The sequence below is a fragment of the Dyadobacter sp. OTU695 genome (assembly GCF_038440355.1).
In the GTDB taxonomy this organism is placed as follows: Bacteria; Bacteroidota; Bacteroidia; order Cytophagales; family Spirosomataceae; genus Dyadobacter.
In genome coordinates, this window is the sequence record NZ_JASATN010000027.1 from 1 (window position 1) to 57,671 (window position 57,671).

50 protein-coding genes and 1 pseudogene (1 of these 51 running past the window's edge) are annotated in these 57,671 nt (G+C 48.8%); 24 read left to right on the forward strand and 27 right to left on the reverse strand.

All coding sequences use genetic code 11. From position 1 onward, the window contains the following. Window positions 1–82: 82 nt before the first annotated feature. Window positions 83–1,648 (reverse strand): helicase HerA-like domain-containing protein, encoded by a 1,566-nt coding sequence (locus AAHB90_RS29345; RefSeq protein ID WP_342088869.1) that lies wholly within the window; start codon window positions 1,646–1,648, stop codon window positions 83–85. A gap of 221 nt (window positions 1,649–1,869) precedes the next feature. Between AAHB90_RS29345 and AAHB90_RS29350 the strand changes: the two genes are divergently transcribed. The 4 genes from AAHB90_RS29350 to AAHB90_RS29365 all read left to right on the forward strand — a co-directional run bounded on the left by AAHB90_RS29350 (window position 1,870) and on the right by AAHB90_RS29365 (window position 6,476). Beyond that, window positions 1,870–2,874 carry an alpha-E domain-containing protein gene (locus AAHB90_RS29350; RefSeq protein ID WP_342088870.1) on the forward strand — a complete coding sequence of 335 codons (1,005 nt, stop codon included), beginning with the start codon at window positions 1,870–1,872 and terminating at the stop codon, window positions 2,872–2,874. 51 nt (window positions 2,875–2,925) lie between these two features. After that, window positions 2,926–3,666, forward strand: coding sequence for a peptidase (locus AAHB90_RS29355; protein ID WP_342088871.1), 741 nt, complete (start codon window positions 2,926–2,928; stop codon window positions 3,664–3,666). Window positions 3,667–3,847: 181 nt separating this feature from the next. Continuing rightward, on the forward strand, window positions 3,848–5,251 hold the full coding sequence (gene glmM / locus AAHB90_RS29360; protein WP_342088872.1) for a phosphoglucosamine mutase: 1,404 nt from the start codon (window positions 3,848–3,850) through the stop codon (window positions 5,249–5,251). A 76-nt stretch (window positions 5,252–5,327) separates the two neighbouring features. Then, the gene (locus AAHB90_RS29365; RefSeq protein ID WP_342088873.1) at window positions 5,328–6,476 is read left to right on the forward strand and encodes a cysteine desulfurase family protein; all 1,149 of its coding nucleotides are present in this window, start codon (window positions 5,328–5,330) and stop codon (window positions 6,474–6,476) included. 42 nt (window positions 6,477–6,518) lie between these two features. Here AAHB90_RS29365 and hemH read toward each other — a convergent pair whose 3' ends face one another. The 11 genes and pseudogenes from hemH to AAHB90_RS29420 form a co-directional block, all read right to left on the reverse strand. Beyond that, on the reverse strand, window positions 6,519–7,592 hold the full coding sequence (gene hemH / locus AAHB90_RS29370) for a ferrochelatase (RefSeq protein WP_342088874.1): 1,074 nt from the start codon (window positions 7,590–7,592) through the stop codon (window positions 6,519–6,521). A gap of 139 nt (window positions 7,593–7,731) precedes the next feature. Next, entirely contained in the window at window positions 7,732–8,679 is a 948-nt protein-coding gene (locus tag AAHB90_RS29375) for an N-acetylornithine carbamoyltransferase (protein WP_342088876.1), read from the reverse strand. Window positions 8,680–8,749: 70 nt separating this feature from the next. Further along, entirely contained in the window at window positions 8,750–9,886 is a 1,137-nt protein-coding gene (locus AAHB90_RS29380) for an aspartate aminotransferase family protein (RefSeq protein ID WP_342088877.1), read from the reverse strand. Window positions 9,887–9,900: 14 nt separating this feature from the next. Further along, on the reverse strand, window positions 9,901–10,287 hold the full coding sequence (locus tag AAHB90_RS29385; protein ID WP_342088878.1) for a type II toxin-antitoxin system VapC family toxin: 387 nt from the start codon (window positions 10,285–10,287) through the stop codon (window positions 9,901–9,903). Continuing rightward, entirely contained in the window at window positions 10,266–10,517 is a 252-nt protein-coding gene (locus AAHB90_RS29390) for a hypothetical protein (protein ID WP_342088879.1), read from the reverse strand. Before AAHB90_RS29390 ends, AAHB90_RS29385 begins: the two co-directional genes overlap by 22 nt. Window positions 10,518–10,540: 23 nt before the next feature. Then, the gene (gene argC, locus AAHB90_RS29395) at window positions 10,541–11,548 is read right to left on the reverse strand and encodes an N-acetyl-gamma-glutamyl-phosphate reductase (protein ID WP_342088880.1); all 1,008 of its coding nucleotides are present in this window, start codon (window positions 11,546–11,548) and stop codon (window positions 10,541–10,543) included. A 9-nt stretch (window positions 11,549–11,557) separates the two neighbouring features. After that, a pseudogene (locus tag AAHB90_RS29400) lies at window positions 11,558–11,872 on the reverse strand (four helix bundle protein); the annotation flags it as partial. A gap of 76 nt (window positions 11,873–11,948) precedes the next feature. Continuing rightward, a complete protein-coding gene (gene argG / locus AAHB90_RS29405; RefSeq protein ID WP_342088881.1) occupies window positions 11,949–13,151 on the reverse strand; it encodes an argininosuccinate synthase in 1,203 nt (400 codons plus the stop codon). Between the two features lie 59 nt (window positions 13,152–13,210). After that, entirely contained in the window at window positions 13,211–13,615 is a 405-nt protein-coding gene (locus AAHB90_RS29410; protein WP_342088882.1) for a helix-turn-helix domain-containing protein, read from the reverse strand. Window positions 13,616–13,628: 13 nt separating this feature from the next. Continuing rightward, window positions 13,629–13,925, reverse strand: coding sequence for a type II toxin-antitoxin system HigB family toxin (locus AAHB90_RS29415; RefSeq protein ID WP_342088883.1), 297 nt, complete (start codon window positions 13,923–13,925; stop codon window positions 13,629–13,631). 168 nt (window positions 13,926–14,093) lie between these two features. Next, on the reverse strand, window positions 14,094–14,825 hold the full coding sequence (locus tag AAHB90_RS29420; protein ID WP_342088884.1) for a GNAT family N-acetyltransferase: 732 nt from the start codon (window positions 14,823–14,825) through the stop codon (window positions 14,094–14,096). Between the two features lie 383 nt (window positions 14,826–15,208). Between AAHB90_RS29420 and aat the strand changes: the two genes are divergently transcribed. The 5 genes from aat (at window position 15,209) to AAHB90_RS29445 (ending at window position 20,167) form a co-directional block, all read left to right on the forward strand. Continuing rightward, entirely contained in the window at window positions 15,209–15,817 is a 609-nt protein-coding gene (aat, locus tag AAHB90_RS29425; protein WP_342088885.1) for a leucyl/phenylalanyl-tRNA--protein transferase, read from the forward strand. Window positions 15,818–15,942: 125 nt separating this feature from the next. Beyond that, entirely contained in the window at window positions 15,943–16,974 is a 1,032-nt protein-coding gene (gene proB, locus AAHB90_RS29430; protein WP_342088886.1) for a glutamate 5-kinase, read from the forward strand. Then, on the forward strand, window positions 16,974–18,224 hold the full coding sequence (locus AAHB90_RS29435; RefSeq protein ID WP_342088887.1) for a glutamate-5-semialdehyde dehydrogenase: 1,251 nt from the start codon (window positions 16,974–16,976) through the stop codon (window positions 18,222–18,224). Before proB ends, AAHB90_RS29435 begins: the two co-directional genes overlap by 1 nt. Next, on the forward strand, window positions 18,218–19,300 hold the full coding sequence (locus AAHB90_RS29440; RefSeq protein WP_342088888.1) for a M20 family metallo-hydrolase: 1,083 nt from the start codon (window positions 18,218–18,220) through the stop codon (window positions 19,298–19,300). The genes AAHB90_RS29435 and AAHB90_RS29440 overlap by 7 nt, the downstream gene beginning before the upstream one ends. Window positions 19,301–19,339: 39 nt before the next feature. After that, on the forward strand, window positions 19,340–20,167 hold the full coding sequence (locus tag AAHB90_RS29445) for an enoyl-CoA hydratase/isomerase family protein (RefSeq protein ID WP_342088889.1): 828 nt from the start codon (window positions 19,340–19,342) through the stop codon (window positions 20,165–20,167). Window positions 20,168–20,211: 44 nt separating this feature from the next. Here AAHB90_RS29445 and AAHB90_RS29450 read toward each other — a convergent pair whose 3' ends face one another. The 3 genes from AAHB90_RS29450 to AAHB90_RS29460 form a co-directional block, all read right to left on the reverse strand. Continuing rightward, entirely contained in the window at window positions 20,212–21,774 is a 1,563-nt protein-coding gene (locus AAHB90_RS29450; protein WP_342088890.1) for an Rne/Rng family ribonuclease, read from the reverse strand. A 267-nt stretch (window positions 21,775–22,041) separates the two neighbouring features. After that, on the reverse strand, window positions 22,042–22,911 hold the full coding sequence (locus tag AAHB90_RS29455) for a tetratricopeptide repeat protein (RefSeq protein WP_342088891.1): 870 nt from the start codon (window positions 22,909–22,911) through the stop codon (window positions 22,042–22,044). Between the two features lie 30 nt (window positions 22,912–22,941). Beyond that, window positions 22,942–23,247 (reverse strand): HU family DNA-binding protein, encoded by a 306-nt coding sequence (locus AAHB90_RS29460; protein WP_015813879.1) that lies wholly within the window; start codon window positions 23,245–23,247, stop codon window positions 22,942–22,944. 159 nt (window positions 23,248–23,406) lie between these two features. Here AAHB90_RS29460 and mutY point away from each other — a divergent pair, with 159 nt between their 5' ends. The 6 genes from mutY (at window position 23,407) to guaB (ending at window position 30,372) form a co-directional block, all read left to right on the forward strand. Then, window positions 23,407–24,489 carry an A/G-specific adenine glycosylase gene (gene mutY / locus AAHB90_RS29465; RefSeq protein ID WP_342088892.1) on the forward strand — a complete coding sequence of 361 codons (1,083 nt, stop codon included), beginning with the start codon at window positions 23,407–23,409 and terminating at the stop codon, window positions 24,487–24,489. A gap of 106 nt (window positions 24,490–24,595) precedes the next feature. Next, window positions 24,596–25,453: a phytanoyl-CoA dioxygenase family protein gene (locus AAHB90_RS29470; RefSeq protein WP_342088893.1), complete on the forward strand. Its 858-nt coding sequence runs from the start codon at window positions 24,596–24,598 to the stop codon at window positions 25,451–25,453. A gap of 148 nt (window positions 25,454–25,601) precedes the next feature. Further along, window positions 25,602–26,807, forward strand: coding sequence for a Gfo/Idh/MocA family protein (locus AAHB90_RS29475; RefSeq protein ID WP_342088894.1), 1,206 nt, complete (start codon window positions 25,602–25,604; stop codon window positions 26,805–26,807). A gap of 65 nt (window positions 26,808–26,872) precedes the next feature. Continuing rightward, a complete protein-coding gene (locus AAHB90_RS29480) occupies window positions 26,873–27,382 on the forward strand; it encodes a single-stranded DNA-binding protein (protein WP_342088895.1) in 510 nt (169 codons plus the stop codon). Window positions 27,383–27,509: 127 nt separating this feature from the next. Beyond that, entirely contained in the window at window positions 27,510–28,823 is a 1,314-nt protein-coding gene (locus AAHB90_RS29485; RefSeq protein ID WP_342088897.1) for a transporter associated domain-containing protein, read from the forward strand. Window positions 28,824–28,899: 76 nt separating this feature from the next. Continuing rightward, window positions 28,900–30,372, forward strand: a complete 1,473-nt coding sequence (guaB, locus tag AAHB90_RS29490; protein WP_342088898.1) for an IMP dehydrogenase — start codon at window positions 28,900–28,902, stop codon at window positions 30,370–30,372. Between the two features lie 150 nt (window positions 30,373–30,522). Here the strand turns inward: guaB and AAHB90_RS29495 are convergent, their stop codons facing one another. Both AAHB90_RS29495 and AAHB90_RS29500 read right to left on the reverse strand, forming a co-directional pair. Further along, window positions 30,523–31,179: a DedA family protein gene (locus AAHB90_RS29495; RefSeq protein WP_342088899.1), complete on the reverse strand. Its 657-nt coding sequence runs from the start codon at window positions 31,177–31,179 to the stop codon at window positions 30,523–30,525. A 41-nt stretch (window positions 31,180–31,220) separates the two neighbouring features. Then, window positions 31,221–32,015, reverse strand: a complete 795-nt coding sequence (locus tag AAHB90_RS29500) for a phosphosulfolactate synthase (protein WP_342088900.1) — start codon at window positions 32,013–32,015, stop codon at window positions 31,221–31,223. Window positions 32,016–32,182: 167 nt separating this feature from the next. Here AAHB90_RS29500 and AAHB90_RS29505 point away from each other — a divergent pair, with 167 nt between their 5' ends. From AAHB90_RS29505 to AAHB90_RS29520, 4 genes are all read left to right on the forward strand, one after another. Next, the gene (locus AAHB90_RS29505) at window positions 32,183–32,665 is read left to right on the forward strand and encodes a PaaI family thioesterase (protein WP_342088901.1); all 483 of its coding nucleotides are present in this window, start codon (window positions 32,183–32,185) and stop codon (window positions 32,663–32,665) included. Between the two features lie 24 nt (window positions 32,666–32,689). Next, a complete protein-coding gene (mazG, locus tag AAHB90_RS29510) occupies window positions 32,690–33,523 on the forward strand; it encodes a nucleoside triphosphate pyrophosphohydrolase (protein ID WP_342088902.1) in 834 nt (277 codons plus the stop codon). A 106-nt stretch (window positions 33,524–33,629) separates the two neighbouring features. Further along, a complete protein-coding gene (locus tag AAHB90_RS29515) occupies window positions 33,630–34,142 on the forward strand; it encodes a hypothetical protein (protein WP_342088903.1) in 513 nt (170 codons plus the stop codon). Further along, entirely contained in the window at window positions 34,142–34,807 is a 666-nt protein-coding gene (locus tag AAHB90_RS29520) for a thiamine diphosphokinase (RefSeq protein ID WP_342088904.1), read from the forward strand. The genes AAHB90_RS29515 and AAHB90_RS29520 overlap by 1 nt, the downstream gene beginning before the upstream one ends. Here AAHB90_RS29520 and AAHB90_RS29525 read toward each other — a convergent pair. From AAHB90_RS29525 to AAHB90_RS29560, 8 genes are all read right to left on the reverse strand, one after another. After that, complete coding sequence (locus AAHB90_RS29525) at window positions 34,802–36,445, reverse strand: M1 family metallopeptidase (protein ID WP_342088905.1); 1,644 nt, start codon at window positions 36,443–36,445, stop codon at window positions 34,802–34,804. The genes AAHB90_RS29520 and AAHB90_RS29525 overlap by 6 nt on opposite strands. Before the next feature lie 27 nt (window positions 36,446–36,472). Next, window positions 36,473–37,453, reverse strand: a complete 981-nt coding sequence (locus AAHB90_RS29530) for a Kelch repeat-containing protein (protein WP_342088907.1) — start codon at window positions 37,451–37,453, stop codon at window positions 36,473–36,475. 126 nt (window positions 37,454–37,579) lie between these two features. Beyond that, on the reverse strand, window positions 37,580–38,959 hold the full coding sequence (locus AAHB90_RS29535; protein WP_342088908.1) for a glucoamylase family protein: 1,380 nt from the start codon (window positions 38,957–38,959) through the stop codon (window positions 37,580–37,582). Window positions 38,960–38,987: 28 nt separating this feature from the next. After that, window positions 38,988–40,529, reverse strand: a complete 1,542-nt coding sequence (locus tag AAHB90_RS29540; RefSeq protein ID WP_342088909.1) for a glucoamylase family protein — start codon at window positions 40,527–40,529, stop codon at window positions 38,988–38,990. 128 nt (window positions 40,530–40,657) lie between these two features. Then, window positions 40,658–41,500 carry a LamG domain-containing protein gene (locus AAHB90_RS29545; RefSeq protein WP_342088910.1) on the reverse strand — a complete coding sequence of 281 codons (843 nt, stop codon included), beginning with the start codon at window positions 41,498–41,500 and terminating at the stop codon, window positions 40,658–40,660. A gap of 20 nt (window positions 41,501–41,520) precedes the next feature. After that, window positions 41,521–43,014 (reverse strand): RagB/SusD family nutrient uptake outer membrane protein, encoded by a 1,494-nt coding sequence (locus tag AAHB90_RS29550; protein ID WP_342088911.1) that lies wholly within the window; start codon window positions 43,012–43,014, stop codon window positions 41,521–41,523. A 13-nt stretch (window positions 43,015–43,027) separates the two neighbouring features. Then, complete coding sequence (locus tag AAHB90_RS29555) at window positions 43,028–46,060, reverse strand: SusC/RagA family TonB-linked outer membrane protein (protein WP_342088912.1); 3,033 nt, start codon at window positions 46,058–46,060, stop codon at window positions 43,028–43,030. Between the two features lie 167 nt (window positions 46,061–46,227). Next, window positions 46,228–49,134: a triple tyrosine motif-containing protein gene (locus AAHB90_RS29560; protein ID WP_342088913.1), complete on the reverse strand. Its 2,907-nt coding sequence runs from the start codon at window positions 49,132–49,134 to the stop codon at window positions 46,228–46,230. A gap of 74 nt (window positions 49,135–49,208) precedes the next feature. Here AAHB90_RS29560 and AAHB90_RS29565 point away from each other — a divergent pair, with 74 nt between their 5' ends. After that, on the forward strand, window positions 49,209–50,585 hold the full coding sequence (locus AAHB90_RS29565) for a hypothetical protein (RefSeq protein WP_342088914.1): 1,377 nt from the start codon (window positions 49,209–49,211) through the stop codon (window positions 50,583–50,585). Between the two features lie 39 nt (window positions 50,586–50,624). Here the strand turns inward: AAHB90_RS29565 and AAHB90_RS29570 are convergent, their stop codons facing one another. After that, the gene (locus tag AAHB90_RS29570; protein ID WP_342088915.1) at window positions 50,625–53,417 is read right to left on the reverse strand and encodes a TonB-dependent receptor; all 2,793 of its coding nucleotides are present in this window, start codon (window positions 53,415–53,417) and stop codon (window positions 50,625–50,627) included. A 174-nt stretch (window positions 53,418–53,591) separates the two neighbouring features. Beyond that, a complete protein-coding gene (gene mdh, locus AAHB90_RS29575; protein WP_188934731.1) occupies window positions 53,592–54,518 on the reverse strand; it encodes a malate dehydrogenase in 927 nt (308 codons plus the stop codon). A gap of 220 nt (window positions 54,519–54,738) precedes the next feature. On the opposite strand from mdh, the gene AAHB90_RS29580 reads away from it, so the two are divergent. The 4 genes from AAHB90_RS29580 to AAHB90_RS29595 all read left to right on the forward strand — a co-directional run. Then, the gene (locus AAHB90_RS29580; protein ID WP_342088916.1) at window positions 54,739–55,155 is read left to right on the forward strand and encodes a YkvA family protein; all 417 of its coding nucleotides are present in this window, start codon (window positions 54,739–54,741) and stop codon (window positions 55,153–55,155) included. 70 nt (window positions 55,156–55,225) lie between these two features. Next, window positions 55,226–55,426, forward strand: coding sequence for a Sec-independent protein translocase subunit TatA/TatB (locus AAHB90_RS29585; protein ID WP_015813903.1), 201 nt, complete (start codon window positions 55,226–55,228; stop codon window positions 55,424–55,426). Window positions 55,427–55,518: 92 nt separating this feature from the next. Beyond that, window positions 55,519–56,976: an Asp-tRNA(Asn)/Glu-tRNA(Gln) amidotransferase subunit GatA gene (gatA, locus tag AAHB90_RS29590; protein WP_342088917.1), complete on the forward strand. Its 1,458-nt coding sequence runs from the start codon at window positions 55,519–55,521 to the stop codon at window positions 56,974–56,976. A gap of 283 nt (window positions 56,977–57,259) precedes the next feature. Further along, window positions 57,260–57,671: the start of a lytic transglycosylase domain-containing protein gene (locus tag AAHB90_RS29595; RefSeq protein ID WP_342088918.1), read on the forward strand. It continues 1,157 nt past the right edge of the window; 412 of the gene's 1,569 nt are visible here — the first part of the coding sequence; the start codon lies at window positions 57,260–57,262; its stop codon lies beyond the right edge, outside the window.

The following is a 57,671-nucleotide window of genomic DNA, read 5'->3' on the forward strand; positions in this document are numbered from 1 at the left end:
CGCATGCACGATGTTGCGTACGGACTACCTTCGACTGCGCTCAGGCTGACATCTTCTATAATTTAGTCAGCGTGACAGACTGTTAAAACCCAAACAAACCCCCACCGCTTTTCCGCGTGCTGGTTTTCTTGCCAAACAGCATCCCGAATACGCCGCGTACCACTTCGCGGCCTATTTGCTTGGCTAACGGCGAATTGAGCGCATCCGAAATCATACTCGTTTGCTCTTTCTCCTTTTTGGCCTCGACTTTCGCTTGTACTTCCGCCTCCTTAGCCTCCGTCTCCGCACGTGCCTGTTCCTCCATTCGTTTGGTCAGGATTTCGTAGGCACTTTCCGGGTCGACGGGATCTTTGTATTTCGTATAAAGATCCGATTGCTGTACGTGATTATCGTAATCGGCCTGCACCATCGGACCCATAATGGAGGCGGGCGGCATCAGGTGCGTGGCAGCGACTTCGGTAGGGATACCTTTTTCGTTCAAAACCGTAATCAACGCCTGGCCGATACCGAGCGTGGTCAGGAGCTGATCGATCGTATAGAAATCCGATTTAGGGTAGGTTTTGACCGTCTGTTTCAAACCCTCGGCATCCTGCGGCGTAAATGCCCGGAGTACGTGCTGCACACGGTTACCGAGCTGTCCAAGTACGGATACCGGCACATCCTGGGCCATTTGGGTACAGAAGAAAATACCTACGCCTTTGGAGCGGATCAGCCTTACAACCTGCTCGATCTGTTCCAGGAAAGCTTTTGGCGCGTCTTTAAAGAGCAAATGCGCCTCGTCGAGGAAGAAAACCAGTTTAGGTTTATCCAGATCTCCCGCCTCGGGTAGTTTATGATAGAGTTCGGCCAGAAGGCTCAGCATGAATGTCGAGAACAACGCGGGCCGGTCCTGCACATCGGATACGTTCAGCAGGCTGATCACGCCCTGGCCGTCGACCTTATTGATCAGATCAGCAATATCGAAAGATCTTTCTCCGAAAATGGTACCTACGCCCTGTTGCTCCAACGCGACGATTTTGCGGAGGATCGTGCCGGCCGTGGATGCGGAAATGGTACCGTAATCGGCCTTGATTTCAGTCGCGCCCGGACCTTCGGCGAGGTAGTTGAGGACTTTTTTCAGGTCGTTCAGGTCCACCATCGGCAGATCCTTGTCGTCGGCATATTTGAACAGGATAGCGAGTACACCGGCCTGGGTTTCATTCAATTCGAAGATTTTGGAAAGCAATATAGGACCGAATTCCAGCACCGTGGCACGCATTTGCGCACCCTTATTACCGCTCAATGAATACAACTCGACAGGAAATCCTTTGGGTTCGAAAACGGTGCCCAGTATTTGTGCGCGTTCTTCGAGGGCTGCATTCGTTTTGCCCGGCTGTGCGATACCCGAAAGGTCGCCCTTGATATCGGACATGAAAACAGGCACGCCCGCTGCCGAAAGCTGCTCCGCGAACACCTGCAATGTGCGCGTCTTACCCGATCCGGTAGCTCCGGCCACCAGTCCGTGGCGGTTCATCATGCGCAAGGGAAGGTTCACGCGGGCCTCGCTGATGATCTCGCCGTCGAGAATGGCCGACCCTAAATGAATTACAGGTTTGTCAGTTTGATAAGATTTCTGAATTGCTGCAATAAATTGTTCTTTCTTTGACACAGGAAATACGGGTTATGGTTTGATGAAAGGTTAAGTTACAAATTTTGAAGGTTTCGGGAAGATTCCAAGGCAGGGGGGCGAATTATTGTAGAATAATAATTTGCAATGAAATAATATAACTTTTTGCATATGCTTGTATTTGCAAAATATTATTAGGTATTTTGGTTTGATCGCATTATGATTATTCTGATTTACATTTTTAGAGACATTACTTTCCACTTATGTTGAGCCGAGTTGCGAATTCTATTTACTGGATGAATCGTTACATGGAGCGGGTTGAGAATTACGCCCGTTTCGTGGGAGTTAACTTTAACCTGGCCCTGGACCTTCCGCCCGATGTGGACGAACAATGGGAGCCGCTTCTGATCGCAACGGCCGACCACTTTCTCTTCTATAAATATTACGATAAGCCTACCAAGGAGGATGTCATCCATTTTATGACGTTCGATAAACGCAACCCGAATTCGATCATCAGCTGCCTGTACGAAGCCCGTGAGAATGCGCGGACGATCCGTGAGACGATCTCGAAGGAAATGTGGGAAAGTATCAACACGTTTTACCTCACCATTAAAGGAACTTCGCCCGACGATTTCCGGAATATGGACCATATGCAGTCGTATTTTACGGATATCCGTAAGAACTGCCAGCTTTTCCATGGGGTAGTCGATTCGTCGATCACACGCAATGAGGCCTGGCATTTCGGACGGCTGGGCCGGCATATCGAGCGGGCCGACAAATGCTCGCGCTTCCTGGATGTGAAGTACTTTACATTGTTGCAGGATGCGGGTACCTCGGGTTCCACGCTCGACCTGATGCTTTGGACTGCGGTACTAAAATCGGTTAGCGCCTATAATATGTACCGTCAAACGCACCGGGCACTTACGCCGATGAACATTGTGGCGTTTCTGATACTGGATAAACTCTTCCCACGTTCGATCGCCTATTGCGTGCGCCAGGCCGAGTTATCGCTGTATGCCATAGCAGGTTCCATTCCTGAACGCGGCTATACCAACCCGGCGGAGCGTGCATTGAGCAAGATCCGGAGCGAGCTGGAATTCACCGATGTGGAGGATGTTTTCAAAATGGGACTGCACGACTACCTCGATAAATTCCAGATCAAGAACAACGAAGTAGACAACAAAATCTTCGATATGTACTTCGGATTGGAGACCGGGCAGTCGCAAAGTCAGAGCCAGGGGCATTTCAAAAGCCAGTGGATGAACTGATCAAAACTTTTATATCTTAGCGACTCTCTATCAACATTGAGCCGCTAAGACATGACATATTGCCTAGGTATCAAAGTCGCATCCGGCCTAGTGGCCATTGCCGATACACGCCTCACTTCCGGAACCGAGGTTTCGACCAATAAGAAAGTATCTGTTTACCAGTCTGATAAGCATTCGATTTTTGTAATGACCTCGGGTCTGAGGTCGGTGCGGGACAAAGCCATCACGTATTTCAAGGAAGTCCTCGAAGAGCGGGACACTTCATTCGACAAGCTATATAAAGCAGTGAATGCGCTCGGGCAGCAGGTGCGGCGGGTAGCCGAGGAGGACAGGTATGCGCTGAACAACGCGGGATTGGTATTCAATCTGTTCGCGATCATAGGCGGGCAACTTGAACACGATTCGGAACATAAGCTATTCCTGCTGTATCCCGAAGGTAACTGGGTCGAAGTAGGCGACGGGTCGCCGTTTATCATCATTGGTAACTCAGGTTACGGCAAGCCGCTGCTCTACCGGAGTTTGAAATTCGAATCTTCGATGCAGGATGCGTTGAAGATCGGCTTCCTATCTTTCGATTCCACCAGGGTTAGTTCCAATGACGTCGATTACCCGATTGATGTCGTTATGTACGAAAAGGACTCTTTCCAGCTCGTGGAGCATCGTTTTGAAAAAGACGACCTGGATTACGTGGGAAAACAGTGGAGTGCGCTGCTGAGCAATTCTGTACAAAAATTGTCGCTGGAATGGATGGACCCGGTATTCGGTAAAATGGGGGAATTTACAAAGGGATAACCGCTTGTTTCAGCCTGAAAACGTATATTATGCCTGGTTTTCCGGCTAATCGGGAAAGATGTAAACGGGCGTAAATTAGGAGTCCAGAAACTCAATTATTGTTTTTTGTTTGTAGAAAAATCTAATTACGGAGAGGGAATTTAGTATTTTTGCAACTAAACATAAAGAGGAATTCTAGATCGTGACGTTAATTAAATCTATCTCAGGAATCAGGGGAATAGTGGGTGGAAAGTCGGGTGAGGCGCTGACTCCGATTGATGTTGTTAAGTTTGCTGCTGCATACGGGACATGGGTGAGGCGTACAAATCCACAGAATCTAAAGGTCGTAATCGGCAGGGATGCAAGGCTTTCCGGTGAAATGGTAAGCCGCCTGGTAGCCGGTACTTTGCAGGGTGTAGGGCTTAATGTCCTCGACCTGGGCCTTTCTACCACTCCGACTGTCGAGATAGCCGTGAAAGCGGAAGGTGCGGCTGGCGGTATCATTCTGACAGCAAGCCACAACCCGATCCAATGGAATGCCCTCAAACTGCTCAACAACGAAGGAGAATTCATTTCAGAAGCGGAAGGCGCCGAGGTACTGCGCATTGCGGATCAGGAAGATTTTCTTTTTCCTGATGTGAAGAAGCTGGGCAGCTATTCAACCGACAATACTTACCTGCAAAAACATATCGACCACGTGCTTTCACTTGCATTGGTTGATGTGGAAGCAATCAAAAATGCCAATTTCAGGATCGTTGTGGACGCGGTCAACTCGACGGGCGGAATAGCGGTACCGATGTTGCTCGAAGCGTTGGGGGTCGACGCAAAAAGCATTAAAAAGCTGAATTGCGAGCCAACCGGCAACTTCGCGCACAATCCCGAGCCGCTTCCCGAACATTTGCATGATATCAGCAAAGAACTGAACAACGGTTCCTATAACCTGGGTATCGTCGTGGATCCGGATGTGGACAGGCTTGCGCTCATGTGCGAGGACGGCACGCCATTTGGAGAAGAATACACGCTTGTGGCCGTTGCGGATTATGTGTTGAAACACACACCGGGCAATACGGTATCCAACTTGTCGTCCACTGCGGCATTACGCGACGTGACCATCAAAGCAGGTGGAGAGTATCTGGCCTCGGCGGTAGGCGAGGTGAACGTAGTGAATGCTATGAAAGCCAACAATGCGGTGATCGGCGGAGAAGGCAATGGAGGGGTAATTTACCCTGAAAGCCACTACGGCCGTGATGCGCTCGTCGGTATTGCATTATTCCTGACGCATTTGGCGAAATCGGGCAAGAAAGCTTCGGTTTTGAGAAGGTCTTACCCGAATTATTATATTTCGAAAAACAAGATCGAGCTCACACCGGAAATCAATGTAGATAATATCCTGGACCGTATTCAGACGCGTTATTCCAAACAGCCCGTGAACACCGTGGATGGTGTCCGCATCGAATTCGACCGTGAATGGGTGCATTTGCGCAGGTCGAATACGGAGCCGATCATCCGTATTTACTCGGAATCGGAGACGCAGACTACGGCTACCAGCCTTGCGAATAAGATCATTTCCGATATCAAGGAAATCATTTCGGAACCGAAGAAATAATAAAGCTGTTGCTAAGCTAATCTGGGTCACTTATTGTCTGAACTGACAATGAGTGATCTTTCTAATTTTATATCCAATGAAAGTCTATCTGGACAATGCGGCTACAACGCAGCTGGACCCCGAAGTGCTGGAAGCCATGCTGCCGCTGATGACCGAACAATTCGGCAACCCTTCTTCCATACATTCCTACGGCCGTGCCGTGCGTTCATCCATCGAGCGGGCCAGAAAGAATATCGCAGCAATCCTGAATGCGGCGCCTGCTGAGATATTTTTTACGTCGGGTGGTACCGAGGCCGACAATACGGCCATTCGTTCGAGCATCGAGACATTTGGCCTGAAACACGCCATCACCTCGCGCATCGAGCACCATGCCGTGCTGCATACGCTCGAACACCTCAAAAAGCTGGGCGTGATTGAGCTGAGTTTTGTGAAACTGAATGAAAAAGGCGAGGTCGATCTTGAACACCTGGAAGCATTACTGGCTTCAAAACCGCGCTCACTGGTTTCCCTGATGCATGGTAACAACGAGATAGGTAACCTGCTCGACCTGGAAGCCGCAGGTGATATTTGTGAAAAATACGACGCTATTTTTCATAGCGACACCGTGCAGACGATGGGCCATTACCGCCATGATCTGCAAAAGCTGAAAACGAATTTTATCGTCGGTGCGGCGCACAAGTTCAATGGACCGAAAGGCATTGGCTTTTTGTACGTCCGTCCGGGCATTAAAATCAATCCTTTCGTACATGGGGGCGCGCAGGAGCGTAACATGCGCGGCGGAACCGAGAATATTTATGGTATTGTCGGACTGGCGAAGGCATTGGAAATCGCTTACCGCGATATGGATGCGCATCAGCAGCACATTGAAGGCCTGAAAGGACGTATGATCGGCAAACTGAGAGAAGGTATCGAAGGAGTGAGCTTCAATGGAAATTCGGGAGAATTGGGCAAAAGTCTTTATACCGTTTTGAGCGTAAGCCTGCCGCCTTCGGACATCAGCGATATGCTGCTGTTCAATCTGGATATTGCAGGAATTGCCGTGTCAGGCGGTAGCGCGTGTTCAAGTGGCACCGACATTGGTTCGCATGTCTTGAATGAGCTCAGAATCGATGAAAACAGGGCTAATGTGCGTTTCTCGTTTGGGAAATACAATACAGAAGCTGAAATCGATTATGCGGCCGAGACACTGATCGGTCTTTACAAAAAGGAGAGCGTTAGCTTGTAATACAAAGCAATATCCAATAAAAGCCAAAACCCGGCCCCTGAATCAGGCGGCCGGGTTTTTAATGATATCTTCAAGGCATTCGACCCAGATGTCGGAGTCGTTGAGGCTCTCGACGAGCTGCCAATGCTGGCCGCCTTCTTTCTCGAATAGCTCTTTATATTCTTCTCCTACTTCAATCGTCGTTTCCAGACAGTCGGCTACGAATGCCGGGGAGAATGCCAATGCACTTTTTACGCCTTTTTTGGTCAATTCCGGGATCACTTCGTCGGTATATGGTTTGATCCATGGATTTTTGCCCAATCGCGATTGGAAGCAGGTCGTGTATTTGCCTTCGGGAATGCCTAATCCTTTCACGAGCAAACGCGTTGTTTCAAAGCATTGTGCGCGGTAGCAATGCTGGTTACGATGGTCGAGCTTGTCGCAGCAACTGCCGAACTGGCAAAAACTGCCCGTAACATCGCCTTTGGTAATCTGCCGCTCGGGCAAGCCGTGGTAGCTAAACACAAAGTGGTCGTAATCGTGCTGCGCCATGTATTTTTTACCCAAATCCACAAAGCCCTGAATGAACTTAGGGTGTTCGAGAAAGCGGTTCACGAACCGGATTTCCGGTAGCACTTCCCAGTCCTTTACAACGCGCATTACCTCTTTGTAAACCGAACCGGTTGAAGCGGAAGCATATTGGGGGAAAAACGGGACGACGATGATTTCGGTCAGGCATTCCTTACGCAATGCGGTAAGGGCCTTTTCAATGCTGGGGTTCTGGTAACGCATGGCCAGTTCGACGACATAGTCTTTGCCCAAAACCTTTTGCAGCTTATCCTTTACCGAATAGCCATACGTTTTCAGGGGAGAGCCGTCAGGCCGCCAGAGTTGCTTGTAAACCTTTGCAGACTTCGGGGCTCGAAAAGGTGCGATGATCAGGTTAATCAGGAACCAGCGGTTCAGGTATGGGATATCGATCACGCGTTCGTCCATCAGGAACTGTCGCAGGTATTTGCGGACGTCGGGCACCGACGGGCTATCTGGCGTGCCAAGGTTCACGATCAATACGCCGGTTTTACGGACTTCATCCAGGGTTGTTGAATCAGAGGGTTGAGCCAATGTGGTTGTACTCATTTCAATATCAGTTTCATGATGCGATGTATCAAAATGCGATTAAGGTGTCGCGCTGAGCGGACCGCCGGGCGATCGAAGGGCGACAACGAAATATGATTTTACTCTTTTTGATGCATCCTCTTTTTATATTCAGTCGTAATTACAATCCTAACAACACCTCTTTCAATGCAGCCTGCGCCGACCATTCGCGGTTGGCGGCCTGTTCGATCACCAGTGACCGGTAGCCATCGAGCACTTCATCGGCTACCTTCATATTTCGGCGTACAGGCAGGCAGTGCATGAACTTGCCGTTGTCGGTTAAAGCCATTTTTGCCTCGGTAATCATCCATGACGGATCGGTATTCAAAACCTTACCGTACTCGTTGAACGACGACCAGTTTTTGCCATATACAAAATCCGCCCCTTCGAGCGCTTTGTCCTGGTCATAGATCACCTGGCCTTTACCGACAAATTCGGGGGAAAGGTCATAACCTTCAGGGTGTGTGATCACGAGTTCCACGTCCATCGGGTTCATCCATTCGCAGAACGAGTTGGCAACCGCCTGAGGCAATGCCTTGAAATGCGGAAGCCAGGTAAGTACCACTTTCGGGCGCTGTTTCAGCTTGAATTCTTCGATCGTAATGCAGTCTGCCAGCGATTGCAGCGGGTGACGCGTTGCTGATTCGAGGTTTATGATCGGTACTTGTGCATACTTCTTGAATTGCTGGAAAACGATTTCAGCATAATCCTTATCACGATCCTGTAATCCAGCGAACGAACGGATGCCGATGATATCGCAATAGCTGCCGATGACAGCCGCCGCTTCTTTCACGTGCTCGGCCTTGTCGCCGTTCATGATCACACCTTCCTCCATTTCCAGTCCCCAACCGTCCTGGCCCACATTCATCGTAATCACGTTCAGGCCAAGGTTCTGTGCAGCCTTTTGGGTGCTGATCCTCGTCCTCAAACTTGAATTGAAAAACAAGAGACCTATGGTTTTGTTTTTCCCAAGCGCCTGGTCCGCAAAGGGGGCCTTTTTAGCAGCGATGCCACTGGTAATGAGCTGTGGGAGGTCGGTGACGTCTTTGATGGACAGAAAGTGTTTCATTCAGGTTAAAATTTCGGAGATAGGTGTTCCTATTCTCAACTATGGCAAGGATGGTATTAGTTCAAAAAAATCAAACGGCTGCAACAGATACTTCTTTTTTCAATGCTTCAAGGAATAGATCGGCCTCGGTTTTGCCTAATGCAAGCGAAGGAAGCAGGCGGATCGTGTTCGCACCTGCCACGCCTGTGAACATTTTGTGTTCAAACAGAAGCTTGTTGCGAAGATCCTTCACGGGGAAATCATATTCGATCCCGATCATCAGCCCACGGCCTCTCAGCTCCTTATAACCGCCGATTGCTTTAATACCTTCCAGCAGGTAGTCGCCAATCTCGGCCGCATTCGCGATCAGGTTTTCTTCTTTCATAATGTCCAGAACGGCCACACCCGCCGCACAAGCCAGATGGTTGCCGCCGAATGTCGTTCCCAGCAAACCATAGCTCGCTTTGAACTTTGGTGAAATAAGGATTCCGCCGATCGGGAAGCCGTTACCCATTCCTTTCGCCATCGACATAATGTCGGGCGTGATGCCGCTGAATTGGTGCGAGAAGAATTTCCCGGTCCGGCCGTAGCCGCATTGTACGCTATCGAGGATCAGAACCGCGCCGGTTTCGTCGCATTTGCGTCTTAATGTTTGCAGGAATTCATCCGTACATACATTAATACCGCCCACACCCTGGATACCTTCTACGATCACGGCGCAAACCTCGTCGGTAATGCCTTCGGCTGCGGCTTGTACATCATTAAATGGCAGAAAAGTAACGTGCTCCTTGTAATTCACAGGCGCAACGATCGACGGGTTATCGGTTGCGGCTACCGCACCGGCCGTCCGGCCGTGGAACGATTTGGTAAATGAAATCACTTTCGTTCTGCCATTGTGGAAAGAAGCCAGTTTCAATGCATTCTCATTTGCTTCCGCGCCGGAGTTGCAGAGAAATAGTTTATAATCAGGATAACCCGATAGCTCTCCCAACTTGACCGCTAGCTCTTCTTGAATGGAGATTTTGACGGAATTGGAGTAAAAACTGATCGCATTCAATTGCTTGGTCAGCTTATCCACATAATAAGGATGGCAATGGCCGACCGAGATCACCGCGTGGCCGCCGTAGAGATCGAGGTACTTGGTACCGTGCTGGTCCCAGAGGTAGCTGCCTTGCGCTTTCACGGGTTCTATATCGTAAATGGGGTAGACGTCAAAAAGGTGTGACATTTTTTTGTGGTTTATCAGGCCAATTCCAACGTTTCAATTCTCTGGAAATGGTCTTTGTTCAGTGTTTTGATTAGTAATTGAAAAATGAGTGCTGTGGCAGCGATGAAGATGTCCCGAAATTCAATCATCTGGTTCCGCCTTCGCAGACTGTGATATATTTCAGCTGCCTTCACGGACACTTCTTCGTCGAAAGGTAGGACTGATATGCCTTCGAGAAGAGTGTCCACATCTTTTCTCTTTTGCTCGTTAGTAGCGCCCATCATTAGTTCGTAAACAGTTACAGCGGAAACAAATAGAGAGGAATCGTTAGGTAACGATGCCAGGATTGTTTTCGATTTTTCCGTTTTCCGGAGATAGTCAATAAATATGCCGGTGTCTATTACCAATCCTGTATTCTCCATTGCTTAAAGTGTGTCACGTTTTCTTCAAATGCCTTGATATCATCTTCGCTCCAAGTGGAAACGTTGCTGATTTTTTCCTTCCATCCCGTAAGATCTCCCACGGGCTGTTTGGCCTTTTGTTTGAGTAAAAGCAGGTTGGCAAAAGCTAGCAATTGTTTTTGCTGCGTTTCGCTTAGTTGGTTATATGTTTGAATCAAATCAGTCATAACTGTCATCTCTTTGCGCGCCAAACTCAAACTACTTAAAAATTCAATTAAAACGCCGGTGCCTTCAACCGCAGCCCCGCATCTTCCGGCAACCCGAACAGCAGGTTCATATTCTGTACCGCCTGCCCGGATGCACCTTTGGTAAGGTTGTCGATGATGCTGGTTATCAGCAGTTGCCCGTCATGAACTTCCAGGTGAACGAAGCATTTGTTAGTGTTCACAATCTGTTTCAAATCAATCGCAGCGTCGCTTACGTGCGTGAACGGGTGCGAGGCGTAAAAATCTTTGTAGATAGCTTTTGCCTCTTCCAATGTCCCTTCAAAGCGCGTATAAACGTTGGCGATAATGCCACGCGTGTAATCGCCGCGATACGGCACAAAATTCACCGCCTTGTCGAACCCTGCCTGCAACTTGCCGAAAGTCATTTTGATTTCTGTCAAATGCTGGTGCGAGAATGCCTTGTAGATCGACATGTTGTTGTTCCGCCAGGTGAAATGGGTCGTCGCACTTAATGCCTGTCCCGCGCCCGTGCTGCCTGTAACCGCGCTCACATGAACGTCGTCCTTGATCAGACCTGCATTGGCAAGCGGCAGAACAGCCAGTTCGATGCTTGTTGCGAAACAGCCGGGGTTTGCAATCTTAGTTGCCCCTTTTATCTGCTCGCGTTGAAGCTCCGGAAGGCCATAGACAAAGCCATTCGACTCGTCCCGGAAATCGGTGCTCAGGTCGATTACTTTTGTCGTTTCGGGTAATTGATATTCTTGGAGAAATTTCTTCGACTCGCCGTGTCCCGAGCAAAGGAAAATCGCATTCAGGCCCTCTACATTAAGTAATGGTTGAATATCATCACCGGAAAATACCAATTCGGTATCTCCCAGCAAATCGGTATGTGTCGCGTACACCGGCTTTCCGGCCTGGCTTTTGCTATGCGCGAATGTGATGCTCACATTCGGGTGATTAATCAGGATTCTGATCAATTCTCCTCCTGTATAGCCTGCGGCGCCTATGATGCCTATGTTCAGAGAGTTTATGAGTTTATGAGTTAATGAGTCCATTTTTTTGTTTTAAGAAGAGCGTACCGTTTTGATAAGAGAGATAAGCATTGCTTTGATTTCCTTTATCTCCAGGTCACGGACCTCAAATACTTCATTAGTAATGTATCTCAGGTCTCTTGCAAGCAACAGGTAGTATTCTGTTTCGTGAAGAGATCCTAATGATATTTGAAAAAAGTTCGCAATGTCGAGTGTCCCCTTTTTACCACAACCTTCGGCCAAGTTGGCGGGTACCGAAACAGCGGAACGTCGCATTTGCGATATGAGACCAAATGTTTCATTTTTCGGGAAATCGTCTGTCAGCTTGTAAATCTCAAGTACGAACGTGTGAGACTTCTGTCAAACTCTTAATTCCTGATAATTTTGCATTCGAATAACTCATAAACTTTGAACAGTAAACTCTTTACTTTTCCACCGAATCACTCACTTTCCCATAAATCATCACCTGGTTCGAAGCCACTTTTGAGAAGCCTCTTACATCGTCGCCGGTCCACGCATTGTTCATTTCACCGTAGCTGCCGAATTTCGACGACATCAGGTCGTACGACGATTCGATACCTTCCACATGGAAGCGGTGCGGTGCGAGGTAGACGTGTACTTTACCCGTCACATGCGACTGCGTATCGGCGAGGAATGTCTCTATGTTACGCATCACCGGCTCTACAAACTGCCCTTTGTGCAGCAGGCTGCCATACCAGTTCGAAAGCTGCTCTTTCCAGTAAAGTTGTTGCTCTGTTAAAACATGCTTTTCGAGCGTATGGTGCGCTTTGATGATGATCAGCGGAGCGGCTGCCTCAAAACCCACGCGGCCTTTAATACCGATAATGGTGTCGCCCACGTGGATATCCCGGCCGATGCCGAATGGCTGAGCAATTTCGGCAAGCTTTTGGATAGCAGTTACGGAATTTTCAAAAGTCTCCCCGGCAACGCCTTTCAATTCACCATTGACGAATTCGAGCGTAATGCGCTCCGGCTCCGTTTTGGTGATTTGCGTGGGCCAAGCCGATTCCGGCAGGTATTGGTCGGAGGTCAATGTCTCTTTACCGCCCACCGATGTGCCCCAAAGACCTTTGTTAATGCTGTAAGCAGCCTTAGTCCAGTCGCGGGAAACGCCTTTTGCAGTCAGATATTCAATTTCGGCTTCACGGGAAAGTTTCAGATCGCGGATAGGTGTGATGATTTCAGCTTCCGGGACGATGATGCGGAATGCCATATCGAAACGAACCTGGTCGTTACCGGCACCGGTACTTCCGTGTGCGATCGCGCTCGCACCGATTTCTTTGGCATATTCAGCTACTGCCACCGCCTGGAAAATACGCTCTGCGCTCACTGAAAGCGGGTAGGTGTTGTTTTTCAGGATGTTACCGAAGATCAGATACTTGATACAATCGTTGTAATATTCCTTGGTTTTGGAAATTGTGGCATGTTGCTTCACGCCCAAAGCATAGGCATTCGCTTCGATCGTTTTCAGCTCTTCATCTGAAAAACCACCGGTGTCAACCAAGACCGAGTACACATCGTAACCTCTGTCTTCGGCTAAATATTTTACACAAAAGGAGGTATCAAGTCCCCCGCTAAACGCTAATACTACTTTGGGCTGTGACATTATTATAATCTAATGGTATGGATACTGATTCTAAAATTGGTACGCTATTAAATACAAACTCAACTCGCGGCAAGAAGCGTTTCCGCGGGAATGCCAAGGTTCTTACTAATTTCCCTGATCATTTTGATAGTCAGATTCCTCTTTTTATTCAAAACTTCCGAGACCCGGTTTTCTCCACCGAAATAGGGGGCGACATCCTTCCTGCTCAAATGCAGCTGTTCCATTCGCTCTTTGATCGCCTCGATAGGATCGGGTTTAGGAATTGGATAATGCTTTTTCTCATAATCGATCGCTAGGACAGTAATGGCTTCCAGGATATCCAGCGCCTTTTTGCGCTCCGCTTCGTTTTCGAGCAGATCGGCGTCCATCAATGCGTTAATCACCTTGCCAGCTTCCTCGAAGTCCGCCTGATTGGTGATCGGCTTGATAGTGATCTCATTTAAATTGATTGCTAATGCATTCATTATCTGTGATCTGCTAGATGTTCTTAATGTCTTCTATTTTATCGTAATCTTTATGGCTTCCAATGAACCGTACAAATACCAGCTGTCTTTCGTATTCGAATTTGGCAACGAGCCTGTATTTGTTATGTGTTATATTGAACACGATCCTGCCATTTCCGACAGTGTCAGCATTCTTGAAAAAGCTGATTACTTCGTTAGGATTTTGAAACCTGTTTTTCTCAATGGCATCGTACCAGAATTCCAGCGCCGGGCGGGCGTCTGCTTTCTGATCCCAAAATGCTCGTAGTGTGCCTCGTGTGAAAATTCTCATCCTGGCTGCAAAAGTACGCAAGTTTGCCGGAATGATGTTCCCAAACCGGGAAAAGCTGCTGGCTATGTTCTTAACGACAGTAACAAAAAATACCCCGCTTCGGACCTTTTCGGTTGCCGGGCGGGGTATTAAAAATGAGATACTGAAATCTATCAAGTGTGCGGCACACTAGTGTACCAGCACGGCCCCGGCGTTTTTCTTTTTGGCACGTTCTTCCCTTCGTAGCAAAATGCGTTGCTTAATGCGCATCCAGCGCTCGTAGAGGCTCGATTCCTTCAAGAAATCCCAGGTATGCTTTTCGGCTGCCGTTTCGTTTCCGGAAGTGGGCGTTGCGGCTGGCTTTTTATCTTCCGGATCATACATCATACCGGTGCAAAGACAGTGTTTTCTATTGGTCCGGGTGAGTACATCGTAATTCACGCAGCTCGCGCAACCTTTCCAGAATGCGTCGTCGGCGGGAAGTTCACTGAATGTAACAGGCTCGTAGCCCAAATCCGAGTTGATTTTCATCACCGGAAGGCTCGTAGTGATACCGATAATTTTGGCATCAGGATATTTTTGCCGCGACAGTTCGAATGCTTTCATTTTAATAGCTTTCGCCATGCCGCTGTTGCGGAAATCAGGATGTACGATCAGTCCCGAATTCGCCACGAATTTTCCATGCTCCCAGGTTTCGATGTAACAAAACCCTACCCATTCACCGGTGTCTGTTGTAGCAATGATGGCCTTTCCCTCCACCATTTTCTCCATAATATACACTGGGGAACGTTTGGCTATACCGGTACCACGCTTTTTAGCGCTCTCCTCCATTTCCGCGCAAATCCGTTCGGCATAATGGAGATGATTTTCATTGGCAGTCTGTACGATAAACTTACTGCCCACTACTTCGGTATTTTTCATTGATGACTAAGCTGACAAAATGTTCAAGACAATAATTAACTATACCCAGAGACAAACGATGGGACGTCTAGAAATTGTAAGAAAGTTGCGGGTATTAGATATTTACCACGTAGGTAAAAGGAGATTATGCGGTCCGCGGGGACCTGAATCGGAAAGGCGTAGTATGCAGAACTGTATGTATGCCGTTGTGATTCATTGACTTGCTTGTGCGTCTAAGAGGCTGCAAATTTTCAAAAAAAAAATCTTACAGCAAAGAAACAGAAGATATATTTTTATGGTTCGTTTTGAACGGTAAAGTTTTAAAGAGCGAACTTGCACGCGTGCCTGTTTTTGTGCTATTCACACTTCGATCAACAACATTATTCCCTAATTCAGTGGCTTTCATGTCTGCTATCAGCACCGACGATCTTCTCAACGGCTATATCAATGGCATATTCCCGATGGCCGAGGCGGACGGTACGATTTACTGGTACTCGCCCAACCCGCGGGCGATTATTCCGATTGATACCTACAAACCCTCCAAATCGCTCCGACCAGTACTCAATAAAAAGCATTTCGACATTCGCATTAACACCGATTTCGAGGGCGTCATGCGCGGGTGTGCGCTCCCGCGGGCGGCCGAGCCCGGGACGTGGATTTCGGAGGAAATTATCGCATCCTACACAGCATTGCACGAGATTGGCTACGCGCATAGCGTGGAGGCCTGGCGCGAAGACCGGCTGGTGGGAGGGTTGTATGGCGTTTCTATTAACGGGGTGTTTTTTGGTGAATCGATGTTTTCAATCGAGAGCAATGCATCGAAAGTCGCGTTTCACTATTTGATACAGATTCTCAAAATGAACCGTTTTGCCTTGCTGGATACGCAGTTCATCAATGATAATGTGCTCCGCTATGGCGCTATTGAAATTCCGCGGGATGAATACCTGGATCAGCTGCAAAGGGCATTGAAGCTCAGAAGGCGATTTAACGGCGCAGTTTTAAGCGAATTATAATGTGCGAAATGCACCACGGGAATCTCCGGCGCATCTGTTTTCGCCTGAAAAGAAGTATTTTTGGCGCCAGATTGATTACCGGGCATCTGAGATAACCATGATGATGCCGCTTATTTGCATACCAAGTGTCAAAACCTATTCTCGTCATAAAGTTCGGGACAGCCTCTATTACGCTTCCTTCGGGTGAACCTGATGTCAGGATCATTTCGGAAATAGCCCGGCAGGTTTCGGAAATACATTCGCAGTACCGCATTATCGTCGTTTCTTCGGGTGCGGTTGGGGCCGGTAAGGCTTACATTACTGATTATAAAGGCACAATGACCCAGCGAAAGGCAGCCGCGTCGGTCGGTAACCCGTTACTGGTAGGCCTTTATGCTACCTATTTTGCCCCGAACAAGATTTATATCGCTCAAAGCCTTTGCGAGCGGCAGCATTTCGCGAACCGTAACAAATTCCTGCAACTCAAAGAGACTTTCGAAGAACTGTGGGCGAACGACATTATCCCGATCGTGAATGAAAACGATGTGGTAAGCGACCGCGAGTTGAAATTTTCGGACAATGACGAGTTGGCAACCCTGCTGGCAGTTGGTTTCGGGGCCGAATCGCTGATGTTCTGTACCTCGGTAGGCGGGTTGCTGGATGAGGAGGGTAAAATCCTGCGGAACGTATCCAATGTGAACGAGGTTTTTAAGTTTGTCAGGACCGATAAATCTTTCCTTGGTCTTGGCGGAATGGCTTCCAAGCTCACTTTCGCTAAACTGGCTTCGAGAATGGCCATTCGCGTGGTGATTTTTGGAATGAACCAGCCGAATGAATTACTCAATGCATTAAAAGGTGCAGCAGGAACGGTGATCACACCGGGCAAGAGCACATTATCTGCGCGCAACCGCTGGCTCGGAAGCGGCGGGCTGGTGTCGGGCACATTGCATATCGACGAAGGCGCATCGAAAGCATTATTGAAGCGAAAGAGCCTGCTCGCGGTAGGTGTTACCGAAGTGACGGGCGATTTTGAAGCGGGCGAGATCATCGAAATATATTCGTCAGAAGACGAAATGATCGCGGTTGCACGTGCGCGAGAGACTTCTTCGGCGATCCGCACCAACCTGAAAACAGTGAATTTTGAAGTGGCGCATGCCAATGATATAGTTTTGTTATAATGGAATCGATAATACCTCAATTAAAGGAAGCGCGGGAGGCATCAGCTGCCGTTCGCCGGCTGACAGACAGGCAAAGGGCGGATCTTTTGATCAATCTCTCTGCGAAAGTGCTGGCGAATGCCGAAAACATCATTGCCGAAAACCGGAAAGATCTGGATTTGATGGATGATGCCGACCCGAAAAAGGACCGCCTGCTCCTGAACCAGAAGCGGATCAACGAACTGGCGCAAAGCCTGATTGAGGTAGCTGAGCTCCCGGACCCCACCGGCGAAGTTTTTGTAGAAAAGACTATTCAGCAAGGACTTTCTTTGAAGAAAATCGCTGTGCCGCTGGGTGTAGTAGGGGTTATTTATGAATCACGTCCAAATGTTACGATAGATGTGGCTTCATTGTGCCTGCGCTCCGCAAATGCGTGTGTGCTCAAAGGCGGCAAGGAAGCGCAGCATTCCAATACTTACCTGGTGGGCCTAATCCACGAGTCATTGGCGGAATTCGGAGTGCCTGCGGCTGCGGTAACCCTGTTGCCGACTGGCCGCGAGTTTGTAGGCGAGTTGCTGACGGCCATTCAATACGTGGATATTATCATTCCACGTGGTTCGGAAGGGCTGATCAAGTTTGTACGCCAGAATTCATTGGTTCCGACGATCGAAACCGGCGCGGGCGTTTGCCATACTTATATTGAGAAAACAGGTGACCTTGATAAAGGGGCGCAGATTGTCGTGAATGCAAAGGTCTCAAAACCTGCTGCTTGTAATGCGCTGGATACCGTTTTGGTAGACAGGGAAGTGGCAGGAGCATTTTTGCCGAAGCTTAAAGAAGACTTTATTAAATGGAATGTGGAGGTTTTCGCGGACGAAGAGTCGTACGACATTCTTGAAAAGGCGGAATATCCCTATTTGCAAAGAGCCAGCGAAGACGATTTCGGCAAGGAATTCCTGGATTTCAAATGCTCGGTGAAAGTGGTGGACGGGCTGGAAGACGCTTTGAAACAAATTGAAAATTATTCATCCAGGCATTCGGAAGCCATTATTTCGACCGACGAGGAGGCCATCGAAACTTTCCTGAAAGAAGTGGACGCGGCTTCGGTGTATGCTAATGCTTCTACGCGCTTCACAGACGGCGGAGTATTCGCATTAGGCGCAGAAATCGGTATTTCGACCCAAAAGCTGCACGCCAGGGGCCCATTCGCATTGGAAAAGCTGGTAACCGAAAAATGGATTGTTAAAGGTGACGGACAGGTAAGATGGTAAACACTTTGGAAAACATACAAACGCTGTCCAATGAGGCCATCGCATTGCTGAAAAGCCTGATCGAAACGCCTTCTTTCAGCAAGGAAGAAGAGCACACGGCAAAACTGATCGCAGATTTCTTCACGAGAAAGAATATTCCTTTTCATACCAAAAAGAATAACCTGTGGGCTTATAACAAGCATTTCGATGCAAGCAAGCCAACAATGCTGCTTAATTCGCATCATGATACTGTAAAACCGAACAAATCCTGGACACTCGATCCTTTCAAGGCGATCGAGCAGGATGGAAAGTTGTATGGTTTGGGAAGTAATGATGCGGGAGGATGCCTGGTTTCGCTGATCGCCACCTTCTGTTATTTCTATGACAGGGAAGACCTGACTTACAATGTGGCCATCGCGACAACCGCCGAGGAAGAAATTTCCGGGAAAGAAGGCCTGGAAATCGTAGCGCCGGAGTTGCCCGAAATTGCATTTGCCATTGTCGGCGAGCCTACTGAAATGCATTTGGCGGTGGCTGAAAAAGGGCTACTCGTTCTGGATTGCACCGCAAAAGGAGTATCCGGGCACGCTGCGCGTGAGGAGGGCGAAAATGCCATTTACAAAGCATTGAAAGACATTCAATGGATTACGGAATACAAATTTCCCAAAGTTTCGCCCACGCTCGGGCCGATCAAGATGTCGGTCACGATCATCAATGCGGGTACGCAGCATAATGTAGTGCCCGATGCTTGTACATTCACGATCGACGTACGCGTGACGGATCAATACACTTTGGAAGAGGTAATTACTGAAATTAAGGCTAATATCCAATCGGAAGTAACGCCACGCTCGATTCGCTTACGGCCGTCGAGCATTCCTATGGACCATCCCATTGTTCAGGAAGGTTTGAAATTAGGCCGCAATGCCTATGGTTCGCCCACAACTTCCGACCAGGCACTGCTCGATTGTCCGTCATTGAAAATGGGACCGGGACACTCTGCAAGGTCGCATAGCGCGGATGAATTCATTTACCTGCATGAGATCGAAGAGGGTATTGCACAGTATATTAAAATGGTGGAGGGCGTTGTAACCCGATAATTTGCTATACTTGCCAAAGCGAACTAACCACGTTTTGGCATGCGATTCTACACCGAAGAAGACATCAGTGCTTTCGATCATGTCCGGTTTTTGCACATCAAAACTGCAAAGGCCGGACATCTTTTTACCATTACATTGAGCCGGCCTGAAAAGCGAAATGCCTTCACACCGACAATGGCCGAGGAAATCATCTTCGCGCTCGCATATGCACATTACGAGGCTGACATCCGCTGTGTAGTTTTAAAGGCAGAGGGCCCTATTTTCTGCGCTGGCGCGGATTTAAATGCATTTCACGATGCTACCGCGAACACGATCAATCCAACATTACCCATTATTCGCGAGGAAGCCAGACTAGGCGATGCTTTCAATGAGTTATTGAAACCCTGCATTGCCCAGGTAGAAGGCCCGGTACTGGCCGGCGGTTTTCTGATGATATGCGGCTGTACATTCGTTTTCAGTGTTTCTGAGGCTACGTTTAGTTTGCCGGAGGTGAAACGGGGCATTTGGCCAATGCAGGTAATGGCCTCGCTGTTACCAATTGTGCCTCAGAGAAAGATTTTGGAAATGTCGATTACGGGAAAGGCTTATTCAGCAACGGAGGCTCTGGACATGGGTTTGGTTACGCATTTGGCAGATAAGAAGAGTGTTGAGGCAGAAGTAAATGCATTAGCCACGCAGATTTGTAACAGCGCGCCTTTGGCAATACAATTAGGAATACAAGGTTTGCAAAAAATACAGAACCTACCTCAAAGCGAGCAGCATGCATTCCTAAAAAGCGAATTGTACAAACTGCTCCAAACAGAAGACGCCAAAGAAGGAGCATTAGCCTTCAAAGAAAAGCGGGAACCCATCTGGAAAGGGAGATAATGCGCAATGACAACTCCTGACTACAAATGACCAAACCTGACTAATCAGTTCGTTGGCACAATCTCAATCTCTTCCCCATAACGGTTGTGGAATTTGAAATCGACGACGCCCAGCGACGAGTCTTTGATCAGCTTCACCCAGGTTTTGTAATGGAAGAACCATTTTACCTGCTCGGAAATAAATCCTTTTGTGAAATAGGAATGCAGGAACGGATGGAGCGAAATGGTGATACCGCGCTCGTTCTGCTTGGTAAGAATGTAATCGAGGTTGTTGGCGATCACGTCGGATACGAGAATGCTCGCCTGGATCGTGCCAGTACCGCCGCAGGTTGGGCAGGTTTCGCGGGTAACGATATTCATTTCCGGCCTTACGCGCTGACGAGTAATTTGCAGCAGACCGAATTTGGAAAGCGGAAGAACGGTGTATTTAGAACGATCGCCCTTCATCTCATCACGCATGACATCGAACAGCGTGCGCTTGTTCTCCGCCTTTTTCATGTCGATGAAATCCACGACGATAATGCCGCCCATATCGCGTAAACGCAACTGGCGGGCAATTTCCTTCGCCGCTTCGAGGTTGACGCTCAATGCAGTCGCTTCCTGGTCTTCCTCCGAATTGGATTTGTTACCGCTGTTGACGTCGATCACGTGCAACGCTTCGGTATGCTCGATGATCAGGTAACCACCATTGGGGAGACTTACCGAGCGGCCGAAGAGTGATTTAATCTGTTTTTCCAGACCGAATTGTTCGAACAGCTTGTTCTTACCATTATGCAGGCGCAAAATGTTCTCTTTCTCCGGCGCAATGTTGTGGATGTAGGCCTTAATGTCGTCGTACACCTCCTTGGAATCAACAGTAATGCTGTCGAACGACTCGTTCAGCATATCACGGATGATCGAAGAGGCACGGTTCATTTCACCGATCACGCGGTCGCGCGGCTTGGCATCTTTCAATGCCTTGATACCGTTTTCCCATTTGTCCAGGCAGTCCTGCAAATCCTTGTTAAGCTCATCCACATCCTTGCCGGTAGCAACCGTACGGATGATCACCCCGAAATTCTGGGGTTTAATAGACGACATCAATCGCTGCAAGCGGTTTCGCTCCTGCTTGTCGGTGATTTTTTTAGAAAGGTTGACTGAATTGGAAAATGGAACAAGTACAATGTACCGTCCGGCGATCGAAATGTCGCAAGAAAGTCTCGGGCCCTTTGTAGAAATAGGCTCCTTGACAATCTGAACGAGGATTGGCTGGTTTTTGGAAAGGACTTTATCGATTTTCCCAAGCTTCTCGATCTCCGGCTCCATCTTGAAATTCTTCAAGTTGCCGGAGTGCGTACGCTTGGCGATAACATCCTTGGTGAGCTTATTCAGCGAGTTGATATTGGGCCCCAAATCGAGGTAATGCAGAAACGCATCTTTTTCAAAACCAACGTCTACAAAGGCAGCATTGAGCCCTGCCACCAGTTTCCGCACAGTACCGAGGTAGATATCGCCTACGGTAAAGCTTTGGTCCGGTGTTTCTACGTGATATTCTAAAAGACGTTTATCCTGCAAAAGGGCTATACGCTCTCCCTTTTGAGTAGAATTGATTAGTAATTCGTTACTCAATGTTCAACCAACTGAATGGCTCGATAATGTTGATACTTAACTCCCCGCAAATCAGGCTGTTAGCGGGATACAAACGTGGTGAATAAGGATGACCGGATCTTAATAGTTTAAAACCCGGTCATAGCCAATTATTTCTTCTTATGTCTGTTTTTTCTAAGTCTTTTCTTTCTCTTGTGAGTGGAGATCTTATGTCTTTTTCTCTTTTTTCCGCAAGGCATGATTATGTCGTTTATAAATAAGTAATGTATTTCCTTGATGATCTGATGATCAGTTTTTCAGACGGCCTTCCAACTCGCCGATGGCTTGTTGGATCACCGGATCTTTCTCTTCTTTTTTAACCTCCGACAGAACTTTGCTTGCTTGTTCCTTGTCACCCAATTCAACCAGTGAAAGACCGAGATAGAACTTGGCTTTCGTGTTGGCAGGATTGTTGGTTAAAATCTGTCTGAACCTGTCAGCAGCTTTTGAATATTGGTTAGATCTCATGGACAGGATCCCTAAATTGAACAATGCCAATTCGTTGGTAGGATCCGCGTCGATCACCTCGCGCAACATCAGGATACCCTGCATCGGGTTTTCGGTGTTCACGTAGGTCATCGCCATGTTGGCTTTTGCAGTCAACAGGCCAGGATTCTGGTCAATTGCTTTTTGGTAATATTCGCGGGTTTTAGAGCCCAGGTTTTTTGCTTTCTGCTCATCCACCGCGAATCCGTATGCTTCATAATAACGGTCGCCCGCACGCATAAGGTTTTCAACGGCAGGGGAGAGCAAGGCTACTTTTTCGGCGTAGAATGCGGCGCTGTCAAATTTTTGAAGCTTGGCAAACTCGTCGGAAAGTTTGATACCGGCAACAACCTTGCCCTTGTCACCCGCCTGATTGAAGCCGCTTCTGAGCTGATCGACAATTTTTTGCTGATCAGGAGATAAAGCGGCTCCATCATGCGAATTTGAAGAAGATTCCGCCGCAGCAGCTGGCGCAGATGCGCTTGCCGAAGCTGTCGACGCAACGGCGCCCGATTGGCCCTTCTCCTTGTCCATATCCTTACCCTTGTTGTTTACGACCACCTTCGGAAGGCTGAACAGCGTTCCTACCAGTGCAACCGCGAGCACGCAAGAAAGTAAAATGGACTTTTTCATAAATCTTATAACTCAACCTTTTCAGGTAAATTACTTTTCAGCGACTGCTTTCAGTTTGTCACTTTCTTTTACCTGCTCGACAAAAACTTTTGCTGGCTTGAAGCTTGGTACAAAGTGCTCGTCAATAATCATGGAAGTTCCCTTTGAAATATTGCGGGCTACTTTGCGCGCACGTTTTTTGTTGATGAAACTACCGAAGCCTCTAACATAAAGGTTCTCACCATCAGAAAGTGAGTCCTTTACCACGGTAAAAAACGATTCTAGCGTTTGCTGAACGTCGCCCTTGTCTACGCCTGTTTTCTCGGAAATCTGTGCGATTACGTCTGCCTTAGTCACTTTGATTGTTTACTTTAAGTGGATATTATTTCATTAATTTACTTACTCCTGTAAATTTTGGGAACACAAAGGTACGGTAATTTTAATAAAACTTAAAAGGATGATCTTCCCCTTTTTTATATAATTCATTAAAAAACAGTGCACATAAGTGAAAATAATATGATACCGGACGATTTTGAGGTGATTGATTTTAACAGAAGACTGAAATCCTGGTATCTCGAAAACCATCGCCCTTTACCCTGGCGGGAAACCAAAGATCCATATAAAATTTGGTTGTCGGAAGTGATCCTTCAGCAAACCCGCGTCGCGCAGGGAATGCCTTATTTTGAGCGGTTTGCAGAACAATATCCTACCATATATGATCTGGCGGCTGCCGATGAGCGCGATGTGCTGCGATTGTGGCAGGGCCTGGGTTATTACTCGCGTGCCCGGAACATGCATTTCACCGCGCGCCAGGTAGTGGGTGAGCACAATGGTAAATTTCCCGAAACTTCTGAAAAGCTTTTGAAGCTGAAAGGTCTCGGGCAATACACGGCCGCTGCCATTGCTTCCTTCGCGTTCGACGAGGCGGTACCGGCGATCGACGGCAATGTTTACCGTGTGATGGCCCGGATTTTCGGGATTCAGTCGGATATGCTGAGTAACGAGGGGAAAAAGGAGTTCATGGCGCTTGCCAGGCAGCTTGTTTCAAAGGAAGATCCTGCTACGTACAACCAGGCCATGATCGAATTCGGCGCGCTGCAGTGTGTTCCTGCATCGCCTAATTGTGCCGTTTGCATTTTTAACGATCGCTGTTTCGCCTACGAGCATCAAATGCAGGGACAACTACCTGTGAAAATCAAGAAACTGACGGTCAAACACCGTTTTTTAAATTACTTCATCATTAAACAAGGCGACAGGCTCGCCATGTACGAGCGCCGCGGGCGCGACATCTGGAAGGGCCTTTACGATTTTTATCTCGTCGAATCCCAAACCGTCGCCACAACCCCTGACTCCCTGACTATATCTGATCCGGCTTTCCAAAACCTTCTGAGAAAGGGACGTCTCACCGAAGTCCCCAAAGTGTATTCCCACATCCTCACGCATCAACGGCTGCAAGTGCGGTTCTGGTGGCTTGAAATTCCCGAAACGGAACGGATAGATTTGCCACACGGAATGGCTTTTTACAATCATGAAGAGATCGAAGTGCTTCCTAAGCCGATCCTGATCGACACGGTTTTAAGGGAGGAAAATTATCTCTAGTCGTCTGATCGTTTCTGCCTGGAACGCGTTTGTGGTAGTAATGCGTTAAGTAAAATTATGGTTTAAGCAATATATTTTGGTACTAAACACTTAATCAGCATCCGTCATGGGAAGTTTTAGTTTGAACGCCAGCCAGATCGCCGACTATAACCGCGACGGCTATATTATTGTAAAAAGTCTGTTTTCGGCCGAGGAGGTGGGGAAGCTATATCATACCGCCATCGAAAATTCAGTGATGCAAAAGAATGCGATGGACCTGAACGACCAATCGGGAAAGAAGACGAAACTCTCGCTATGGTTTACGCCGGGCGACGATGTGTTCGGGTACCTGATCCGGAGTGAGAGAATGGTGAATTCGGTGTGGCAGCTTTTGCAGCAGGAGAGCCAGGTCTGCCATTTTCATACTAAACTCATGCAGAAAGAGCCGAAAGTCGGCGGGGCCTGGGAATGGCACCAGGACTATGGGTATTGGTATAAAAACCAGTTCATTTTTCCCGATCAACTCATGAGCGTGATGATCGCACTCACGCCCGCTAGCAAGGAGAACGGCTGTCTGCAAGTGATCAAAGGCTCGCACAAAATGGGCCGGGTAAATCATGGCTTCGCAGGCGAGCAGGTGGGCGCGGATATGGAAATGGTGAACCATGCATTGGAAACCATGGAGCTGATTTATTGTGAATTGGAACCGGGCGACGCATTGTTTTTCCATAGTAACCTTATGCACCGCTCGGAAGCAAACCTTTCAGACCATCCGCGATGGTCGCTGATATCCTGTTACAATTCCCAATCCAATATCGCCTACGCTGAAACCTCGACCTCGTGGCGGGTCCCCGTTTCTATCGTTCCCGACCACGCATTGATGGAATGGAACGCGGAGTCGTTCGAGAACGCCGATTTTCTTAAAAAGGAAAATGACCCGGCACTCAAATCCACCGGTTGGGAGAACGAAGTAAAGACTTCATAAATAGTCATGTGTGGTCGTGTATGGTCAAGTATTGTCATTTGTCGTCATGTATGGTCAATCTTGGCGAATATTTACTGACTACTCCTGACAATACCTGACCACTAATGCAATACATTACTATTCCTAAAACATTAAATTGATTGCTGATATGCAGAAAATCGCAATGCTGGGGTCCGGCTTTATCGGACGTTTTTATGCGGAATCCATTCATGGGCAGCGTGGCCGCGACCGCGTTGTAGCCATTTACGCGCGGCGGGAAGAAAGTGCAAAAAAGTTTGCAGACGACTATGGTTGCGACTTCTGGTCGTCGAATATGGAGGAAGTAATCGCGCATCCCGATGTGAATATGGTCTGCATTGCATTGCCTAATAATGTTCATGAAGAGGCGGTAATGCTGTGCGCCAAACATAAGAAGGCGGTTGTATCGACCAAGCCGCTGGGAAGAAATGGGGCGGAGGCGTTGCGAATGCTGAAAGCTGTCGAGGAAGCTGGGATCTTTGCGGGATATCTGGAAGATCTTTGTTATACCCCGAAATTTTTAAAATCCCTCGAAAGTGTGAAAAATGGCTCGCTAGGCCGCATTATCTGGGCCAAATCGCGCGAGGCGCATCCAGGTCCGCATAGCGAATGGTTTTGGGACATTGAACAGGCCGGGGGAGGTTGTATCCTCGATCTGGGTTGCCATTGCATTGAAATATCCCGCAATTTTATTGGTAAGGACATCAAGCCGGTTGAAGTAATGTGCTGGGCAGATACGCAGGTGAAGCCGATCGATGCCGAAGACCATGCCATTGCATTAGTCAAATACGAAAATGGTGCGATCGGGCAGTTTGAAGTGAGCTGGACGTTCCGCGGCGGAATGGATTTGCGCGATGAGGTGATGGGAACAGAGGGTACGATCTGGATCAATAACTTTTTGAGAACAGGTTTTGAGATGTTTACAACCGGACAAAACCCGGATGGTGCCGGCGAGGAATATGTGGCGGAGAAGGCCGAAAGTAACACGGGCTGGCTGTTCCCAGTGGGCGATGAGGTGAACGACCTTGGGTATAACCATATGTTCACAGACATGTTCAATTCAGCGGAGAGAGGTACCGAGCCTGCGGAGAGCTTTTATGACGGCTATATTGTGAATGCAGTCATAGACGCGGCGTATAAATCTGCCAAAACAAAGCTTTGGGAAAAGGTAGAACTGCCGGTATGGCGTGGCCGCGAGGGTGTGGAGAAACCGTCCAATTATACCTCCTACAACGAAACGCACTACCTGATCAAACAGGAGGTGACGCACGACGGCCGCAACAAACTGATCCTGAAAGACAAGGTGACCGGGAAGATCACAGAGCAGGATATTTAGCGGACGTTTTCCATAGAATATGCCTATATTTAAGGTTGCAACAAACATTAACCGCATTCATAATCATGGCAGGAAGCGTTAACAAAGTAATACTGATTGGTAATCTGGGAAGCGATCCGGAGGTTCGGTACCTCGAAAGCGGATCGGCGGTAGCGAAGTTCAATATCGCCACTACCGAGAGTTATACCAACAAAAATGGCGAGCGGGTAGACAATACCGAATGGCACCGCATCGAGCTCTGGGAAGGGTTGGCCAAAGTAGCAGAGAAATATCTCAAAAAAGGAAATCAGGTTTATATCGAAGGACGCATTCGAACGGACACCTGGACCGATAAAGAAGGCCAGCAGCGGACGGGTGTCACGATTCGTGCAAACAGTATGACGCTACTGGGCGGCCCGTCGGGCGGTGGTCCCTCGGGTGGCGGTTCCGGCGGAGATTATAACCAGGGAGGCAATCAGGGAGGTTACCAGCAATCAGGCAATGCGCCGCGTGCCAACAGTGGACCGCGGCCTTCTGATCCGATACCGCCGTCGATGGCAGCGGGTAATGGCGACGACGACGATCTGCCGTTCTGATGCATTCGGTGAGATAGTGACGAATCCCGTTTAAAAATGTATTTATGCCAGAATAGATACGGTTATTAAGCGGGATTCGCTACATTTATCTGATTGAATACCTATTTAGAACATTCTCTGAACTTTCGTGAAAGAAACAGAAGACAGTGACGACCCGCTTGCCCGAACGCGTACGGGGATTAATTTTCCCCAGAAAAGTACGCACTCCACTCTGGCAGGCGTCATCATACCCTTTGATTTCCTCGCCCCATACGACTTTATTCTTGTTATAATCCTTCTGTTAATAGCCCTTTTCCTTTCGGGCGTCCGCGCAGCTTATGCGGCATCCGGCGCAATGGAGAACCCCTGGGAACGGAAAGCGGAAGGCGAGAATCAGCTACCTACACGTATTCAGCAATTGGCGCTCTCGCTGGTCCAGCGGGGTATTACGCTGTTTGCATTGCTGCTAGCGGCCCGGTTGGCGTGGTTGCAAATGCAGGCAGGCAATGAGGCGGTGCGTTGGGAGGTGCTGGTATTCCTTGTGATATGGATCTGGCTCGATGCGATAGTGCGGTACAACAGCGCACGCAAGGCGCAGGAGTTCATCCCGAAAATTTCCGGTCTCACCCAGTTCCTGATTAAAATATGCAAGCCGCTGACCCAGCCGATCATGAAGCTCGGCTATTCGTTCGGTGTGCTAACACCCCAGGGAGGCGAGATCACAACCGAAATGCTCGAGGCCAAGGCTGAAAGCGAGGAAGAAACGGACTTGCTGCGCGGTTTGGCCAATTTCAGGCAGACCAATGCACGAAAAGCGATGCAGGCCAGGGTACAGATTACCTCATTTGATATCGAACTCGATTTTCACGAGTTGATGGACCGGATCAATAAATCGGGCTACTCGCGGGTGCCGGTTTACAGGGATGATCTGGACCATGTGGAAGGGATTCTTAATGTGAAGGACCTGCTCCCGCATATTCATCGCGACGAGCATTTCCACTGGCAAAAGCTGCTCAGGCCTGTTTATTTTATCCCCGAAAGCAAGCGTCTCGACGATCTGATGAAGGATTTTCAGAACCGTCGCGTGCACATGGCGATCGTCGTGGACGAGTATGGCGGAACAAGCGGGTTGATTACCCTTGAAGATATTATTGAAGAAATATTCGGGGATATTAATGATGAATATGACGAGGATGAAGAGGTCAACTACACGCAGGTTGACGAAAACACCTATGTCTTCGAAGGCAGGGTGCTGATCAATGACCTTTGCCGTATTCTGAATTTGGAAACCGATTATTTTGATGAAGTTAGGGGCAACAGCGAGTCGCTGGCGGGGCTGTTGCTGGAACTGTTTTCCCGGCTTCCGCGGACGGGTGAAATTGCTACCCACCGGGAAGTTACGTTCAAAGTACAGTCGGCCGATAAGAAGCGCATCAAAAAAGTGCGGGTGCTGGTGTCATAAAAAAAATACAATTCGATTTTATTTACTCAGAACTTATTCTTAATTTTGCCCGGCAAATAACAATAGTTTATTTGCTATGAGCACAGACCCATCCAAAGTCCTCTTCGAGGCACTCACCTACGACGACGTTCTGTTAATCCCTGGTTATTCAGAAGTCCTGCCTCGTGACACATCAACAAAAACCAAGCTTACCCGCAACATCGAGTTGAACATTCCAATTGTCTCAGCTGCAATGGACACGGTGACGGAATTTGACCTGGCCATCGCAATGGCTCAGGAAGGTGGTATTGGAATAATCCATAAAAATATGTCCCTGGAAGCGCAAGCGGAGCAGGTGAGAAAGGTAAAACGTTCCGAAAGCGGCATGATCCTCGACCCGATCACGCTGCTTGACACTGCGACCTTGGGAGACGCGCATCAGATCATGCGCGAATTCAAGATCGGAGGTATTCCGGTAATCGACAAAGACCACAAACTGATCGGCATCCTTACCAACCGCGATCTTCGTTTCGAACGCGAAATGAGTAAGCCGGTGACCGAGATCATGACGAAGGACAAGCTAATTACTGCTTCGGAAGGTCTGTCTCTGGACGATGCCGAGAAAATTCTGCAAGAGTACAAAATCGAAAAGCTTCCGATTGTAGATTCAGAATATCGTCTGACAGGTCTGATCACCTACAAGGACATTCTGAAACGCAAATCACACCCCAATGCATGTAAAGACGAATATGGTCGCCTTCGTGTAGGTGCAGCAATCGGCGTAACGCCCGACGTGCTCAAACGTGTGGAAGCATTGGTGAAAGCCGGTGTGGACGTGGTAAGTCTCGATACCGCTCACGGACATTCCAGAGGTGTAATCGATGCATTGAAATCAATCAAAGCCGCATTTCCAAAACTGGATGTGATCGCTGGTAACGTGGCGACCGGTGAAGCTGCGAAAGCATTGGCAGAAGCCGGTGCAGATGCGGTGAAAGTGGGCGTTGGTCCTGGTAGTATCTGTACAACCCGTATCATTGCGGGCATCGGTGTTCCACAGCTTACCGCGGTAATGTGGGCAGCCGAAGCCCTGAAAGGCACAGGCGTTCCGGTAATCGCCGATGGCGGTATCCGTTTCTCCGGCGACATGACCAAAGCACTGGCCGGTGGCGCAAGCACGATCATGATCGGCTCAATGCTGGCAGGTAGCGACGAAGCGCCAGGTGAGATCGTGATTTACGAAGGACGGAAATTCAAGGCTTACCGCGGAATGGGCTCGGTGGAAGCGATGGAAGATGGTTCGAAAGATCGTTACTTCCAGGACGCCGAAGACGATGTGAAAAAACTCGTTCCGGAAGGCATTGTAGGCCGCGTACCATTCAAAGGCAAAGTTTCCGAGATCATTTATCAGATGGTTGGAGGTTTGAAGGCCGGTATGGGCTACTGCGGTGCAGGTGATATCGAGTCGTTGCAGAGAGCGCAATTCGTGAAAATTACCTCAGCCGGCGTGAAGGAAAGCCACCCGCATGATATCATGATCCAGAAGGAAGCACCGAATTATTCGAGATCGTAAATGGTACTTCGGCTGTCGGCTATCGGCAGTCGAACTTGTTGTTCTAATAAAAGATAAGGCGTTGCATTCAATTGCAACGCCTTATCTTTTTATGCTTTAATTAAAATGTGACAGCAAACAAAAGCCGACAGCCGAAAGCCGAAGTAACACCTACGCCGCGCTCGGTTTCGCGAACCGGCTTTTCAGATATGAAAAAATCATTGGGAGAATAGAAATTCCGATGATGCCGAAGATCACGAGTTCGAAGTTCTTTTTCACGATGTCCATATTTCCGAAGAAGTAGCCGAGCAATGTAAGGGTAGGCACCCAGAGCAACGCGCCGACGATGCAGAAAACAATGTATCGTGAGTAATTCATACTTCCTGCACCTGCAACGAATGGGGCTACCGTACGGACGATCGGGATGAAACGCGCCATGATTACCGTGCTGCCACCATGCTTTTCGTAAAATGCCTCGGTTTTTTCGAGATATTCCCGTTTCAGGAACAATATCTTCTCACGTTTCTTGATCTGGCCGCCGAAGGTTTTTCCCATAAAATAGTTGACGTTATCGCCAAGTAATGCCGCGATAATGAGGATAATGATGATCAGCCAGACGTTCAGGCCGGTAGTTTCGTTGGCAGCAATGGCGCCTGCGGCAAAAAGCAGTGAGTCGCCAGGCAGGAGTGGCATGATTACCAGGCCAGTTTCGGTAAAGACAATCAAAAACAGAATGACATAAGTGAGTGTGCCGTATTCTTCCACAATATTGAACAAGTGCTTGTCCAGGTGAAGGAAGAAATCAATGAACTGAGTTAAAAATTCCATAGCTATACGTTAAGTTGACAATCTGTTTTACTGGTCTGCACTTATTTGGAATCAATTTTCCACTTCTGTTTGGTTTTGGTATTCAGGAAGTGGTTGAATGTATCACCGCGAAGGCCGAGGCGGATCGTTTCGAGCGGGATCAGTTCACTTGGGGCGATGTTTCCGAGGTTGACATTAGCGCCGAGCAGCTTCACGAACCATACCTGCTGAGATTTCTGGGGAGCTTCCCATATCATGTCTTCGAATGCAATCTCCGTAAGGATTTCCTCCACAAGTCCCTGACGGACCTCACCACTCGCTCGGAACAAACCCACATTTCCGGACTCACGAGCTTCACCGATCACTTTCCAGGCGCCGGCCTGTAACTCCGATTTAATGAGCTGGATCCATTTATAGGGAGGAATGATTTTGTTTTCGTCTTTGGAACCTACTTCGGAAAGAACGGTAACCTGTTTGGAAAGCGTACGTATGTATTCGCACTTAACGTCCTGCGGCATTTCTATGGAGCCGTCGGATACCTCTGCATGAGTCAGTTGGTATTTATCCAGTAATTTACGATAATCATCAAACTGGTTGCGGACCACGAAAGCCTCGAACAATGTTCCGCCGAAATACACCGGAATGTTGGCGCTTTTGTAAATCGCCAGCTTCTCGTCCAAATTAGGGCTTACAAAAGAAGTGGCCCAACCCAGTTTTACGATATCAATGTAAGGCGATGCGATAGATAGCATATCTTCGGTTTCCCTGACACTCAGCCCTTTGTCCATCACCATGGTAAGTCCTTTTGTTCTGGGTTTCTGGGAACGCTCGGGAACCTGCGATAACGTAAAATTCATATATGAGTAAGCATTTATCTCTGGCAAAAAAACTCCGGCAAAGGTAGTAATAACCTTCGATACGTAACAATAAAATCCATAGCATTGACTCGTAGCCATCAATTTTTCTATGATAATTACTATTTTTAAAAATCGCATTCATAACTATTCAATCTATCCCCGTATCCATGAGCACACACACGCAGACCGACCAGCAAACTGAAAACAAGCGCCTGCCTTTTCTCCGGCAATTTATCGGCAGGCCCATGGACGAGCATTTTTCACCCGTAGCCAAGTGGCTTAATGGCGTACTTCTTTCGATCGAGGAAGGGGCAATGGAGGTAGAATACCGTGTTCGGGAAGATATGTGCAATCCGATGGGCACATTGCATGGCGGCATCGCTGCCACCATTCTGGATGATATTGTGGGAACGATGGTTTATGCCCTGGGGCGAGAGTTTGGCTTCACGTCGATCAATCTGAACTGCGATTTTCTGAACCCGGCGGTAGTTGGAGATGTGCTTGTGGCTAAATCGACCGTGATCCGGGCAGGGAAAAATATTATCCATGTGGAAGGCCGGCTGGTTAATACCCAGGGCCGGATCATTGCCAAATGCACAAGCAACCTCATCCAAACGGCGTTTAAATTGCCATTGGTACCGGGGCAATAACGGGTTTCGCTGTATCTTTACGGAATGGAAAAAGAATTCAGTGACCTGCCTGAAAGCCGCCAGCAACAGCTTATGGCCTTCGACCGTTTGTTGACGATCATGGATGAACTGCGGGAACAATGCCCGTGGGACAAAAAGCAGACAATGGACAGTCTGCGGCATCTGACGATAGAAGAAACCTATGAACTCTCCGACGCGATTCTGAACAACGACTTACCCGAAATCCAGAAGGAGTTGGGTGATGTGTTGCTGCACATTGTTTTTTATGCCAAAATCGGCTCGGAAAAGGCGGAAGGTGTTGCGTATAATTTTGACATCAAGGATGTACTGCATAGTATATGTGATAAACTGGTTGCCCGCCATCCGCATATCTATGGCGATTTCGTGGCGGATACCGAAGAAGCTGTGAAGCAAAACTGGGAAAAGCTAAAATTGAAGGAAGGCAATAAATCGGTGCTTTCAGGCGTACCCGCATCCCTGCCCGCACTCGTGAAAGCAATGCGCATTCAGGAAAAGGCGAGAGGAGTCGGCTTCGATTGGGATGAGAAGCAGCAGGTGTGGGCCAAGGTGGAGGAGGAACTGCATGAATTCAAGCAAAATTTCGATATAGAAACGACCAATGTAATTGATCAGAAGGAAGCGGAAGGTGAGTTCGGAGACCTGCTGTTTTCATTGGTGAATTATTCAAGATTTGTAGATATTAATCCGGAAACAGCATTGGAGAGGACCAATAAGAAATTCATTAACAGGTTTCAATATCTGGAAGAAGCGGCCCGCGAAAACGGCAAGTCGTTATCGGATATGACGTTGGAAGAGATGGATGTGTATTGGAACAAGGCCAAGGCGCTGGGTGTTTAAAAATTTCCTTCTACCTGGTGTTACCAATTTGCGAATGAGACGTATCAATGAAACAGCCACTCGTCGTGGGCCGGAATTCATTTATACACTATAATCACATACGCAAATGTACCTGGAACAACGCATTGAGCAACTTGAAAATGTCACTGTTGAACATGGAAAGCAAATAGAGATGATAGCAGCAGGATTAGCCACTTTGACTACTACGGTCAACAACGGATTTAACGAAATGCGGAATGAGTTCCGCCTCGTTAAATCCGACATTGCTGGATTGAAAACGGACGTTTCAGAACTGAAAACCGACGTTACCGAGTTGAAAACCGACGTGGCCGTACTGAAAACTGACGTTTCAGAATTGAAATCCGATGTTGCCATACTGAAAAAAGACGTCACTGAATTGAAAACGGACGTTGCCGTACTGAAAACTGACGTCACTGAATTGAAAACGGACGTTTCAGAATTGAAAACCGACGTTGCTGAACTGAAAAGCGATGTTGCCGTACTCAAAACCGACGTCGCTCAACTTAAAACTGACGTCATCGAAATTAAAGACCGGCTCGATAGGCTGACAATAGGCGTCGAGAGCCTTGTGGAGTTGATAAAGACCAAAATAATTTAATGTCGTCACATCATATTGTTCGGGAGAAGCAGGAGCCTGCTTTGATTATTGCCAATGGGGAAGCCTGCTCTCCGGAATTGTTGGGACAGTTGCTGGAATGGAGCCCGTTCATTGTTGTACTCGATCATGCTATTTACCGCGTCCTGGATCTTGGCATTAAGATCGATGTCTGGATGGGAGATTTCGATCAGCCGCACGATGTGGAAATGATCCGTGAGCGACAGCATCCGCTTGAAATCATCAATACGCCTGACCAGGAAAAGACAGATCTTAACAAAGCCATCGAATTTTTGATCGAAAGAGGCTTTCCGGCAGCCAATATCGTTTGGGCAACCGGACGCCGGGCGGATCATGCCATTACCAATATCACTGATTTGGTACGCTACAAGAACAAGATCAAACTGGTGTTGCTGGACGACTATTCGAAGATTTTTCCGCTCACGGGTACATTTGAAAAATGGTACACCGCGGGCACACCCATTTCATTAATACCCGTTGGAACGGTAGAGGGGATTGAAACCAGCGGCTTGAAATACAACCTCCATAAAGAAACCCTGACGATGGGACACAGAACCGGCAGCAGTAATGAAGCCGATGCTGATGGCATGGTCAGGGTTTCCGCGCAGAAGGGAGATCTTCTGATAATGGAATGCTGGGATTTATGACGAAGCCTGTTTGCTCTCTTTCGCTTCGACGTAAAAGTTTCGGTCAACAGTGAGGGACTTATCGCCTTTCACTTTCAGCGTTTTCCAATCGTTTGTTGGATAGAGAAATTCCTCCTTCCCGCTTGCAAGCTTTACCTTAACCGGCATGTCGAAGTTCTCAATTGTATTGATCCATCGGTATTGCAGACCTTTGCCAGTAAAAGCATATTCCAGCACGGGTATCCGTACGTCCCGCAGGTATTGATCGAAAACTTTGGAGAGATCTCTCCCCGCCTGCTCACTGATGTAATTTTCTATCTGCGAGCCATCGACAGTCTGATGATAGAAAGTTTTGTTCAGCCCGCGAAGGATCTGGCGCCATTTTTCATCATCGTTTACAATCTGGCGAATCGTATGGAGCATATTCCCGCCTTTGTAGTACATGTCCTTTGACCCTTCCTGGTTAACCCCATAAATACCCACAATAGGAATGTCATTGGCAATAAGCTCCCTGGTGCCGATCACGTAATCTTCTCCTGCCTTTTTTCCGAAGTAATATTCCGTGTAGAGATTTTCAGAGTAGTTGGTAAAGCTCTCATGCACCCACATATCGGCCACGTCCTTGTAGGTAATGTTATTCGCAAACCATTCGTGCCCGCTTTCATGGATAATGATAAAATCCCATTTCAGTCCCCAGCCGGTATTGGATAAATCGCGGCCTCGGTAACCCATTTTGTACTCATTCCCATAGGTAACCGAGCTCTGATGCTCCATTCCGAGGTACGGCACTTCCACCAGCTTGTAGCCATCTTCATAAAAAGGATATGGACCAAACCAGTGCTCAAATGCTTTGAGCATTTTCGGGGCCTGCATGAATTGCTCCTTCGCCTTTTCCAGGTTCTGTGGCAGCACATAATAGCTCAGCTGCAAGTCCCCTTTTTCACCTTTGAATGTCTCTTTCCAGCTTACATAGTTGGCGATATTCATATTCACGCCATAGTTGTTGATCGGGTTTTTGACAAACCAGTTGAATGTGTGCGAATTATCACCGTTTTCGACCAACGATCGCAGGTTTCCATTCGAGACGTCCGTCATATTTTTGGGAACGGTTATGCTGATGAGCATACTGTCGGGTTCGTCGTACATGTGGTCTTTGCACGGCCACCATACACTTGCTCCAAGTCCCTGGCAGGAAGTCGATATGATGGTATTCCCCTTGCCGTCGGGGACCCATTGTACACCTCCGTCCCATGGCGGACGTTTGGCGAGGCGGGGCTTCCCGGTGTAAAACACCTCAATAGATTCGGTTTTCCCGGTTTCCTGCTTTTTTTTCAAGGCGATAAAAAATGCATTGCCGTCGCGGCGGTAGGTTAGCGATTCCCCGTCCTGGACCACCTTGGTAATCTGCAATGGCTCCTGCAAGTCCACCTGCATGGTCTGATAGGGTTTTAAAACCTTGTAGCTGATGACGGTACTACCGGTAAGCGTGCTGTCATTTGCGTTGGGTCTTACATCGAGATGATAATAGTTCAGGTCCCACCATGCCCGTTCAGGAGTGATCGAGCCCCGTAGCGTGTCGGCGTGTGTAAATGCTTTCTTCTGCGCAGAAGAAGCAAGTGAAATAAACAGTAAACAGATGCCGGCGAGTTTTCTGAGCATTTGAATTGGGGTTAGCAATGAAGTGTATTATTTATCGAGTATTTCCATGTCATTCAGCTCCGGGCCGCCGCCACGATTGGCTGAACCGGCTGCGATGTAAACTTTCTTATTTAGGGAAATGGCCTGCGTGCCATGCCGTCCCTGGTGGAGAGAAGGCAACTTTTCCCACTTCTGGGTCTGAGGATTGAACGCCTCCACCTCGCTGTGCGCCTCCACATGCGCGTCGCTTTCGCCACCGATGATGAGTATTTTGTTATTGAAAACAACGGCGGTATGGCCCGCACGAAGGGTAGGAAGGTTGTTCGGAGCTTCCAGCGTCGTCCATTTGCCGGTTTTGAAGTCGTAAACGTCCACTTCTTTGATAACGGTATTCAAAACCTGATTGATGCGTGCCGTGGACAAGCGTCCGCCTGCCACGTAAAGTTTATTATCCAGCACTGCCACCTGCACGTGGTCGCGCGGGCGGGGAGCGTCGGCGAGGGTTTTCCAGGAGCCTGTGGCCGGATCGAATTCGTCGAACCAGGTTACCTGGCCATCCCAGTGACCATCCTGGATGCCGCAAACGAGGTAAATTTTGTCATTCAGCACAAATGCCCCTGCCGCACCGCGTCGGCGGTTTTCGGGGATGGCAGCGCCTTTGCGCCACTCATTTTTGACAGGGTTGAAGATATAAATATCGGGAATCGGTACCTCGTGCGGGTAACCGCCTGTGAATGCGCCCAGCACATAAATTTCATTTTTATAGCTCACAGCCTGGAAATGGCTCATTTCAAGGGGAGAAGGCGCAAGGCTTTTCCAGGAATCCTTTTTGAAATCGTATTCATCGACCGGCTTGATACCACGTCCTCCAAGCAAATATAACTTTCCATTTGCGGTAGCCATTGCGTTTTCATGTCGTTTCTCTGGTAAATTCTCCGGTTCGGAGACTGTCCATATCTGCGCTGACGCCTGTAACACGAATGCATTCAGCGCGATCAGCAATGCAGCCTTGTAGTAGAGTGGTTTCATGTCGATTTACGTTTAGATTGGAGCGCTATCTGCTTTCCAAAAACGATATCAAGGTACAATTATATTCCATAAAACAGAAAGACCGGCTTGCGGCCGGTCTTTCTGCGAATTTTAGCTAAAAAGCGGTTAATTTCTGCTGGATACGCCTAATGAAGGGCTTTCAAATCCCAGCTTTTTCAGGCCTTGCTGAACTTCGGGGTCTTTCATAAACAACTTCCATAGCAAACCCGTCCGGTAGTTCTCGATCATTACGATAATCGGTCCCTGATCAATGGCCAGGTGTGATTTGGCATACCAATTCTGAGATTCATTGAACGCGTCCGTAAAGCCGTATTCGGACCAGATTTTATCGCCCAGGTCATCGTAAAAATGGCGCAGCGCCTTCATCGACTGCTCCGGTGTGTAAGGGAAAGACGATAATGCAGCGGTAGGCGTAATCGTACCGAAATCGTTGGTTGGGGAATGTGCATTATAGCCGTTGTAGGTATCGCTGGCTGTCAATCCCCAGTTGTTTTCCCCATAACCTTTAAACTTGCCCGGATTGGCCACGCAATGTTTGTAGTTGATCAGCGCATGGTTCACATTTTGTTCCCAATAGTCGGCATACTGATCTTTCAGATGGCGAGGATCGAGCCCGAGGAATGAGTAATGCGTAAAAAACAGCGGCCCGCCATATTCAAAACCAAGCGGCAGTTTTACACCATAATATTCCTTCCCATTGCGGAAATGGTCGCTTTGCGCCCAGCATTTGTCGTAAACCTGGCGGGTAATCGGGTAACGAGGAGAGGCCGCACCCATAATGTAAGTAATCAATGTTTCATTGTAACCGCGCAACTCAAAGTTCATCGCCCAGCCGTTGTTGGGGCTCCAATGCCAGTAGAGCTGGTTAGGATTGCCGCGGGTGTACCAGTCCCATTCAGCCTCATTCCATATCCACGTAATACGGTTGCGAAGGTCTCTTTCAAGCGCATTGTCGCGGTCGAAGTACTGTCTCACGGCAAGTAATCCCTGGAAGAGGAAGGAGGATTCTACCAGGTCGCCACCATCGTCTTTCCGGCCGAACGGGATGATCTTCCCCGTCGCGCCATTGAGCCAGTGCGGGAAAATGCCGTGGTAATGATCGGCCTTGGAAAGGAACTTGACCATTTTCAACAATCGCGCCGCAACGGAATCGCGTGGTTGCCACTGCCGTTCCGCTGCCACAATCATCGCCATTACGCCAAAGCCGGTTCCGCCAATGGTGCACACTTCGTCGCCGTAATCGAATGCGATATTGCTCCGCTCGCGGGCCAGCCCGCTTACGGGGTGACCGAATTCCCAGAAGTACCGGAAAGTCTGCTTCTGAACGAGTTCCAGCAATGCGGTATCCGAGAGATTTTTAGGGCGATCAGCAGGATTAAATGTCGCGGGTTTGGCCGAAGCGACTTTTTTCTTTTGCGCCAGGGCATCTGCCTGAGAACCGGCAAACAGCGCAAGGCATAATAGTAATTGGAAGTATAACTTCATAGTCGGGTAATGTTTTAATGAGAGTTAATCAAAGCGCGGGGCTTGCGAAGCCGAGCTTTTTCAGGCCGGTTTTCACCTCCGGATTGCTCATAAAAAGCTTCCAGGGTAATCCTGAGCGATAATTTTCGATCATGACCACAATCGGTCCCTGATCGATGGCGAGGTAGGAGTCTGCAAACCACAGCTGATCGAGTGAGAATGCGTCGCGGAAACCATATTCTCCCCATAGCTTGTCACCCAGCTTGTAATAAAAGAATTTCATTGCTTTCATCGACTCCGCGGGCGTGTATGGGAATGCAGATAATGCAGCTGTGGGGGTGATGACGCCTTTGTCGTTACTCGGAGAGTTGGCATTGTAGCCGCCCGGAATGTCGCTGGCAGTAAGCCCCCAGCATTGCTCGCCGTAGCCATAGTATTGCTGCGGGTTGGTCTTGCAATAGTTATAGTTGATGAGGGTATGGGCTTTGTTTTGGGTAAAATAATTGGCGAAACGGTCGCTCAGGCCGGTGGGGTTTAGACCTAAAAACGAATAATGCGAGAAGAATAGGGGCCCGCCAAGCGGCTCGCCGAGTGGTAATGTGATCCCGTAATATTCCTTCCCGTTCGTAAAGGCGCTGTTGCCTGCCCAGCCGTTGTCATAAACCGTTTTATTGATGCCATGGGTGGGCGACGACGCAGCCAATGCGTAAGTGATCAGGCACTCGTTCCAACCTCTGATCTGGTGGTTCATTTCCCAGCCATAATCAGGGCTCCAATGCCAGTACAACACATTTTCGTTGCCTTTCTGGAACCAGTTCCATTCTACTGCTTCCCAGATGCTGTTGATATCACTCCGCAATGCAATTTCAGCGGCGTTACTTTCATTGAAATACTGACGGGCCGTAAGCAACCCCTGAATCAGGAAAGAAGTTTCGACTAAATCGGCTCCATTGTCTTTGGCGCTGAATGGTACTGCCACGCCGGTGGCGCCATTGAGCCAATGGGGGAATGCTCCATGAAATGTCTGGGCCTTTTTCAGGAAACCAACAATCCTTTGCATTCTTTCCAAACCCTGCACCCGCGTGATGAACTTCCGTTCGATGGCTATCGGAATTGTCATGATACCAAAACCGCTTCCGCCGGAGGTGACCACGTCGCCGGACGTGTTGCGCTCGCGTGCGAGCCCGCTTACGGGGTGTCCGAAGTCCCAGAAATATTTGAAAGTTTGCCTTTGTACCAATGTAAGCAATGCCTCTTCGCTGATGACCGGGAATTTATCGGTTGAATCTAATGCCGTAATCAATTCCACTTTGACTTCATTGAGCAGCATTCCGCCCGTTTTGGATTTCAGTGCCTTTGTAGCGACAACCGAGTAATTGGTGAGGTATTTTAAATCTGAGGAGGGTGTGATCACCACCGAGCTATCGCCGCCTTCCAGCGCAGAAGTGAATGCGACTGTCTCTCCGGAAGCGGACTGGAAAGTAACCCCGCTGGCGACGGTCGTATTGTTGAGCGGGGCGGAAAATGTAAACCTGATTTTAGGTTTCAGGTTTACATCATTGTATTTGAACCCGGTATAGGCCCCATTCACAGTCAGGTTATTGAATCCGAATGAAGCCGGGATCCCGGGAGTTGATGGCCCGGGGTCTCCCTTTTCCGATTTGCAGGAAACCCCGAACCAAATGATTGAACAAAGAAAAAAAAGGTGTTTAAAAGGCATTATTTCCCTCTTGATTCCAGTTTAACCAGTGCATCTACTTCGGCATCTTTCAATGCAACGTTGTAAATCCTCACTTCGTCGAGCAGTCCGGTCAGATAGCTGGCCCAGTCTTGTGCCGAAGCTCCGGAGGTCAAACTTGGTTTGGTCTGGAACTGCACGGTACCAAATACCATTTTACCTGGATTCTTCCATTTCAGCTCCCCAAATTTGGCTACCGTCGTAGTGGTTGTTTTCGAGCCGTTCACATAGATATTAAAAGTCGAGGAAGTGGCATCGTAAGACAGAGCAATGTGCGTCCAGGAGTTGTATAGGTTTACAATTCCCTCTTTGGTAACCCAGGCATCGGCCTTGTCATTCTGGGTGTGAGCTTTGAAAATTCCGTCGGTGTCGGTACCGCCGTTTTCAAAAAAAGTCTCGATGTTTCCCCAGAAACCATCTGTTTGGGATAAACCCACTAATCCGATAATGCCGCCCGCAGCTTTGGTAGATGAGCTGTTGACCCAATACGTCATTGTAAAGCTTTTTAATCCCAGAATAGCGGCTGTCGGGTTGAAAAGCACGTAACCGTCTTTGGCGCCTTTCATAGCCTGGCCTTTCAGACCGTTGGCGAATGCAGTGCCGGTATTGGTGCCCGCCGTGTTGGAAACGACATCACTATAATTGCCGTCAAACGGGAAATGTGCTACCAGATTCGTTTTTGCAATTTCGTCGGAACTGGTAAAGCCGCCGATCGTCACGCTCGGGGCGTAACTTTCGGGATCGAACTTTTCGTAGCAGGAGGTTACCCCGAGCATGGTTGCTGCACATAATGCCACGGTCAGTTTATTCTTTAAAGTTTTCATCGATAGATCGTGGTTTAGGATTAATAACCTGGGTTCTGGGTCAGCACGCCTGCGCTAAGGTCGATTTCATTCTGAGGTATCGGCCATACTTCGTTTTTGCCGGCTTTCCAGCCTTTTGGCCCGAAGATTTCCGCGGCACGTCCCTGACGGATCACATCGAAATAGCGATCGAATTCCATAGCCAGTTCCGCGTGGCGTTCGTTCCAGATCGCCGTGCGCAATGCAGCTTTGTCGGTAGTGGTAACTTTTGGCAAAATCGTTTTGCTGGCACCTCTCGCACGGGCACGGACCAGTTCAAGCGACGCAAGCGCCTGTGTGGTGTTGCCGATTTCATTTGCGGCCTCTGCATTCATCAGCAGCACTTCTGCATACCGGATCACCCGAACGTTTTGCTGAGAGCCTTCATTGAAGCCTGTTACATACAGTTTGAATGGCACGTACGATTTCTGGTTATACATAGGGTTGTCGCCCGTTGCTGGAATGGCATCTCCTGACGGCGTTGTCTCGCCACGGAAGATGATCGTTGCATCCCTGCGGGGATCGCCCGTTTCAAACGATTTCGAAAGCGCTTCGGTAGGGACATTGAAACCCCATCCGCCTCCGGTGACACCGCGAACGCCCTGCACCTGGGAGTATTGCGAGTTGGACGCGTCCTTGTTGGAAGGTATCAGCTCATTTTGGATTTCGAAGATCGATTCTTTTGAATTTTCATTGGCCACACGGAACAATGCCTCATAATCAGCAAACAGGGAATATTGTCCCGAGTTGATAACCTGAGTGGTCAGATCGAAAACCTGCTGCCATTTGCCCTGGTACATAGAAACTTTGGCATGAAGCGACTGCGCCGCACCTTTGGTAACCCGGCCGAGATCGGCAGCGCCGTAGTTTTGGGGTAATACGGCTGTTGCTTCGGTCAGGTCTTTTTCGATGGCCGCATATACATCTGCTTTTGGCGTGCGTTGCAGGTTGTATTCGGTTGCATCCTTAGGCAGGCTAAGGCGTAGAGGTACGTCCCCGAATGCCCTTACGAGCCTGAAATAGGAGTAAGCACGTATGAATTTCGCTTCGGCAAGATATCTCGCTTTCAGGTTGTCGTCCATGCTGATAGCCGGAATATTGTCGATTACCTGATTGGCGTAATTGATATTCTGATATTGTCCTTCCCAGAATCCGCCAAGCTGCCCGTCGGTAGAGCCTACTGTAAAAGTGTCGTACAGATTGAAAAACGTCGCATCCGATGGGGTACTTCCTTTTTCAGCGTCGTCCGACCCCATACTTTCCAATGCGATGGCAGCAAAAGCAGTGTTATTCCAGCTTCGCAAATTGGCGTACATCGCATTCACGGCCTTTGTAGCGTCCGCTTCGCTTTCCCAGAAAACGGCTCCGGCCTGTTTTCCCTGCGGATCAACATCGAGGAAGCTGTCGCTGCAAGAGGACGGGACGATCAGGAGTGCTGCCAGCCCGAGGTATAGCCCTTTCTGCTTCAAATTGGTTTTAAAATTTATATTTTTCATATCGCTTGTGATCTTAGAAAGTGACATTAATACCAAAGTTGTAAGTCGCTGAGAGCGGGTACACGTTGGCGTCGATACCGGCTTGCGTCGGTTTGTTTTCGTTGGCTCTTACCTCCGGTGACAGGCCTTTGTATTTAAAGAAGTTCAAAGGGTTTTGCGCGTTGGCATACAGACGCAGCTTGCGGATTTTCAGCCTTTCATTAAATGCCTGCGGGAACGTGAATCCAATCTGTGCATTTCTTACCCGGAAATAGCTGCCACTTTGGACAAAGAATGTGTTTGGCAGGTAGTTCTGACCTCCGCCGATATTGGCCGAGGGGTAGGTGTTCGAAGTGCCTTCACCATGCCATCTGTTATCGTAGAAGTCTTTGGTGAAGTTCTCATTCCCATAGCGCCAGCCCATGTTGGCATTGTAAATATCCACTTTGGCAACACCCTGGAAGTCGAGCATCAAGTCGATATTTTTGTAAGTCCAGCTGGTGTTAATACCGTAAGTAAACTTAGGGTTGGGGTTACCAATAACCTGGCGATCGAGGCCGGAAATTGTTCCGTCGGGGACGCCGTTGGTTCCGCTGATATCGCGGTATTTGAAATCTCCGGGTTTAGCGCCAGGCTGCGCCGAATTTTTGATTTCTTCTTCATTCTGGAAAATACCGTCGACCACATAGCCGTAGAATGATCCGATCGGGTCACCTACGCGGGTACGTGTTGCAAGCGCGCCGCTGGTGAGCCCTACACCGCCGTCATAAATAGGGTTTGCACCCGACGATACGGAAAGGACTTTGTTGTTGTTGACTGCTCCGTTTAAGCCGATGCTATAAGAAAGACCGTCGGTGATGTCGTCACGCCAGTTCAATGCAAATTCAAAGCCTTTGTTCTGGAAATCAGCCTGGTTGCCCACAATCCGGCCCGAGCTGGTACCGATCGAAGTCAACACGGGAATGTCGAAGATCGCGCGCTCGGTTTTCTTGATATAGTAATCTAATTCAACCGTTAATCTTGATTTTAGGAAGGATGCCTCGATACCTGCGTCGGTACCTACGCCACGTTCCCAGTAAGTAGTAGGAGGGATGATGGAGTTAATGCTGGCACCGGTATTCAACTGGCCGCCGAAGATAGCCGCCAGGCCACCGCCGGTCGCCACAGTGAGCGTTGACAGGTTGGAAGGCACGGAAGCATTACCGATTTTACCCCAGCTACCGCGGATTTTCAGGTTATCGAAAATCGTCTGGCCTTTCATGAAGTTTTCATTGCTGATCACCCAGCCTGCGCCCACCGAAGGGAAGTAACCCCAGGCATTGCCACCCTGGAAGAATTTAGACGAACCGTCGGCGCGGAGTGAAGCATTCAGCATGTAGCGCTCACCGAATGAGTAATTGACACGTCCGAAGTACGAAGCGTAAGTTCCGAGGTCGCCTTCGTCTTTCACGTTACGTCCGTCCGCGCTGCCTAATGCCAGGTAAAGGTCTCCTTCGCTTGAATAGGGGACATTCAAAGCATTGGCGGTCAGTTTATAGGACTGGTCACGTTGAGCGGATTGGCCCAAAAGTGCTGTAATGCTGTGCTGGCCGAAATCTTTGGTGTAAGTCAAAGTGTTTTCAAAGATCCAGTAGCGTGTTTGCGGCCGTACGAATTCGAGGAAGCTGGTTGTGTTGCGCTGTTTGAAAGTAGCAACATATTGTGGCACATAGGTGCGGGTTTCATCCTGTCCGTAACGCCCGCCGAGGCTGGTGCGGAATGTCAGGCCTTTCAATATGGACAATTCTGCGTAAGCATTGCCGGTAAGAAGTGTCTTTTTGGTGTTCTGGTTGTAGAAATCAACGGTAACCTGCGGATTGAAGTTGTTACCGTCACCAAGATTGTAATCGGTAGGATCGCCGTAGGTGCCGTCGGCATAATAAACCGGTACCACAGGGCCCGCAGCATATAACTGACGGAAAATGCCGCCCGCCTCATCTTTCGACTTGCTGAAAGAACCAGTCGCTGAATAACCTACTTTCAGGCTTTTCAAAACCTGGAAATCATTCTGCAAACGGGCGGTGTAGCGCTTGAAATTGTTCTTTTCAACGATACCATCCTGATCCAGGTAACCGAGCGAGAAGTTGTAAGTTGATTTTTCGCCGCCGCCGCTGATCGAAAGCTGGTGGTTGGTCACGAATGCATTCCGCAAGATCTGGTGGTACCAGTCGGTGCCCTCGCCGAATTGCGTGGGATCGAGGATATCCGATTTGCCATTGATACGGCTCAGTTCGTTGATCATCGTGGCATATTCATTCGCATTCGCCATTTTGATCTGATTGGTCACCTTCTGGTAGCCTACAAAGCCATTGTAATCGATGATCGGCTGTCCGGATTTTCCTTTTTTAGTAGTGATTAAAACGACCCCGTTAGCCGCACGCACACCGTAAATGGATTGGCTGGATGCGTCTTTCAAGATGTTCATGCTTTCGATATCGCCCGAATTCAGGAAGCTGATATCGTCGAACCACACACCATCTACCACATATAACGGGTTAGCGCTGCCATAGGCTGTCCCAACACCACGGATCCGGATCTGGGGCGCCTCGCCCGGCTTACCAGAGTTGTTTATCTGCACACCGGCCACTTTGCCCTGCAAACCACTGACCGCATTCATGGATGGTTGCTTGGAAATCTCGGCTCCTTTGATTTGCGTGATAGCTCCCGTAACGTCGAGTTTTTTCTGTGTACCATATCCTACGATCAGCACTTCGGTCAATGCCTTGGCATCTTCCTGCATGGCGACATTCAGGGTAGTCTGGTTGCCCACGGTAATCTCCTGGGTAACCATCCCGATCATCGAAAATACGAGGACAGATTGTGGTGACTGAACTTTTATGGTGTAGTTACCTTCGGCATCGGTAGGGACACCGGTGGTAGTGCCTTTGATGAGCACGCTGGCGCCCGGTAGCGCCGAGTTGTCGGCACTCGAAGTGACTTTCCCAGTCACATTTATTTCCTGCGCGTAGGAGAAGCTTCCGAGCGCCAGGAAAACGAGCATGTACAGTAATCGTACAATAGTTTTCATCAGTTTCAAATTGGTGATTGAATTATTATAAGAAATTATTGACTTCAAAGTTAGCTTCGAAGGAGGGGAGGAATCAAAAAAAGCACTACATCACCACTACATCAATGAGAATAATGCAAGGTTTAGTTGAATAATTGAGGGGTTGATGACGGATTAGTGCAATTGCTTCAAATGTCCATCATAAATTGTACCAGATTGGCGTCTACACCCAATCCGAGCTTTTTTCGCAGACGATAGCGCTTGATTTCCACGCCGCGTACAGAAATCCCCAGGACGGGAGCCATTTCTTTTGTTGAGAGATTCATGCGAAGGCATGCTGCGAGCCGGAGCTCCGAGGGTGAGATGGTCGGGTATATTTGTCGGAGCCGTTTAAAGAACTGTTCATGCACTTCATCAAAGTTCTGTTCGAACAAGATCCAGTCGTCTTTACCAGCGACATTCCGTTCGATACTGTGTAAAAGTTTTTGGTAATGGATGTTGGGGAGCTGTGTCCCCATTTCGGCTTTTACCTGTTTGAGCTCGTCGCGTATTTCTTCGAGGATCTCGTTTTTCTTTACGACATTGATCGCCACATTTGATAGCTGCTGACTTTTGCTTTGGATTTCGCTTTGCAGTTTTTCGTTCTGGATCTGCATGATCTTCCGTTCGCTGGTAAGCCTTTGTTGACGCAGTTTTTCTTCCTGCTCTTCGATCAGCTTCCGGCGGTGGCGTGCGAGCCGTTTTTCCTGGTAGAGGAGCAATGCGGCCAATGCCAGTGCGATCAGCACAGCGAATAGTATTTTGGCCATCAGCGTCTCGCGCCAAAATGGCTTCACATTGAAATGGTAGGTGCCAATGGTGTCATTTAGACTGCTCCGTATTTCGAAAATATAGTCGGTCGATTCCAGGTTTGTGAATTCGACAAAGCTCTGGTCTGTCCATTCCGACCACTGATCCGTCAGGCCTTTGAGGCGGTATTTATATTGCACATTCTGGCCGTAAACCGGCAATGCGAATGCGATGCGCAGTGCACGCACTTCTGCTGGGAGCGACGGGTTGCCCGATATCGCGAATGTTTCATTCAGGTTGCGCAGGTTTGCCACTTTCCGGACCACGGGCGGGCCGGCTACGTCATTTTGCTGGTCGGGCGATTTGCGGTTGTATAACGCATACCCATTGTCGAGGCAGAAGAAATAGTAGTCCTCCGAAAGCGGCACGACCGTTTCCGCATTGCGCACGAGCGCGAGCGGCAGGTTACGGGCCTCTTTGCCTGGCTGATAAAATGCGACCCGGTTCGCGAACACTTTGAACCAGTCGCCATGCAGGCCTGTCCTGACCTTGTAATATTCATCTTCTTTAAGAAAATCGCTGCTGGGCACCAACTTCCCTGATGCATTGGGCTGGAAAAATGCATTGCCCGAGCGCACCCGCACCTGGCCGCTAAGCCATTGAACCACCTCCACCGAAAACTCGCTCGGCAGATCGCGCGGTGCTTTGAATTCCTTCCAAAGCAGTGCGGAATCGAGCGCCGGAGTAAGTTTGGTTTGAAACAGACCCTTGTAGGCATGCCCGAGCCAGAAGACTCCTGATTTGTCGCGGGCAATGTGTTTGATCGGGATTGGTACCGAATTTTTGACCGGGTAGGCATACGTCCAAATGCCCTTTGCGTCCTTTTTGTACACGTGCAGCCCTATATACGCGCTCTGCAGGAGCAGCGTATCCCGCCCGTTGCGGACGGGCAGGAACACCCATCCGCCGTTAATATTCGAGATTTTGGTTATACCATTTTCTTCAATTCGATAGGTAGCGTCGTTATGGCCGCACAAAAGCTGGTCGTCGATCACTTTGAGTGCCCAGGTCTGCCCTTCCAGTCCCCGTACCGGCCGGAAGGGTTCGGGCGAAAGCCATTTTTTGACAAAAACACCCTTATTCGAGCCTACGTAGAGCTTTCCGTGCCAGATCGCCGCCGCATACGTGGAGCCTAGGGGATTATCGTTGGTCTGGTAAGCAATAATAGGCGACGACATTTTAACCATGTCGATGCCTTGGTCGAGTCCGATCCAAAGCTGGTGCCGCGCGTCTTCTTTCAGAGCAAGCACTGTATTGTTCTGCAGTCCGGTTTCCTTATTGAATTGATACCTTAATACGCCATTTTTTGAAACCACATAAACGCCGTTCTGGATTGTTCCGAAGACGATGCTGCTATCTCGGCTCATGACGATCGCTCGATTGACGATGTTTCTTTTTAAATCTTCCGAAATGGCGATGTTCCAGGGAGTAAGACTGCCGTTTCGCCAGGTAAACAGCCCGTGCTTGGTGGTGGAAATGAGGATTCCGCCATTGGAAAATGGTAATATCGATGATACGGTCGTCGGCGAGAGGCTTTCTGTGCCGGGCAGCGGTTCAAATTTCTCATTTTTCAGCTCGTAAATGCCGCTCCCGATGGATTGCACCAGCACCCGGTTTTGGACAAATCGCATGAACATAATATTGCCCGGGCTCGTAATCTCTTTCAGATTTTTGCCGTCGTAGCGGTAAATCTGTGAGAAGGATTGGAAGTAAATGTATTTGGGTGTTTTAAGAATATGCCAGATTTCTTCCGTCCGTAGGCTCGCGAAACCTGCTTTTTTGCTCAGCGAGTAGTATTTCAGTTGACCGTCTGCTTCTCTTTTCCAATATCCGAATTCCGAAAAACCACCTACATAAATGCGTTGCTCGGCCTGCATGGTCCGGTTAAGGACTTTTCCTCCGGCCAGATCTGATATTTGTTCGGCGTAAAGTGCTGCACGAACAATCTGTCCGTCGGGCAGGGGATAGAGTTTCCAGGACGCCCCGTCATGTTCCAGCAAACCGTCTGAATTGGCGGAATATATGATGTCATCTGCGCTTTGGCTCATGTCCCAATTCTGGTTGTGGGCTTTGTAGAGCGCGGCCGGATAGTTGATCAGCGGAGGGGTTTCCTGGGCAAATGCGGGCAGCAAGATTGTCGCCAAAAAGAGTATGGCAGCAGCACAACCCGCCTTATATTTGAAGGCCCGGCTTGGGAAATGACTTTTTGCGAGTCGTTTTTCTGCCGTGTTCAATATCTTTTTCAATTAACTGTAATGTCGTTTTAGCTCTTCCAGAAGGGTTTATCGCGATATTAGTGTGTAACTCAATAGTACTCTTAATGAAAAGAATCCTTTCCCTCGTGCTCCTCGGTACGTCTGCCGTGACGGAGCCGGTCATGTCGCAAAGCGACAACAAGAGAAATGATATCCGCTACAATCTTAACGAATCCGGTTCACATTATGTGAAATTCACATTCACGAATCAGATATGGCTGCGGTTGAACGACAATAACCCCGGTACCACCGTTTTGAGTGATGCCCAGACAAACACTTTCGACATCGGCCTTCGCCGTACGCGCATGCAGCTGTTTGGCCAGCTCACCGACCGGATATTTTTCTACACACAATTTGGAATGAACAATTTCAATAAGGTCAGCGCATTTCCGGCATACAATACTGCCGGGACGCCCAGTCAGCGAAAGATCGCTGCGTTTTTCCATGATGCGGTCGGGGAATATGAAGTGCAGCGAAAAGGCAACAGTTTCATTCGTTTTGGCGGTGGCTTGACGATCGTGAGTGGTTTTTCCCGCTTTTCGCAGCCCAGCATCGGTACGATCATGACCATGGATGTACCGGTTTTTGCGCAAGCCACTGTTGACCAGACCGACCAATTTTCCAGAAAACTGACCGTTTACAGCCGCGGGCAAATCGGGAAGCTCAATTATCGTGTCGGTGTCGCTGATCCATTCCCGGTCGAAACCAGCGGTTCTATACCAGCGGCGCTTAACCAGAACTCGGTTTTCTCGCAACGTAAAAACAGTAAACAATTCCAGGGTTTATTCATTTACAATATTTTTGATACCGAAGACAACACGACACCCGGCTACATGACCGGCACTTACCTCGGCAAACGCAAAGTCCTGAACCTGGAAGCGGGCATCACTTCGCAAAAGAATGCAACCTGGCGGAAAGAAGCTGTAGATACCCTTTACAGCACTATGACGCTCTGGTCGGTGGCTGCATACTTGGATATGCCTTTGAATGCAGAGAAAGGAACTGCATTGTCGGCCTATCTCGGCTATTTTAGTACTGATTATGGCCAGGGATATCTTCGTTACAACGGCATTATGAACCCTGCAACCGGCACCACGCAGCCCATCGCGGGCGTGGGCGGCACGCACGGGAATGCGTATCCGATGTTTGGTACGGGCAATGTGATTTACGCGCAGGCAGGTTATAAGCTAAAAGAAGGCCTGCTGGGCGACCAGGGTACATTAATGCCCTATGCTTCGTTGCAACGGGGAGATTATGACCGCTTGCAGGATCCGGCAAATGTGTATAACCTCGGTGTCAACTGGCTGATCAAGGCACATAATGGCAAGCTGTCGCTTAATTATGAGAACCGGCCGGTTTATAAAACGGCTACGGTGGCTAATGAGCTTGCGAAAAACGGCCGGCGTGGTAGCTGGACCTTGCAGTATCAGATTTCAATTTAAACCAGCCGGACATTCCGGGCCCGGCTGGCCTGGAATGTCCTAAAATGTGAAATTCAGTCTGGCAAACAAGTAGCGACCATTAAAGCCCATTTGCTGAACGCGCCGTGAATACACGAACCGGCCCGAGCTGACATTGCCAGAGTGCGTGTGCTTGTCCTGGTAAACATCCAGCACATTATTAGCCCCGACCGTCACTCCGATACCTTTCACTACATCATAGCTTAATGCCATGTCGGTAATTATCTTGGCGCCGAAGGTCTGGTCGAGCGTCTCTTTATTACCGGTAAGTGTATTCACCGGCCACGAGTCTGGTTTGCTGGGATCAATTGTCGGGTCCCAATAAGTAACTTCGCCGAACCTTACTCCGCGCAGCATTACCCCGAGTTTCCCTGCCTTGTAATTAATGGTCAGGCTTTGCTTGTTCCGCGGGCTGGCTATTTCAAACCGGCTTAAATCTTCGCGGTTGAAATAGGCGTTTACCTGCTTGGTCTGGATCAGTATATCGGAAGCGTGGACCACCGGCTTGCCGTCCGCCCCTTTCTTTACCCTGTTTTGGATAAAGGTCCCTGCCAGCACGGCCCTAAGTGATTGGTTTTTGCCAAATTTGGTATTGTAAGACAAAACTCCTTCAATTCCCCTTGATCGCGTATCGACGGCATTGGCGAAAAAGTTCGCCGTTGTCGCATTAGCTGCCGCCAGCTGGGCTTTCAGGTTGGCATTACCACCGTCATTGAAATTGTTGGTTAATACAATACGGTCGTCGATGTCGATCTGGTAGGCATCCACCGTCAGCTCAAATGCATTGCTGACCTGGATAGTGGCACCGACGGTATAGCTCTGGGAAGTTTCCTGTTTGAGTTTCGGAATGCCCAGGATTTCGGCTGGCTTGCTGTCGTTGGTGAATGTACCGCTTTCCTGTGGTACTTGCTGGCCGTTTTGCGTCACAAAAAGGGTATTCGTTTTGGCATAATAACGCTGCTGCAGCGAAGGAGCCCGGAAGCCGCTGCTCGCTGAGGCGCGTAATGCAATGCCGTCGGTGATTTTGTAGCGGGTCGAAATTTTGTAATTGAGCGTATTCCCAAAATCGGAATAGTTTTCGAAACGAAGTGCCGCGCTGACAACCCAAGCTTTGAAAATATCCTGTTCGAGATCCAGATAACCTGCCACGCTATGGCGGGAATGCGACCCGGCATTTTGCGGAAAGAATCCCGAAAAAACCTGGGCACCCGCGGGAACGCCTGCGGCCACGTCGTAGTTTTTGTAGGAAGCTTCCTCGCCGGCCGTAATCGTGTATTTCTCGCTCCGCTGTTCTGCGCCAAGCGCAACATTAAGGCCATGTAAAACATCAAATTTGCGCCCGAAATCCAGGTTAATGGTGTTTTGCGAGAACCCGTTCCCACCCGCATTAAACTCGCGCTGGAAGTTGCTGACCGAAACCGCTTGAGTGAAGTTCACTGAATTGGTAATGCGGTAGTCGAAATCATTCTTACCAAAGGTATTGCTCAAATCGAACCGCCATTCGCCCAGTTTTCCCCGGATACCGGCCGCCGCCGATATATCGGTCACATCGCTATTGATTTCGGGTAGAAAGCCATTGGGATACACTGCGAACACATTCGTTCGCACGGCAGCGGGGATTCCATTCGGGTAGCGGTAAAACCCGGCCGCATTACCCTTTTTCTTATTGTACCCTCCGAATGCATACAGTTCAAGTTGCTCGGTCAGGGGAATGCTGGCATTCAAGACAACTCCGCCGCCTTTTACTTCCGAGTTGCCGATACGCATATCGAAATCGTTGCGTGTGAGGCCTCTCTGAGCCAGCGTTTCGTCGTCTACCACTTTGCCGTCAACAGCCGGGAAAATCTGACCGGTGTAGGTGCCGGTCCGGTTGGTAGCGCTGCGACTCACATATTCGCCGGTGATGTTTACAAAGCCTTTCTGGCCCACTTTCAGGCCGTAATTAAGACCCAACTGAGCGGTACCACCATCCGAAATGTTTACGGAAGCATCCTTATTGTTGTTGATAATATAGTTTTTGTCATAACTGGTGACGTTCTGGCCATACGACACATTTCCGCTTAACCCGGTGCGGCTTTTCAATATAATATTGATGACCCCGGCAATGGCATCCGAGCCGTATTGCGCGGCTGCTCCGTCACGAAGAATCTCTATTTTTTCTACCGCGGTGGCTGGTATCGCATTCAAATCGGTTCCTACCGTGCCCCTGTTGACCGTGCCGTTGACATTCACCAGCGACGATTGGTGGCGCCTTTTGCCATTCACGAGGACCAGCACCTGGTCAGGGCCCAGGCCACGTAGCTGAGCGGGGTCGATGTGGTCGGAACCGTCGGAGATCGTCTGCCGCGACGACTGGAACGAGGGAGCGATATACGTTAATATCTGATTGATATCAACCTGTCCGACGCTGTTGGTGATCTGTGAAACGGGGATAATATCCACCGGAACGGGGGAGTCGATACGCGAACGCCCGCCGCTGCGTGAGCCGGTAACCACAATCTCTCCAAGCACTTCGGACGACTCGGCCAATGCGATGTTCAGTGGTGAAGATTGCCCTGCCGATACGACCGCCGGAATTATTTTAGGCGTGTACCCGATGAAGGAAATCACGATGTTGTAATTCCCGTCGGCCACATTCAGGGAGAAATTTCCATCCGCGTCGGTTACTGTTCCCGTGTTGGTGCCTTGTACAAGAATGGAAACGCCAGGCAAGGGAGCGCCGTTCTTTTCGTCGGTGATTTTCCCTTTCACAGACTGCGCCAGAGCCTGAATCGAAATGGAAATGAAAAGCAGAATTAATAGCGTTTTTTTCATGGATCGTGTGTTTAAATGATAAAATGTTTGCTGATAAATAGTATTAAATTATCAAATTATTATACTATTTAAACATAAGTTAAAACAAGTCGCTGCCAAAACCAAATATCAGGCCAAAGAAAAAGCCGGCCCGGAAATCCGGACCGGCCTGTATTTTAACTATTTAAGTGTCGCTTACAAGTTCAAAGCCGCATTCATTGACCGAACGGCCTCCGCTGACTTTTCAAACGCAGCTTTTTCGGCGTCGCTGAGGCGCAGGTTGACGATCTTTTCCCAGCCGCTGCGGCCTAGTACCACCGGTACGCCCATACAAATGTCCTTCTGGCCATATTCGCCATTCAGGTAAACGCTGCAAGGCACAATGCGCTTCTGGTTGCGCACGATGCTTTCCACGAGCATCATCGTAGCCGCGCCGGGAGCGTACCAAGCCGAAGTTCCGATGAGTTTGGTGAGCGTCGCGCCGCCTACCATCGTGTCAGCAGCTACTTTTTCGAGCTGGTCGGCGGAGAGGAAACGGCTAACGGGGATACCGTTGTAGGTCGCCAACCGGGTTAATGGTATCATCGTAGTATCACCGTGCCCACCGATTACCATTCCGTGAATGTCGAGCGGCGAAACGTCCATGGCCAATGCCAGGTAGGTTTTGAAACGTGCGCTATCCAAAGCGCCGCCCATACCGATCAGACGTTTTTTAGGAATGCCCGATTCTTTCAAAGCCAGGTAAGTCATGGTATCCATCGGATTGGAAACCACGATCACGATCGCTTTCGGCGAATATTTCAGAAGGTTTTCTGTAACTCCCTTTACGATTCCTGCATTGATGCCGATCAGTTCTTCCCGGGTCATGCCCGGCTTACGAGGCAGCCCCGAGGTGATCACAACCACATCCGAGCCTTTGGTCTTCTCGTAATCATTGGTCGAGCCGATGGGCTTGGTATTGAATCCCAGTAAGGCGGCCGTCTGGTACATATCCAGGGACTTACCTTCGCTGACACCCTCTTTGATATCCAGCAACACCACTTCTTCTGCAAGCTCACGACGAATGATATTATCGGCAGTGGTTGCGCCTACCGCACCCGCACCTACCACAGTAATCTTCATAGGGAAATATGGTTAATTGTATAGAAATTGATGCTTTTTATATTTTTTCCTAAAAGTATGATACATAATTTGTTTAAACCAAGCGGAAATTGATTTTTTGCCGCAAAGCGGTCGGCTGGAAGCCCGGCCGCCATCCGGAACGCAATTTTTTCCGTAAGTTGATAGTTATAATGGCTTTATAAACCACTTTTCCCTGCTTTGTATAATGAATGACCAGTCAATGATTTCTCGGATTTTACAGTCGATATTTTTTAAGAAGGCCACAGGAAAAGCTGGACGTTACGCGAGAAATTCTACCCGCTTGTTTGAACTTGCCAAAGAGGTGCTGGGGAAACTCCAGACGGTGGGCTTCAAAGGAAACCTCTCCGAATTCCAGTCGAGCGTCCAGCTGCTGCTTCGCATGGTGAAAGCCTATGCCTCCGGCGAATATAAGCAGCTTCCCTGGAAAAGTTTGGTGTCGATAGTCGCTGTCCTCATTTATTTCGTATCTCCTATAGACCTTATTCCTGACTTCCTGCCGGTTATAGGCATTACCGACGATGTTGCGCTGGTAGTATGGCTCATCAAGACGCTGGGTGACGATATCCGGAAATTCGCTGATTGGGAGAAGACCACGAAGACAATTAATATCGGATAAAAGTGGCCGCAGGTCTGGTTGTTATAAAAAAGAATAGTTATTTTTGTAAACATTAATAAAAGAAACAGATATGGAATCAATAACCGTTTTAGGAATTATGGGGTTGGGCGGACAGGAGATTTTCCTGGTTGCTCTGTTCGTGTTGCTTTTCTTCGGAGCAAAGAAAATCCCAGAACTTATGCGCGGTTTGGGGCAGGGTATCAATGAGTTCAAGAACGCTACTAAAGACGTTAAGGAAAATATTGAAAAAAGCATGGAAGACCCCAAATAACGCTTCCATCTTATCGAAGGTTTGATCCAGAGCCATTAAGCTATCACTTAACGGCTCTGATTCTTTATTTACAACCCCACAAAAAAATTGCCTTGAAAGAGTATCTGACGCTGGCCGAAATTCAGAGAGATCTACGTGAAGAAGGTTTGACGTGCGTCAAGTTGGTTGACCACTATTTGGAAAAAATAGAGGCTAACAAGCATCTCAATGCTTTCGTTGAAGTTTATACCGAGGAAGCAAAAAAAGCCGCCCTGGCTGTGGATGCCAAGATTGCCGATGGAACTGCCGGAAAGCTGGCAGGCATGGTGATTGGTCTTAAAGATGTGCTTTCGCTTACGGGTCACGGCTTGCAGGCCGGAAGCCAGATCCTTCAAAATTATACAGCACCTTACACCGCAACCGCCGTGCAACGGCTGATCGATGAAGATGCGATCATCATCGGGCGGCAAAATTGCGACGAGTTTGCGATGGGTTCGTCGAATGAGAATTCTTCGTTCGGGCCTGTACTGAATGCCATTAACAATGCCAAAGTACCTGGCGGGTCGTCGGGAGGATCGGCTGTTGCCGTTCAGGCTGGGCTTTGCCATGCCTCTTTGGGAAGTGATACGGGTGGTTCGGTGCGCCAGCCGGCCGCATTCTGCGGTGTGATTGGTGTTAAACCCTCCTACGGGCGCGTTTCGCGCTACGGCCTTATTGCCTATGCCTCGTCTTTCGACTGCATTGGTCCCATTACCAAAAGTGTAGCTGATGCTGCATTGCTTCTGGAAGTGATGTCGGGTGCCGATGATTTCGATAGTACGGTTTCAGAACGACCGGTTCCAGCTTATACTGCCAGTTTAGAGTGGAAAGGCAAAGCTAAAATCGGATACATCCGAGATGCGGTGGAGAATGAAGCCATTGCACCGGAAATCCGCCAGCAGACCTCCGATTTGCTCAACCGCCTTCGCGCTGAAGGTCATGAAGTGGTCGGTATCGATATGCCGTTGCTGGATTCGCTTTTGCCTACTTATTATATTCTCACGACTGCGGAAGCAAGTTCGAACCTGTCACGTTTCGACGGTGTGCGGTACGGCTACCGCAGTCCCGAATCCGTGGATCTCGAAACCATGTATAAGAAGACGCGTACAGAAGGTTTTGGCGATGAGGTAAGGAGAAGGATACTGTTAGGTACTTTCGTATTAAGCGCAAATTATTACGACGCATACTATACCAAGGCGCAGCGCGTTAGAAGATTGGTGCGGGAGGAAACAGGCCGGTTCTTCGAGCAGTTCGATTTCCTGATTTCCCCGGTAACACCTACCACAGCTTTTACGATTGGTGAAAAGACAGAAGATCCGTTACAAATGTATCTGGCGGACATTTTCACTGTTCAGGCGAATGTCGTCGGTAATCCTGCGGTGTCCATTCCGAATGGGCTGGACGATCAGGGAATGCCGATCGGGATTCAAGTCATGGCCCCCTATTTCGGAGAGGAGAAAATGCTGGCATTTGCCAACTACCTCACCGAACTGAATACGGAAGGGGCTGTAACATACAACCAGAGCCACTAGGGCGAAAAGGGCATTGTCCCTTTTTTTGCGCTCTTTTTTGAAGGCAACGGCTGTATTTATTACCAGTGTTTCAAAGAAAATTATCGTGCCAGAATAACAGGCAACCATGTTACGTTATTCTGAATGAGAATGTTGCGTGAATTTTTAAAAATGTATTAGAGATTATTCTGATTCATCTGGCCAGTTCAAAACCCAAAAGGATTCTTCTATCTGTAAGTGGATCATCAACAGGTATAAGCCATTGAAAACCGTGAATTGATTAACCTTCAAAAAACATTTATTAATGAGGATTTCGAAAAGAGTATTGTGGCTCGGAGCCATGTGTGCAGGGTTTTGGAATACGCCTGGCGGGGCGATGGTTCCACAGGAGAGTTTGACATCCGGGCAGGATACAGTTGAGACTATTGCTCAGGACGAAAATGATTTGATGCCGTCTCTCCCGGAGGTTGAGGAAATTGGAGCCAATCCCGCTGTACCGGAGGAGCTTTTGAAAGAACGGTTTGCAAAGCTTGAAAAGTCGATTCCGCTTACTTACCACAAATCTTCGCACGAATTTGTAGAGTACTTTATCTACAAAAAAGCCAAATTCACGCAAACCATGATGGAGCGAATGCCGCTCTATTTCCCGCTTTTTGAAAAGGCGCTTGCGAAACACGGCTTACCTACCGAACTGAAATACCTTTCGATGATCGAGT

Coding starts and splice junctions, on each gene's coding strand:
- mdh (WP_188934731.1), bottom strand. CDS start 54,518: ATGAAGATTACTGTGGTAGGTGCGGGTGCGGTAGGCGCAACCACTGCC.
- AAHB90_RS29420 (WP_342088884.1), bottom strand. CDS start 14,825: ATGAAAAATACCGAAGTAGTGGGCAGTAAGTTTATCGTACAGACTGCC.
- mutY (WP_342088892.1), top strand. CDS start 23,407: ATGATACCGGACGATTTTGAGGTGATTGATTTTAACAGAAGACTGAAA.
- argC (WP_342088880.1), bottom strand. CDS start 11,548: ATGGACTCATTAACTCATAAACTCATAAACTCTCTGAACATAGGCATC.
- mazG (WP_342088902.1), top strand. CDS start 32,690: ATGGAAAAAGAATTCAGTGACCTGCCTGAAAGCCGCCAGCAACAGCTT.
- AAHB90_RS29475 (WP_342088894.1), top strand. CDS start 25,602: ATGCAGAAAATCGCAATGCTGGGGTCCGGCTTTATCGGACGTTTTTAT.
- AAHB90_RS29455 (WP_342088891.1), bottom strand. CDS start 22,911: ATGAAAAAGTCCATTTTACTTTCTTGCGTGCTCGCGGTTGCACTGGTA.
- AAHB90_RS29480 (WP_342088895.1), top strand. CDS start 26,873: ATGGCAGGAAGCGTTAACAAAGTAATACTGATTGGTAATCTGGGAAGC.
- AAHB90_RS29555 (WP_342088912.1), bottom strand. CDS start 46,060: ATGAAAACTATTGTACGATTACTGTACATGCTCGTTTTCCTGGCGCTC.
- AAHB90_RS29365 (WP_342088873.1), top strand. CDS start 5,328: ATGAAAGTCTATCTGGACAATGCGGCTACAACGCAGCTGGACCCCGAA.
- AAHB90_RS29375 (WP_342088876.1), bottom strand. CDS start 8,679: ATGAAACACTTTCTGTCCATCAAAGACGTCACCGACCTCCCACAGCTC.
- AAHB90_RS29415 (WP_342088883.1), bottom strand. CDS start 13,925: ATGAGAATTTTCACACGAGGCACACTACGAGCATTTTGGGATCAGAAA.
- AAHB90_RS29445 (WP_342088889.1), top strand. CDS start 19,340: ATGCGATTCTACACCGAAGAAGACATCAGTGCTTTCGATCATGTCCGG.
- AAHB90_RS29500 (WP_342088900.1), bottom strand. CDS start 32,015: ATGAATTTTACGTTATCGCAGGTTCCCGAGCGTTCCCAGAAACCCAGA.
- AAHB90_RS29585 (WP_015813903.1), top strand. CDS start 55,226: ATGGAATCAATAACCGTTTTAGGAATTATGGGGTTGGGCGGACAGGAG.
- AAHB90_RS29440 (WP_342088888.1), top strand. CDS start 18,218: ATGGTAAACACTTTGGAAAACATACAAACGCTGTCCAATGAGGCCATC.
- AAHB90_RS29355 (WP_342088871.1), top strand. CDS start 2,926: ATGACATATTGCCTAGGTATCAAAGTCGCATCCGGCCTAGTGGCCATT.
- hemH (WP_342088874.1), bottom strand. CDS start 7,592: ATGAGTACAACCACATTGGCTCAACCCTCTGATTCAACAACCCTGGAT.
- AAHB90_RS29410 (WP_342088882.1), bottom strand. CDS start 13,615: ATGAATGCATTAGCAATCAATTTAAATGAGATCACTATCAAGCCGATC.
- AAHB90_RS29530 (WP_342088907.1), bottom strand. CDS start 37,453: ATGAAACCACTCTACTACAAGGCTGCATTGCTGATCGCGCTGAATGCA.
- AAHB90_RS29505 (WP_342088901.1), top strand. CDS start 32,183: ATGAGCACACACACGCAGACCGACCAGCAAACTGAAAACAAGCGCCTG.
- AAHB90_RS29545 (WP_342088910.1), bottom strand. CDS start 41,500: ATGAAAACTTTAAAGAATAAACTGACCGTGGCATTATGTGCAGCAACC.
- AAHB90_RS29515 (WP_342088903.1), top strand. CDS start 33,630: ATGTACCTGGAACAACGCATTGAGCAACTTGAAAATGTCACTGTTGAA.
- AAHB90_RS29495 (WP_342088899.1), bottom strand. CDS start 31,179: ATGGAATTTTTAACTCAGTTCATTGATTTCTTCCTTCACCTGGACAAG.
- argG (WP_342088881.1), bottom strand. CDS start 13,151: ATGTCACAGCCCAAAGTAGTATTAGCGTTTAGCGGGGGACTTGATACC.
- AAHB90_RS29435 (WP_342088887.1), top strand. CDS start 16,974: ATGGAATCGATAATACCTCAATTAAAGGAAGCGCGGGAGGCATCAGCT.
- aat (WP_342088885.1), top strand. CDS start 15,209: ATGTCTGCTATCAGCACCGACGATCTTCTCAACGGCTATATCAATGGC.
- AAHB90_RS29380 (WP_342088877.1), bottom strand. CDS start 9,886: ATGTCACACCTTTTTGACGTCTACCCCATTTACGATATAGAACCCGTG.
- AAHB90_RS29350 (WP_342088870.1), top strand. CDS start 1,870: ATGTTGAGCCGAGTTGCGAATTCTATTTACTGGATGAATCGTTACATG.
- AAHB90_RS29550 (WP_342088911.1), bottom strand. CDS start 43,014: ATGAAAAATATAAATTTTAAAACCAATTTGAAGCAGAAAGGGCTATAC.
- guaB (WP_342088898.1), top strand. CDS start 28,900: ATGAGCACAGACCCATCCAAAGTCCTCTTCGAGGCACTCACCTACGAC.
- AAHB90_RS29470 (WP_342088893.1), top strand. CDS start 24,596: ATGGGAAGTTTTAGTTTGAACGCCAGCCAGATCGCCGACTATAACCGC.
- AAHB90_RS29525 (WP_342088905.1), bottom strand. CDS start 36,445: ATGCTCAGAAAACTCGCCGGCATCTGTTTACTGTTTATTTCACTTGCT.
- AAHB90_RS29580 (WP_342088916.1), top strand. CDS start 54,739: ATGATTTCTCGGATTTTACAGTCGATATTTTTTAAGAAGGCCACAGGA.
- AAHB90_RS29565 (WP_342088914.1), top strand. CDS start 49,209: ATGAAAAGAATCCTTTCCCTCGTGCTCCTCGGTACGTCTGCCGTGACG.
- AAHB90_RS29385 (WP_342088878.1), bottom strand. CDS start 10,287: ATGGAGAATACAGGATTGGTAATAGACACCGGCATATTTATTGACTAT.
- AAHB90_RS29535 (WP_342088908.1), bottom strand. CDS start 38,959: ATGAAGTTATACTTCCAATTACTATTATGCCTTGCGCTGTTTGCCGGT.
- AAHB90_RS29570 (WP_342088915.1), bottom strand. CDS start 53,417: ATGAAAAAAACGCTATTAATTCTGCTTTTCATTTCCATTTCGATTCAG.
- AAHB90_RS29520 (WP_342088904.1), top strand. CDS start 34,142: ATGTCGTCACATCATATTGTTCGGGAGAAGCAGGAGCCTGCTTTGATT.